Here is a 57,671-nt window from a genome sequence, read left to right as displayed (position 1 = left end):
GGAGGATGTGTATTGGGGTTCAGAGAAGGAATGGTTAGCCGACAACAGGTATTCCGGTGACCGTGAGCTAGAAAATCCACTCGCTGCTGTACAGATGGGGCTCATTTATGTAAATCCTGAAGGTCCAAACGGAGAGCCAGATCCACTTGCAAGTGCTCGTGATATTCGTGATACATTTGAACGTATGGGGATGAATGACGAAGAAACGGTGGCGCTTGTCGCGGGTGGACACACATTTGGTAAAGCGCATGGCGCAGGGGATGCCTCTCAAGTAGGTGACGACCCTGAAGCAGCAACACTTGAAACACAAGGGTTTGGCTGGAAGAGCACATACAAGAGCGGAAAAGGCCGTGATACGATATCAAGTGGTATTGAAGGTGCATGGACAACGAACCCTACTAAATGGGATAATGGCTACTTTGAATTGTTATTCGGATATGAGTGGGAGTTGACAAAGAGTCCTGCAGGCGCTTCTCAATGGGCATCTGTCAATATGCAGGAGGAACATTTGGCCCCGGATGCTGAAGATCCATCTAAACGTGTAAAGACGATGATGACAACAGCGGACATGGCCTTGCGTATGGATCCAGAATATGAAAAAATTTCCCGTCGTTTTTATGAGAATCCGGAAGAGTTTGCAGATGCATTCGCACGTGCATGGTTTAAATTACTTCACCGTGATATGGGACCTAAGGATAGATACTGGGGTCCAGAGGTTCCACAAGAAGAGTTAATCTGGCAGGATCCAATTACAGAAGCCGATTATGAACTATCTGATGCCGAAATCGCTGACCTAAAAGAAAAAATCCTGAGCACAGGATTAACCGTAAGCGAACTAGTGAAAACAGCTTGGGCTTCAGCAAGCACATATCGTGGTTCTGATATGCGCGGAGGTGCGAACGGGGCACGTATTAGATTGGCTCCTCAAAAAGATTGGGAAGCTAACGAACCTGCTCAGCTAGAAAAAGTGCTTGGAATCTACGTAGACCTTCAAAGTAAGCTTGATAAAAAAGTCAGCCTTGCTGATTTAATCGTACTTGGCGGAAACGCTGCAATCGAAAAAGCAGCTAAAGAAGCAGGCTTCGATGTAACAGTTCCATTTTCTACTGGTCGTGGTGATGCAACTGATGACCAAACAGAAGTGGAAAACTTTGAAGTATTAGAGCCCGTATCTGATGGATTCCGTAACTACCAGAAGAAAGAATACTCTATCAGTCCAGAAGAAATGCTCGTTGACAAAGCACAGTTACTAGGCCTAACTGCACCAGAAATGACCGTCTTGCTCGGCGGTATGCGTGTCCTCGGCACAAATCATGGTGGTTCGGAACACGGCGTATTTACTGACCGTGTCGGCACGTTGACAAATGACTTTTTTGTGAACCTGCTTGACATGGGGATTGAGTGGAAACCAGCGGGTTTCAACAAATATGAAGGCCGTGACCGCAAATCTGGTGAAGTCGTGCGTACTGCCTCACGCTTTGACCTCGTATTCGGTTCAAACGCAGTTCTTCGGGCTATAGTTGAAGTGTATGCACAAGACGATAATACAGAAAAGTTTGTCCGTGACTTTGTAGCAGCTTGGGTGAAGGTGATGGACGCAGATCGGTTTGATTTGAAATAATCTTTACTTATTAGGGCGGCAAAACAAACTGCACCTCAATTGTTAGAAACAATTGAGATGCGGTTTTTCTATCTAAAAATATCTTTAGCGGACTTATTAGAGACAAAAATTCAACAGACATTCTGATACTTATTTTTAGTTTTTTATTTGTGGTACGGTTCCCCTCTATTAATCCGAAACGCCCGATAAACCTGCTCCAACAAAATCAATCTCATCAACTGATGAGGAAACGTCATCTTAGAAAAGGACAACGATTCGTTCGACCTCTGCATGACTTCATTACTTAGTCCTAGCGACCCACCAATCACAAAAGCAACTTTGCTTTTTCCGTACGTTGCCAAATGATCGAGGTCTTTTGCGAGCTGTTCGGATGTTTTCATTTTGCCTTCGATGGCAAGGGCGATGACATGGGTGTCTTCTGATATTTTTGCGAGTATGCGCTCGCCTTCCTTTTGTTTGATTTGCTCCATTTGTTGCTCGCTTAAGGCTTCGGGTGCTTTTTCGTCTGGGAGCTCGATGATATTGACCTTTGCATAAGGTGTGAGGCGTTTTAAGTATTCTTGTATTCCTTGCTTTAAGTATTTTTCTTTTAGTTTTCCAATTGAAATAATTGAGATATTCACATTTATCCCCGCTTTATAAACAGTTTACTTACAAGTTATCCACAGTGGTTATCCACATATACACATTTTCTATCCACATCTTGTATGAGAATATTAGTTCCCTACAATATATGTTGCTGGATTTCGACAAAATTCACAGCATGTTGACAACTTTTCTTCTTCATTTAGCATATTTATTTCTGGTGCAATTTCATGTTCATCTACATACATATCAATGGCTAAATCTATATGTTCATCACAGCATTTCATGTTCTCATTCCTCCAAACAATGACTCTTTACATTTATCCACATGTGGGCAATTCTTTTTTCCGTTATCCATTGTAGCATATATTATTGTGGGTAATTATTAACGTAAATATTTATCCACACACTTAAAAAGAAAAACCACTTCACTTCCACGCATCCTATCGGTAACGGAGGAATCTTGTCATCCTCATCCCGACTCCTCCAACAAGCACTTGAACTCAAGGCCTTTCACATGAAGACGTCTTTTGCTTTCGGGATGAAATGGTGAACCCACCTCTCAGAGAAAAGCTCTAATCTAGACATTAACTTATACTCATACAATAAATAATCCTACTTATAAACCATTTAACAATACAACATATCTAGATAAAAGTTATTCATAAAAAAGAGGGCTTCTCATAACCCTGATATGCTCCCTGTCTAGTAGACAGCGGAAATAATAAAAAGTCACTTAAGCGGCTTTAGCTCTATATTCCATAGGGCTAAGGCCATATAATCGTTTTTGGTACCTATCGTAATTATAAAAATGTATATAGTCTTCTATGGCTTGAGATAATTCTTCAAAATTCTCATATTTATTTAAATAATACTTCTCACATTTCAGTGCTCCCCAAAAAGATTCCATCGGTCCATTATCAATGCATCGACCTACTCGCGACATACTCTGTTTCATCTTAGCGGCATCTATTTTTCGTTTAAACCCTTTAGATGTGTACTGAAATCCTCGATCACTATGTATTAGTGGATAATCCCCGTTCAGTTGGTCTATCGCTCGGTCAAGAGTATTAAACACAAGAAGGTTATTATTCGAATTCCCTAAAACATAACTAATAATTGAGCCATCATATAGATCGAGAATAGCACTTAAATAAGCTTTCTTTGATACTCCATATTTAAATTCCGTTACGTCCGTTACCCATTTTTCATTCGGTTTTTCTGCCGTGAATTCGCGATTTAACACATTTTCTGCGACATGTTGAGGAGTAGAGCTCTTATAAGAATTTTTCTTTCTTCGAATGACAGACTGTATGCAGGCTACCTTCATTAGTCTATAAATACGTTTGTAATTAAAGTTCTCATCAAATTTCCGATTGATATTTAACGTCATTCGACGATATCCATATATCCCATCGACCTTCTTATGTAGAACCATCATTTCTTTAATAATCTCTTCATTCTGAAGTTCTTGTGCCGAAGGCTTCCGTTTCAGCCACTTATAGTAAGCACCTCTCGTAATACCTGCCACTTCACAAAGCAATAGAATACTCAGGCCTTTGCTTTCATTAAGTTCCTGAATGGCAATATACTTGTCTTCATATCGAATGCAGCTTACTTTCGCCTCCTTTCGATTTCCTCTAACTTTTTTAAGAATAAATTTTCCGCACGTAAGCGCTCATTTTCTCTTTCTAGCTTTTTCATCTGGAGTTCAATCTTCTCTTCTGGAGTTAGCTTTACTTCTTCTTTCTTTTTTCCACGTTTATCTTTAAGTCCTTCATCTCCACCATTTTCATACTTCTTAACCCATTGGTACACCTGTTGATAAGAGACCTTGTAGGTCTCAGCTGTTGTTTGATAATCTTTGCCATTCTCTAAACAGTCCATTACAATTTGTATCCGTTCTTCCCAAGTCGTATTTCTTCCGTTAGTCATAGTCCTTGTCCTTCCTTGTTTCGTATCTTTTAATTCACTATGACTATTATACTTGTAAACCCATTTCTCAAGGACGGAACAACTCGAAATTTCATATTTACGAACAACCTCACGTTGAGAGTATTCCCCTGACAAATAATCTTTAACTGCAGCTTCCTTTAATTCTTTGGAGTAGTTTTTCCATGTTTTAGAGTCAATTAACCCATCAATTCCACTTTTCTCAAATCGCTCTACCCATTTATAAATAGTATTTTTAGGAATTTGGTACATTGTTGTTAGCTCTTTTAGAGTGAAGTTTTCGTTGTTATATGCCCTCACCACTTCATGTTTAAATTCAATAGAGAAAAATTTATTGGACATAAAAAAGCCCCCTTAAGGTAATCAGATTTTATTTTTTAATCTGTCTACCTTAAGGGGAGCATATCACCCTCTCGTCCTACCTTTTTTACATCTACCTACAGCAAAATATATTTCGACAGCTTCATCGTTATCGTTTGTTTTAATCCTTGTCGAAACAATGTTACTTCCATCGTATCTCCGACTGACTTTTTCGTATATAAGTGCCTTCTTAAGCTTGTTAAGTCATTTATTTGCTCACCGTCAAGCTCGACAATGACATCAAGCTCTTGCAAACCGGCTTCGTCAGCAGGTGAGGATCGTTCAACGCCAGTGATAGCTACACCTTTAATCACTTCTGTTGGTAGCTTTAATGTTTTTTGTAAATGCTCCACCGGAATATCTTGTAGAGAGGTTAATTCTACCCCCATATAAGGACGTCTAATCTCGCCATTCTCTTCTAAGTTTTCAATCGTTTGTTGTACGTAGTTAATTGGGATCGAAAGGCCTATACCTTCAACAGCATGCCTTGCAATTTTCATCGAATTTATGCCGATAACCTTTCCATTCATATCTACGAGTGCGCCTCCACTATTACCTGGGTTTATCGCAGCATCGGTTTGTAAAACCTCAGCAAACCAATCAATGATTCTACCTTTTGATTCTACTTCTACTGGGATAAACCGATTTGTACCAGAAATAATGCCTTTTGTGACCGATCCTGATAGATGGATTCCTAATGGGTTACCTATTGCGATGACGGTTTCCCCAATTTTCAACTGATCTGAGTCACCTAATTCGGCAATGACCGTTATATCCTTTGCATCAATTTTGAGTACCGCCAAATCTGTTAATGCGTCAGTTCCGACTATGTCGGCATATACACGTGTACCATCATATAGTATTACTTCAACGCGATTAGCCTGTTCAACAACATGGTGATTTGTCACAATATACGCTATGTCATTGTCTTTTTTATATATAACACCTGAACCAGTACCAGCTTCGACCGTTCCCCTACTTGACCAAAAGCTTGCTTCTTGAATGTTTACGACACCGACAACTGCCTCTGAAACTTTCTCTACTGCTTCAGTTATTGGTGTAATCACATTGACTGATATATTTCTACTAGGGGCTGCTGTAACTGAGACAGAATCAACTGCCTCTGGTAATTGAATTTTTTCGTGTTCATATACAATCTTATAAGGGAGGACATCTAATTTTGCTAATAGAGGAATGAACATAATGACAATGAATGTGCCGACAACTGCACCTATAAATACAGTTAACAACCAACCTTTTTTCTTTCTCTTCCTTTTGTATCTTTTTTGTATGTGAACATGACCATCGTCATAATAGCCCATTTATTATTCATCCTTTCATCGGACAATAGGTTAACTAATGTATTTGTTCAATAATTACACTGCATAACATTGCATTGTTGCATGCTTTGAACCATATCTATAGTATATTATACTTTTATGTAAAGAAAAATCTACCAACATATATAATAACTCTAATTATTAACTTAATTTCCTATGACCATCTCTTTATTGTCCAAATCAGCACTCTTTCTATCGAAATTTAAGCTTTTACTGAAAAAATATCCTCTTTGTTGTCAAAATAGCTACTGTTATTGTCCAACTTCAAAAAGAGGCTTCTCTACGCCAAACGAATTTGACTAAAGAGAAGCCTCTACCTATTAATATCTAAAATATTTCTTCAATCAACTTCAGTGTGACTGTTTGTTCTTCACCGTCTCGGAAGATAGTGACATCCATCGTGTCGCCAATTGCTTTTTCATTATACAAGTACTTTCTTAATTCAATTGTATCTGTAATTTGTACACCATCCATTGCGACAATGACGTCTAATTCTGCTAAGCCTGCTTGGCTTGCTGGAGAATTAGGTTCTACTCGCTGGATGACGACACCTTCTGTAACATCTTCGGGTAAATGAAGTGTTTGGTTTTTATGGTAATCTGAGATCTCATTTAACGATACCAAGTCTCCTACTCCCATATAAGGACGCCGCACTTCCTGGTATTGCTCTAAGTCCTGAATGACAGGTAGCGCATAATTACTTGGAATTGAGAAGCCAATTCCTTCAACTGCTTGTTCAGCTATTTTCATTGAGTTAATCCCTATGACTTGACCATCGATGTTAACTAATGCTCCACCGCTATTACCTGGGTTAATTGCTGCATCTGTTTGCAAAACTTCAGAGTTCCAATCATACGTACCATCCCCATTAATGTCCATTGGTACAGAACGATTTAAACCTGATACGATCCCTTGTGTTACTGAACCAGAAAACTCCAAGCCTAATGGATTTCCAATAGCAATGACTGGCTCACCTAAATTAATTTGATCAGAGTCACCAAACTCGGCTACCGTTGTAACATGTTCACCATCAATTTCAAGAACTGCTAAGTCAGTCCAGATATCACTTCCGAGTATGGTTGCTGGTACACGGGTTCCGTCAGCCAAGCTTACTTCTACTGCATTAGCACCTTCGATGACATGGTGATTAGTGACAACATAAGCTTTACCGTTATCTTTTTTATAAATAACTCCTGATCCTGTTCCTGCTTCTTGTGCTCCAGCTTCGTTGTTACTCCAAAAGCCGGCTTGTTGAATATTCACTACACCGACAACTGCGTCTGATACTTTATCAACTGCATCCGTTACTTGTGAGGATACATTGACGGCAATATTTTTATTAGTCCCCTCATTTATTGGAGTCCCGTTATTTGTTTCGAGTTGCTCAGCTTGCTCCTCGTTAATAGCTATATCGTACGGTAAAACATCTAAATTAACTAAAGTAGGAATTGCAATAACAACTAGCAATGCTCCTAGAATAGCCCCAACAAGTGCTGATAAAAACCAACCGCCTCGATTTCCTTTTTGCTTTCCTTGAGCTTGCTCATAGTCTTGATCATAATATCCCATAAGTGATCCACCCTTTCACCGATGAATGTTAGATTTTGCAATTAATGCTTGTAATATTTATTATACTCAGAAATACTAATAAATCTATCATATCCACGAACTAACACAGTCATCACATAATTTCACATGAAGGGTGTTTTTGCCTTTTTAGAGAAGGCTCTTTTCGTATGCTATTGTTTTAAAAAGTGGACAGTCATATAAGGTTATATCCACGCTCTAAATTTTTAAAATAGAAAAGAAGCCAAGAACGCTTTCTTGTAAGAAATGCAACTCTATGCGAGTAAAAAGGATGAAGCAACTTCTAAGGGATGAATGCTATAACTCGATTCAACTTTATGGAAGATTTGATTATGAACTAGACTGCTATGAGCTTTGTCGGTTGATTTGGATCAGTATCATATAAGTTAAACTGCTCTCCGATCATAAAACCTTTTGATTCTAATGTCTGAGAAACTGCCATCCGTGCTAAATCCTTCATATTATTATCTTGGCTTAAATGTGCTAAATAAATACGTTGCGTACGATCACCTATAACTTCAGTCATCGCAATGGCTGCATCTTCATTCGATACGTGGCCAACATCACTTAAAATTCGGCGCTTAATATTCCACGGATATTTACCCATTCTTAGCATGTCAACATCATGATTGCTCTCAAACACAAATACGTCAGCGTTGTTAATAATTCCTTTCATTCGATCACTGACATAACCAGTATCCGTAATAAGTGCAATTTTATTACCTTCATGGTGGAAAACATAAAACATTGGCTCGGCTGCATCGTGTGACACTCCAAATGACTCTATATCTAAATTGCCAAACGATTTTACTTTACCCATATCAAAAATGAACTTTTGTTCTGTAGGGATTTCACCAACTTTACTTTCCATCGCACTCCACGTCTTTGCATTCGCGTATATCGGTAATTGATATTTCCTAGCTAATACACCTATCCCTTTTATATGATCAACATGTTCATGAGTTACTAAAATTCCAGATAGATTACTTATCGAACGGTCTATCTGAAGAAATAATCGCTCCATCTGTTTACCACTTAAGCCAGCATCAACTAATATTGATTGCTCGTTCGTTTCTATATAAAACGCATTTCCAGTACTGCCACTTGCAAGCACACTAAATTGTAAACTCATACTTTCTTTCACTCCAAACTTTCCTCGTCAATTACTTTCCCCTCAAATGCATTGACGTAATAGTTTTCCTGATCATTTACGACAAATTGCCAAGTCGGTGTAAGAACCTTTGATTGGGGAGTTGTAAATGGCACAATTGAATAATATCCTAACTCAATTTCTGTTATTTGGCTACCAAACTTTAATAAGTTCTTATTGTGGAGAATTTCTAACGCTTTTATCGCAGGAATAATTTCTTCTTCTTTTTCGTATTCTTCTATATTAAGCATTGTCTGCCTATAAGAAATAATTTCATTTATGTCATTAAGTTGTACGATAATACTACTATTTTGTTCGTTGTAAATAACTTTATCATTAAATAGTTGATAGAAAATAATTTGGTTTAGCTCCTCATCCATCTCCCAAAGAGTATATTTATCGCCATCAATAATATACTCTTTGAAAAATTGACTTAGTAGGAAGTCAAGCTTTGCTTCTTCTAATGGATACGGTGTTAACAATGTTGATTCTACTATTGTAGTATCAACAATAGGTATATCCTGACCAGCTAGTTTCGTTAGTTCTTCTTCCGTAAACAATCTACTTTCACCGCTTAAATATTTTCCTCTCTCCTCTACCTCAGGAATTTTAACATAAGTAATATCGTCAGCAGCTAAATTTTCCTCAATTGTTTTTTCTGTCAGTATCATTAATTGGTTATTATTGCGCATTTCAAGTAACTGATAGATTAAAAAAATATCTAGCAAGAGAAAAGTAATAATGAAAATGGTTTTCGTCTTATTCCAATCCAATATACTCTCCTCCTACCTCTTCTACATTAATATGACGCCAGATGTTGTTATAACGATAAAACCAAACTGGATCAAAAATTAAAACATCTCGTTCACCTCGTCTAAGCCTATAGCCTAGGATTAGATCTTCAAGTGAATTTTTATTAAATTGTTCCATTTGTTCCAAGTGATTAATAATTTCTTCACCCGTTGGTATAGTAACCTCCCTATGTTCAGAAATTTTTAGTTCAATCATCGGGCGTTCATATCGATATAATTTGCCATTTCGCCAATATTGTTCAATTTTTGTAAGGTTACTTTCATTGAAAACAGGTAGGTTTCGTAAAAATAATTGAAACTCTGTCGTTTGCGTATACTTTTCTCTGTTCTCATCCCAGCTCCAATAACGATATTTATCCGTCCATCCGCCATGACTATTTACAAAATCAATGCTTTTTAATACAGTATTTGCGGTACTTAATATGTCACTATCCTCTGATACTGGATTCTCAAACTTTAAACGATTCGTTAAAGAATTTACTTCCATAAATCGTGAGCCATCTGTATACACAACCACGTGGGAAGATAATGATTCCTTTTGAACAGATTTAGGATCACTAAAAAGAGCATCCTTAAATACTTCTGGAGCTAGTGTTTCATACGTATATTCCAATTGATATACAGCTTGCTCTCCCGATGGTACATAAATGCGTTTTACTTCATTGATGTCGTATGGGATATAGTGTGTATACGATTTTTTTTCTTGGAAATTTTTCCTTATATTTTCTAAATAAACATTATCTAGTAATGCTTTATACACTCTTTGCTTATCATATAAAACAAAATATAATTCTCCCTTATCCACATCAACAACGATACGATCATACAGCCCGACTAAAATATCTGGATTTTGAAATTGAAACATTTTCTTCGTAAATTCAGCTGGAACTTGGTCTTGATAGACTATTTCAATTTTATTATCTCCATGGATAAATGATAAAAAATCTTTTTGTGGAATAGTATTAGATATATTTGTTACATTCGTAATAATCCATTTTTGTATTTCTGATACCATTTTATCAATTTTGTAATATTCATTTGTTCCATAATCATCGTAATTATAATGAATAAACATTTGACTAGGTTTAATCAGTTCTTCAACATCACGAGTTTCATTGTTAACTAAAACAAATTGATTAATATCTGGATTTTCTAATGTTTTATACTTATTTTGGAAAGTCCAAATATTCCATGTTAAAATAATACTGATCAGCACTAATGTTGTTAGCAATATTGATTTTAAGACCTCAAATTTCATGACCACTCATCCTCTTGCTCCTTTTCAAGTGGGAGTGTAAAGAAAATTGTCGTACCCTTGCCCTCCTCACTCTCTGCCCAAATGTCTCCTCCATGTGCTTCTATCATTTCTTTGGAAATTGCCAAACCTAGACCTGTTCCACCTAGGTTACGGCTTCTAGCCTTATCAACTCTATAAAACCTATCGAATATATGTGCAAGGTTTGCCTTAGGAATACCGACACCTTCATCACTTATGATTACTTCAAGGTGATTAACATTTTTCCTCAAAGAGAAGCTGACTTGTCCTCCTTCTGGAGAGTATTTTAATGCATTTGAAATGATGTTATCTATGACTTGAGTTACTTTATCCTTATCAATACTAACCGTAATTTTTTCATCTGGTAGCTGTCTTTTGAAAGTTACATATTGATTCTTTGAAATTTCAAATCGATCAATAATCTGATGGAAAAATTCAATAAAATTAACAGGTGTTCTATGTAATGAGTAATCCCTACTATCTAACTTAGATAGCTGAAGTAAATCCTTCACAAGTCTTATCATACGTTCAGTTTCTGTTTGTGTAACATGTAAAAACTGTGGTGCAATATCTTTGTCCTGCCATGCCCCTTCCGCTAATGCTTCCAAATAACTTCTCATTGTCGTAAGTGGCGTTCTTAATTCATGTGACACATTCGCAACAAATTCTCGCCGTTCCTGCTCGATCTTCTCTTGCTCGGTCACATCATGTAAAACAGCTATTAAGCCATTTGTAATACCGATTTTATTTTCAATGACAGAAAAATTTACCCGAAGTATATAAGAGTTATCCTTTGTACTTACGTCGAGTATTAAAGATTCTCTCTCATTTAAAAGTGTATCAAAATTAAGTTCATCCTCTAATCCTAAGGCCGAAATAATAGGTTTATTAAATACGTCTTCCCTAGATATACCTAATAGTTTTAAGGCAGGATCATTTATTAAAATGATATGTCCTGTTCTGTCAGTCGCTATAACCCCGTCTGTCATATGTGTAATAACTGAAGCAAGCTTACGTCTCTCACCCTCTGTAGACGCTTGTGCTTCTTGGAGTTTTCTAGATAAATAATTAAAGGTTAATGCTAATTGACCAATTTCATCATATCCGTAAATACGAACCTTTCTAGAGAAATTTCCTTTTGCCATCGCAAGAGCTTGTTTTCTCATATCTGAAATTGGACGAGTAATCGTATGGGCTAAAAAGATCCCTAATACGGCCGTAATGACCATAGCTAAAACTGTTCCTGTTACAAGAATACGATTAATTTGCTTCATTTGATTATAGACATTTTCCATAGAGGCTACTAAGTATATCGCACCAACAATTTCATCATTTGACTTGATAGGTGTTGATAATACACGCAATCTGAACCCTGTATTTGGTTCTATAACCAATTCATCACTAGCTGTTCCAACAATAAGCGCAAGATTAATCCCACGCTCAGTCATTCTTTTCCCAACAATTTTCTCATTATCTGGATTAGACGTTCCTATGACACGACTATTGATATCAATAACACGTACCTCAATAATGTCCTGATAATCGTAGTCTCGCAAAATATTTTTGACATCATCCTCAACTGTGCTTGCTTGTTCATCTCGCTCTAATGTTATGGCTTCCTCTAAATAGTAGGATAGGATGTTTTCTTGTCTATCCAGTGACACTTTAAAGCCTTCGACGAGCTGACCTTCTAGCTTCCGAACAAAATACACCCCTATAATTTGCATAGCAATAAGAATGAGGAGAATATAAATTAGAATAAACTTAATATGAATGGAACGAAACACACCAACTTTTTTCATAAATAAATTTACTCCTGCTCTGGATTTCGTAAGTAGTATCCAACACCCCTTCTAGTAACAATCCAAGTTGGATCGCTAGGGTTATCTTCAATTTTTTCACGGAGTCGTCGAACTGTTACATCAACTGTACGAACATCACCAAAATAATCGTAACCCCACACTGTTTGAAGCAAATGCTCTCTTGTCATTACTTGACCTAGGTGTTTTGCTAAATAATGTAATAACTCGAACTCGCGGTGAGTCAGCTCTATCGTTTCACCACGTTTTGAAACAACATAAGCATCCGGTTGGATGACTAGTGGTCCAATTGATAAGTAATTGTTGTCATCTTGTGATGTATCTTCTTCTCGTATGAGTTGATGCCTTCTTAAATTAGCTTTTACACGTGCAAGCAACTCTCTAGTACTGAACGGTTTTGTTACATAATCATCCGCTCCTAATTCTAAACCAAGAACTTTATCAATTTCTGTGTCCTTTGCTGTTAGCATGATAATTGGCATATCATATTTTTTCCTTACTTCTCGGCAAACTTCCATTCCATCTTTTTGTGGGAGCATAATATCGAGTAATATAATACTCGGTTTTACCTCTTCAACTTGATTAAGTGCTTCTACTCCATCGTAAGCACATGTAACTTCGTAACCTTCTTTTTCTAGGTTGAATTTTAAAATATCAGCAATTGGTTTTTCATCGTCTACTACAAGAACTTTATTTTTCATAGAAAGACTCCTTTCCCGGAACATTCTGTATCCTTACTTTATCATGAGGAGTATATGAATTACAAAAAAACCTCTAGCAAAGCTAGAGGTTACTGCAAGAAGTTTCTCGGGTTTTGTACACTTCCGTTTTTGTATACTTCAAAATGTAGATGAGTACCAGTTGAATTACCTGTCGACCCCATCATGCCAATTTTGCGTCCTTTTTCAATCGTTTGTCCAACTGAGACGCTTATTGATGACAGATGTGAATATGTTGTCTTTATACCATTGTTATGATTAATAACAATTCGATTCCCATATCCTCCATCCCAGCCTGCAAATTCAACGACTCCATTGTCTGCAGCTTTAATCGTATAATTACTCGGTCTCGCAATATCCATACCTTTATGCAGCTTTCCCCATCGCTGTCCCATTTCGCTTGAAACATAACCGCCTGAGGCTGGCCATAATAGAGTACCAGTTCCACGTGAAGGCACAACCTTCGTACCTTTGAAAATAATTTTATTTACAGGTTCTTTAGTAACGTCTTCTTTAATCGTTGTTTTTTCTATTTGCGTACCATTATCTTTTACAATAATAATATTCTCTAGTTTCTCACCATTTTGACCTTCTTGATTTACCTTTTGATCACCTTTATACATTGTATCTTTTTCAATCGTCTCGGTTTTAAATGGTATTACAACTCGTTTATAATGCTCTTCTTTTACGAGAACATGTACAAATGGTTCATACTGAGTAACATTTAATTGCTGACCAATTTGCAATACTGTCTTTTCGGATATATCTGAATTAAGTTTAAGAAGCTCTTCTGTGCTTAAGTCATGAGCATTTGCAATACTTCCTAAGACATCACCTTGTTTAATTTCATATTTTTTCTCTGCCAACGTCCCTTTCTTTAATAAAGAAACCCCTTGGTCAACAGTAATGATATTATCTGGTGATATGTCCTCTTTAGTAACTTTAACTGATTCATCAAAGGATACATCTATAATTCTTGATTCGCCTTCCTTCAGTGGCGGTAATTCATCCGATAGGTCATTCGGTAATTCATTCGGCTTTTGTTGTAGCTCTAGTTTCTCTAACTCTTTTGCTGACACGTAAGACGTTTTGATCTTTTTCAACACTTCATTTGCTTCTTCTTCGTTTGCAAAATAAGCGATTGGTTCTCCGTTAACATTAATGGCAGCTGATGCTGCAAATATCTCTATGTTATTTTTAACTTTCTTAGCGGTAGTTTCATTATTAACTACAGGACTAAAGACTTTTTCAGGTATGTAGGTTAACTGGTCTCCTACAGAAAATTCAAGATAACCGTTACGATCGTCCATCTTTTTCATCTTGTCGTTTACAGCCTTCTCAATAGTCTTTTTGTCATCTACTGTTCCAATATTTTCTCCGTTAACATATACATGATAGATTGTAGATATGACTGATCCACCATTAGCAGCTTCTACCGAACCAACTGTTAGTGTTGCGACTGCTACAGTCGTAACCATTGCTTTTTTGACGATACTAAGCGCTTTCTTATCAAAGTTAACAGGTTTAATCAAATGACGTACTTTAGTATATATGTTTGTTTGTTTTAACACTACTTTTCCTCCTAAAACAGGTTTCTCCAGCGCCTTGGGAGAGAAAATTCTTTATATTTTAATGTGACAAATTTCTCTTTTAAACACTCTATTACTTTATCATAAAATAAAAATAATGGCATACTAGATCAAAAGATGTAACATAATTGTATTATAGCTGTAATTTAATAGTGTCTTTTGTAAAATACAAGGTAATAAAAGCTAGCATTCTACTAGAATTATTACCAATATTATCATTTAATTAAAAAAGTATGATCTATACAGACCATACTTTGACAGTGGCTCGGGACGGAATCGAACCGCCGACACAAGGATTTTCAGTCCTTTGCTCTACCGACTGAGCTACCGAGCCGTAATGAATTGTGCTTTTATTCCCTCGCATCTCTTTTACAAGAGATTGATCCTCTCAGAACTACTCTGAGGTCTCTTCATAGATGAATCGTTCTGCTCTAGCTACCGAGCCATACTTGCTATTCATCAATAATTTCTTAGTTCTTTATGTAATAAAATGGCGGTCCCGACGGGAATCGAACCCGCGATCTCCTGCGTGACAGGCAGGCATGTTAACCGCTACACCACGGGACCAAATATTCTATACAGTTTATTATGTAATACTTAATTTTTATAAGTGACCCGTACGGGATTCGAACCCGTGTTACCGCCGTGAAAGGGCGGTGTCTTAACCACTTGACCAACGGGCCATATAATCATAAAATCTCAATTGATTATCAGCGACATTTAATATATTAACATATTTTTAAAATAAAATGCAATAGTATTTTATTTATTTTTGGGCTCTTTTTGTAAGCTGTGTTGTTATGTTGACTAAATTAAATAAGACAATATTGGGTTGCAATCATTTTTATAGTAATAACAATCCATGAGCATTGGTTGTTAAAGCGTATATCCTAATACTATAATTTAAAAACAACAAAAAAACAATACAACCTTTTTAACAGTCAAAAGGGCTAAAAGTTACCCATTTTAGCCCTTTTGTCTTATTGTAAAATATACTTTGTCTTTACATACATGTGGTTGTTAGAGGCTGCCATCGCGACTCTAGAATGAAAAATAACAATCAACCTGAAAAAAACTAAAGCAAGAAACAATAATTAACTATATACGCTACGCACAACATTTGTTTGTGATCGATCTGGTCCAACTGAGAAGATTGATAAAGGAATACCTGTTAGCTGTGATACTCTTTCAAGATAATGACGAGCATTTGCAGGTAACTCTCCTAAATTTTTGACTCCTGTAATGTCCTCTGACCATCCAGGCAATTCTTCGAATACTGGCTCACACTCTCCTAGCATTTTCAAGCTAGCAGGAAATTCTTCTATGAGTTGTCCCTTATAACGGTATGCTACACAGATCTTTAATGTCTCGATTCCTGTAAGTACATCAATTGAGTTAAGTGATAGATCAGTGATTCCACTTACTCTACGAGCATGTCGAACGACTACACTATCAAACCAACCGACGCGACGTGGTCTACCAGTTGTCGTACCATATTCACGTCCTACTTCTCTAATTTGATCTCCTATCTCATTCGTAAGCTCTGTAGGAAATGGTCCATCTCCAACTCGGGTCGTATATGCTTTTGATACACCTACAACATGTTTTATTTTAGTAGGACCGACACCTGAACCAATTGTAACTCCGCCTGCGACTGGATTTGAAGATGTTACAAATGGATACGTTCCTTGATCTATATCTAGCATTACACCTTGAGCACCTTCGAATAGAACTCTGCGTCCTTCATCTAGCGCATCATTTAACACAACAGATGTATCACAAACATATTTTGCAAATTGTTGTCCATATCCATAATATTCGTCTAATATATCTTCAATTTTAAAGCCATCTACCTCATACATTTTTTCTAATAAACGATTTTTATCTTCAAGGTTTTTAGATAGCTTCTCTTCAAATGCGTCACGATCAAGAAGGTCTGCAATTCGGATACCTATACGAGCTGCTTTATCCATATATGCTGGACCGATCCCCTTTTTCGTCGTTCCAATTTTGTTATCGCCTTTTCTCTCTTCTTCGACCTCATCGAGTTTAAGATGATAAGGTAAAATGACATGTGCACGATTACTAATACGTAAATTATCAGTACTAACGCCACGTTCGTGCAAATAATTCAGTTCTTTAACAAGAGCCTTAGGATCAACTACCATGCCATTACCAATCGTACAAATTTTATCAGCGTAAAAAATGCCTGAAGGTATTAAATGTAACTTATACGTGTTACCGTTAAACTTTATTGTATGTCCTGCATTATTTCCACCTTGATACCTTGCAATTACTTCTGCGTTTTCTGAAAGAAAATCTGTAATTTTACCTTTCCCTTCATCTCCCCATTGTGTTCCAACAACGACTACTGAAGCCATCTAGGCACCTCCGCTTTTTCCGAACTTTCATTTTTATTATTATCAAACATGATTAGTGTACCAATTTCATCGTGTATAGTCAATTAAAACCGAACATTATTATTTTATTTAGTAATTTTGTTCGTAGTTTTATTAATTACTTGATTAAACATATTTTTAACAGATTGATCGTAATAAAAATTAAACACATATACAACTAACACCTTTTTTCTGTATAACGATGACTGTTTCGTAAAACACATCATGATAATTGGGACAAACAACATATAATAGTTTGATTATATAAATAAATGCTTAGCATTATTCGCTTAGAATAAAAATCATATTTCATCTTCCTTTTTAGACGATCAACTTTTCATAAAACGGAAAATTGTATTAGTTAACAAAAAAAGAACCACATGTAGATAATCTCTACTTTGTGGTTCTCTATTATTTTAGTAATCTCCTAAACTATGCTCCAGCAGGAACACTTGAATCGCCATAGCGTGTCTCTAAGTTTACAAATTTATTATACTCTTTGACAAAAGCTAGTTGTACAGTCCCGACTGGACCATTACGTTGTTTGGCAATAATGATTTCTATTATATTTTGATTTTCTGTTTCTTTATCATAATAATCTTCTCGATAGAGGAAGGAAACAATATCAGCATCTTGCTCGATACTTCCTGATTCACGAATATCTGACATCATCGGTCGCTTATCTTGTCTTTGTTCAACCCCACGGGAAAGCTGCGAAAGAGCAATAACAGGTACTTTTAATTCACGTGCAAGTGCTTTTAATGAACGGGATATTTCTGAAACTTCCTGCTGACGATTTTCCCCGCTTCGCCCACTACCCTGTATGAGCTGTAAATAGTCTATTAAAATCATTCCTAGACCACTCTCTTGCTTTAGGCGTCGACATTTTGAGCGAATTTCACTAATACGTATACCTGGCGTATCGTCGATGTAAATACCTGAATTAGAAAGGCTCCCCATCGCCATCGTTAGTTTACCCCAATCCTCAGGAGTGAGTGAACCGGTCCTTAAGTTTTGGGCATCAATATTTCCTTCAGCACAGAGCATACGCATTACAAGTTGCTCTGAACCCATCTCAAGACTAAAAATTGCTACATTTTCATCAGTTTTCGTAGCAACGTTTTGAGCTATATTTAACGCAAACGCAGTTTTACCGACAGAAGGACGTGCTGCAACAATAATTAAATCATTACGTTGAAACCCAGCAGTCATTCGATCAAGCTCAGAAAAGCCTGTTGGTATACCAGTAATGTCACCTTTGCGATTGTGTAATAATTCTATATTGTCATACGTTCGAACGAGAACGTCTTTTATACTTTGAAAGTCACCTGCGTTTTTCCTTTGGGCAACATCCATAATTTGTTTTTCTGCTTCATTTAAAAGAACATCTACTTCATCTTCTCGACTGTAGCCATCTTGAGCAATCGTCGAAGCTGTTCTAATGAGGCGACGTAAAATAGATTTTTCTTCCACTATTTTTGCATAATACTCAATATTTGCTGCAGTAGGTACTGAGTTAGCTAAATCACTTAAATAATTTAGCCCACCGATCTCTTCTAAGAGCTTCCCATCTGCTAGTTCTGATGTAACTGTTACTAAGTCAACAGGTTCACCCTTATCTGAAAGTAATAGCATAACATGAAAGATTTTTTGATGAGCAGCTCGATAAAAATCTTCAGGAATTAATATTTCAGAAGCCAAAGTCAATGATGATGACTCAAGGAAAATAGCACCTAATACAGCTTGCTCCGCTTCAATATTTTGCGGTGGTATGCGATCCATTATCATATCACTCATCCACTTTCACCATCCTATAGAAAAAATGTGATTTTTAGAAAAAGGTACGTTTAAAAATGTACACTTTATCATTAAATCACATTTCCACTCATTTTGTATAATTAATTTATTCCTCTATTACCTGAACTTTGACAGTAGCGGATACTTCTGGATGTAGTTTAATAGATACGTTTGTAAATCCTAAAGCTCTAATTCCATCCGCAAGCTCTATTTTACGCTTGTCAATTTTCATTTTATGTTTCGTTTTTAATTGCTCTGCTATTTGTTTACTCGTAATTGAACCGAATAATCTGCCACCTTCACCAGCTTTCGCAGTAAATTCGATGGTGATTTTCTCAAGCTCTGCCTTTAATTTTTTGCACTGATCTAGTTCTGCTTCAGCCTGCTTCTCTTCCTTTTTTTTCTTCGCTTCTAATGAACTAATATTACTTTTTGTTGCTTCTACTGCAAGGCCTTGTTTGAAAAGAAAGTTTTGAGCGTATCCATCAGATACATTTTTTACTTCCCCTTTTTTTCCTTTCCCTTTAACATCCTTTAATAATATTACTTTCATGATTCTTTCCCTCCATCTAAATAATCATCAAGTACTAACTTTAATTCCTGTTCAACTTCATCAATACTCATATTCTCTAACTGTGTTGCAGCATTTGTTAAGTGACCACCGCCGCCGAGAGCTTCCATAATGACTTGGACATTAACATTACCTAAAGATCGAGCGCTAATTCCAATTACTTGATCACTACGCATCCCAACAACAAACGAAGCTGTTACATCATTCATTGATAATAATGTGTCAGCGGCTTGAGCTAATAACACTTGATCATACGTTTCATCAGCATCTCCAAGTGCTATTGTTAAGCCTGATCGATAGATTACCGCTTTTGCTATTAGATTAGCACGTTTTACATAATGATCAATATTTTCTTTTAATAATTTTTGAACGAGTATAGTATCTGCACCGTGAGCACGTAAATTAGATGCAGCATCAAAAGTTCGTGAGCCAGTGCGTAGCGTAAAGCTTTTTGTATCTACGATAATCCCTGCTAACAATGAAGTTGCTTCAAGCATATCCATCTTTAAACCTTTAGGTTGATACGCTAATAGCTCTGTTACAAGCTCAGCAGTAGAAGATGCGTAAGGTTCCATATAGACGAGAAGGGGGTCTTCTATGAAGTCCTCACCTCTTCTATGATGATCGATTACAACTACACTTTCCGTTTTATTAATTAATCTTTCCTCAATGACTAGTGAGCTTTTATGAGTGTCTACAACGACTAACAATGTCTCGTCAGTAATTATTTCAAGCGCTTGTTCAGGTGTAATAAATTTAGACCATAAGTTTGTATCTTTTTTAATTTCATTAATCAGACGTTCGATTCCAGTTCCTATATCATCTTTGTCTAATACAATGTACCCATTCTTCTCATTCACTTCAGCAACTTTTAAAATTCCTATTGCTGAACCTATCGAATCCATATCAGGGTTGACATGTCCCATTATTAATACTTGATCACTTTCAGTTACAAGTTCTTTCAATGCATGCGATATGACACGCGCACGTACCCTCGTCCTTTTTTCCATAGGGTTCGTTTTTCCTCCGTAGAACTTCACCTTTCCATTCGTTTGCTTAATAGCAACTTGATCACCACCTCTTCCGAGTGCTAGATCAAGACTTGATTGGGCAAGTACTCCTAACTCAGGTAAAGATGAAACCCCTACTCCAATACCAATACTTAATGTTAAAGGCAAATGGTGCTTTGAAGTTTTTTCTCGAACATCGTCTAATATAGAAAAACTCTCGGTTTCTAATTGCTTCAAGATATATTCATTCAATACAGCGATAAAACGTTCTGATGATGTTCTTTTAATAAAAACCCCGTTTTCCTTTGCCCACTTATTTAATAAAAACGTTACTTGGCTGTTCAAATTACTTCTTGTTTGATCTTCTACTCCTTGCGTAACTTCATCATAATTATCTAACAAAATTACTGCTAGTACAGTCCGTTCATTCTCATATTGAATTTGAATTTCTTTCTGTTCTGTTACATCAAAAAAATAAATCAGACGTTCTTCTGGCTTTACATGTACTTTAACCTTTCGTTCATAAAGCGTAATAATATCATCATCAACTTCTTGCTTAATAATCGGAATTAAGCTCTCTGTAATGTCATGTAGTGAACGTCCTACTAATGTATCCTCTGGAAAATAGGAAGTTAAAAATGAGTTACTCCATTCTACATTAAAGTGTTCGTTATAAAGTAGTATCCCAATGGGCATTTCAAGTAAAGCTTCTTCTCCAACTTTTTTGACTCGGTGGGAAAGAGTAGAAATATAATCTTCTATCGATTGGTTAATTACCCTTTCGGACTTAATAAAAAAGTATATAGGGATGCCAAGGAGCATAAAAGCAATGATTCCGTAGATCCATTGATAAAAAGTAATAATAAGTATCATTAAAATCGAAATACTAATTATTCCATATATAGGATACCGAATTACACTCTTTTTATAGTACGAAGGCACGTTTTTCAGCTCCTAAATTTTAAGATATATGCGCCCATTAGCGCTTAGTTACTATTCTTTTCCGTAGGTCGAACCCTATATCAATTATACCTAAGATTCGAATAATTGGTATAAGAAACAAGGAAATGATAAATACAAACAATTGAACAACTTTGGAATAGCCTTTATGGTGTAAGAAATAAAATAATAAAGACATACCTTGAATAATCATTAGTAATTGCAAAATAAAATCAATATTTATCATTGGAAAGAACAAACTTGATTCTTCTTCTATAACAAAAGACAAAATGATTGTAATTAAATAATACCAAATGACACTTTTGGGCAGCATAAGATCTCTAAAAGGTGGCCACGGTTCAATATTTATATTAAAACGCTTAATAATCGGTATTGAAACAATTAACGAAATGAGCGCAAATAAAAACGCAGTCATAACAAAAAAGCTTGGTATTAAGTACTGAAATAAATCTACTGTTGCTTGAAATTGCTTAAGGACTTGCTCATTTACATCTTGTCCTACGCCCTCCATCATACTTGTAGCCATCGTTATTGACTCATTCATCAATAATGTCATTTCATTTATGAAATCAATTTTGAAAAGCAACATCGATCCAACATAAATAAATGTAATATTAATTAAGTATATGACCGTTCCAATTAACAGTGTCATGTAATGACTTTTCTTTTTCTTTATTAAATACCCTGTAACAATGCCACCACTTGTAAACATTAATGCAAGCGGTACTGCCAATACTGAACCAACGGCAATTGTTAATAAAATAGCAGGTATAATTAATATTATGCCATTTCGCAAACCATTTCTAATCGTAAAAAGCATAATTGGTAGTGGAAGAAAAAATATTGATACTGATCCAAGGAATGGTATGTACATAGAAATGAACACTAATATAATAAAAATTGCTAGTAGTATAGCTCCTTCTGTTAATACTTTCGTATTCTTCACAGTTCCACCTCATGTTGGCTTAATTTCTTCATTTTCTTCACTTACTATATCAATTCATCATTAGTACGTAAAGTAAAGTGCGATTGCTCAATCTCAACAATAGAGTATGACGCCTAGTTAACCGACAAACACTGAAGGCACTTTCATATGAAGGGTTTGGAGTTGGATATAAACAACGTTCGTTTTACATAAGGCTGTTGACAGACATATGACAGATCGTCAATGCCCGTATTTATACGGCGAACGAAATAATCACTATAGCTATAACAGCCTGAGGAACAAGACTTAACATAAGTATGTACCTATTTAAGAAAGGAAAAAGCAGCAAGGAACCCCCGCTGCTTTAAAAATTATTATTCACCTGTAACATAAGGTAGTAATGCCATTTGACGAGCGCGTTTAATAGCAATAGTTAATTTACGTTGATATTTAGCACTTGTGCCTGTAACACGACGTGGTAAAATTTTACCTCTTTCTGAGACAAACTTTTTAAGTACATCAATATCTTTGTAATCGATGTGAGTGATACCGTTAGATGTGAAATAACACACCTTACGACGTTTAGCACGTCCTCCTCTGCGTCCTCCTGCCATTGTTCATCCTCCTTTCTATTTCATTTATATATACACGTTCAAGAATAATCGAATAAACTACTCAGCAAATTAGAACGGCAAATCGTCATCAGAAATGTCTATAGGCTGTCCATCATTTGCAAACGGATCGTCATTTACTCGAGTAAACCCTTGATTATTATTATTACGTTGGTTCTGATTTTGTCCAAATTGCTCGTAGCCACCTTGGTTTCCTTGGTGATTATTGCCTGCAGGTCGCTGCTCATTACCTGATCGCGGCTCTAAAAATTGCACACTTTCAGCAACTATCTCAGTTACATATACGCGTTTACCGTCTTGTCCTTCGTAGTTGCGTGTTTGAACACGTCCATCTACTCCAGCTAAGCTACCCTTTTTCAAGTAGTTTGCGACGTTTTCAGCTGGTTTACGCCATACAACACAATTAATAAAATCGGCCTGTCGTTCACCTTGCTGATTTGTAAATGTTCTGTTGACAGCTAACGTAAAGGTTGCAACTGCTACTCCACTTGGAGTATATCGTAATTCTGGATCTTTCGTTAATCGTCCGACAAGAATTACACGATTCATCATCAGAACCACTCCCTTTAAAGAACCTCTATTTTACAGAGTTTCTTTCAATTTATATTTATTCTTCTTCTTTTACAACGATATGACGAATAATATCTTCACTAATTTTTGCTAGGCGATCAAATTCGTTAATCGCTTCAGCATTAGAAGCTACTTGTAAAATCATATAATAACCATCACGGAAATCATTGATTTCATAAGCTAGACGGCGTTTTCCCCATTCTTTTACTTCAGCAATCTCCGCACCTTTTTCAGTTAAAACGTTGCTAAAACGTTCAACAACTGCTTTCTTTGACTCATCGTCAATGTTTGGGCGGATGATATACATAATTTCGTATTTTCTCATCACAGTCACCTCCTTTTGGTCTGACGGCTCTCAAATGAGAGCAAGGAGCAATTGAATTAATTACTCACAATACGTGATTATAGCATATGGAAAAGAATATCGCAAGCGCCTTACAAATTTCTGATAAACATTTAGCCATTTCACATGAAGGTGCTTTTTGTCCTCCAATGAAATGGCGAAGTAACCTCGAAGAGATAGACACTCGAGCTTCTTATTGTTAAATAAAATTAACCCTTGTATATACATTTAAGCGCATGCACCTAAAGAGTCTTACAAAACACAATTATGTGAAGCCATTACTTTTACGTCGAGTGTTTTCACATGATTGTGCTTGCCAACAAACAAACACGCACATAACTAACGTTCGTGACATCTTTTCTTCTATAAAGCAAAGACAATGGCTATCACCATCATCTAGCTTCTCAAATTAAGTTAAAGTAGTAACAAAGTTTACGAAAAGAGCCTAAACGATAGATACTGTTTTACACATTAAATCGAAAGTGAATGACATCTCCATCTTGAACAATATACTCTTTTCCTTCCAAGCGAACATTACCAGCTTCCTTCGCCGTTGTCATAGAACCTGCCGTTAAAAGGTCGTCGTATGACACTGTTTCTGCTCGAATAAAGCCACGTTCAAAATCTGTATGGATGACCCCTGCACATTGCGGAGCCTTCATTCCTTTACGGAAAGTCCATGCTCTAACCTCCTGAACACCGGCTGTAAAATAAGTAGCTAGTCCAAGTAAGCTATAAGTTGCACGAATAAGTTGATCTAGGCCTGATTCTTCTATTCCGAGCTCTTCAAGAAACATTTCTTTCTCTTCCCCTTCAAGCTCAACAATCTCAGATTCAATTTTTGCGCATACTACGATGACTTCTGAATTTTCTCCTGCTGCAAATTCTCTAACTTGCGTTACATATTCATTGTTTGAAGGATCCGCGACTTCCTCTTCACTGACGTTCGCCACATATAGAATAGGTTTAATCGTTAATAAGTGTAGTCCTTTAACAATTTTCATTTGCTCTTCAGTAAACTCAACTGAACGTGCTGGCTTTTCATTTTCAAAAGTTTCCTTCAGCTTCACAAGCACCTCGTGCTCGTACATCGCTTCTTTATCTTTCTGCTTTGCCATTTTGCCAACGCGATCAATTCGTTTATCTACAGTTTCTAAATCTGCTAAAATTAGTTCTAAATTAATTGTTTCTATGTCTGCAATTGGATCCACTTGACCCGACACATGAGTAATATTTTCATCCGCAAAACAACGAACAACATGACAAATAGCATCAACTTGTCGAATATGAGACAAAAATTTATTACCTAAACCTTCACCTTTACTTGCTCCCTTAACAATTCCAGCTATATCTGTAAATTCAAATGCTGTAGGTACAGTCTTTTTCGGCTGAACAAGCTCCGTTAATTTCTCCAAGCGATGATCAGGTACTTCTACTATGCCTACATTAGGATCTATTGTACAAAACGGGTAGTTTGCTGATTCAGCTCCCGCTTGAGTAATTGCATTAAAAAGCGTAGATTTACCAACATTCGGTAGACCCACAATTCCTGCAGTTAAAGCCATTGTAATTTCACTCCTCTTATATATCCGCTATCAATTCAGTCTTTCCCAATTATAGTGATTCCTAGTTAAAAAAACAAGGAGTTATATTTTTTCAATCGCTACAACACAATCAAACAAAGTGCTCCCCATCCCATTATCTGAAATACGATTTGGAGTGAGCAAATTAACACTTCCACCAAACTTACTCCACTGACCTTCATCTATATTAATTGTATTGCGATGTGCTTCTTTCAAAATTCGCACACGTCCCTCTAGTTCTCCACGTTCATTAAACACTTTTACAAGATCATCTTCTTGTAGTCTTTCTTTTTCAGCAACATCTTTTGATACCTCTACCTTAATTTCTTGCATAGAATCAATAAGATGATAGTGTTGCGAATGATTTGATCTCAACGGATGAATGGACAACAAAGTATATGGATATTTTCCAAGGAGATCTGGATTTTTTTGTTTTGATTCAAGTGGATAATCAATTCGTAACCGGCCATCAAAACCTTTTTGGGTTGCTTGTGATGAAGTAAATTCATACTTTCCACTTGCTGTCATAAATTTCTTATCACTCCAAGGGACATGATCAATAGGTAAAGGTAAATGATCATACTTTCTTAATCTCTCAAGTGTAATACCTTTTGTAACTAAATCTCCTAACCCAATATTAATAAATTGTTCTCTATTAAATGCAAAATCATCTGCAAAACCTAAGCGTTTTGCCAACTCTGTCCATATCATTAATTCTGATTTTACTTCACCTGGAGGCTCGACTAATTTTGGACCATAATTCACGTAATGATGATACATAGACGAATAATACACGTCCTCTTCTTCAAATACGGTCGTAGTTGGTAATACATAATCAGCCATCTGAGCAGTATCAGTCATAAATTGTTCTACAACAACTATCGTGTCTACCTTTGAAAAAGCTTGTTTCACTCGATTTGTATTTGGTACTTGTGTAACTGGGTTTCCACATGTAACAAAGACCATTTTAATAGGCGGATCATTAGCTAAAAGAATCCCTTCTGCTTGTTGCATCATGGTAAATGTCCTTTTATGCTGTCTGCGATTTGACAATGACAGTGCATTTATGTCAAAGCTATCACCGACTTGCTTATTAGCAAAATTCACACCTCCACCAGGAATACCGATATTACCACTTATTGCAACCAAAGCATCGATCAGACGGATCGTATTCCCTCCATTTGTATATCTTTGCATTCCTAAACCTAAATAAGTCATTGTTGGCTCATTCGCATATATATGAGCTAATTTTGTCATAATATCTTTCGATACATCTGTAAGCTCTTCAAGTTCATCTAGTGTTTTTTCTTCAAGTATGTTCAGTAAATCACTATAGCCAAGCGTATGGTCATCAATAAATTGTTGATCTTGTAAATTGAGGCGCACGATCTCTTTCATAATACCTATCGCTAACAAACCGTCCATACCAGGCTTAATCGAAACATATTCATTACTTAATTTTGCAGTTGCATTTGACATTGGATCAATAACTATAATATTGGCACCTTGCTGTTTGGCTTTGGTTAAATTAGCGTATAAATGCATGTTCGTACGCGCTACATTTCTACCCCAAATCACTATATTTTTGCTATTAAATACGTCATCTGGACTATGACTGTATGAATTACCGAAATCCCAAGTTTGTGCTTCTATGCCTGCTCCCCAACAAATACTACCTGTTAGTTCAGTTACTCCTCCATAGCAATTAAAAAAACGTTTATCAAGGTTTGTTAACAAACCACTATTTGAATAATCATGGCTATGAAGTACTGCTGTCGTACCGTATGTTTTTTTAATACCAGCTAGTTTATTAGAAATTTCATTCAGCGCTTGCTCCCATGAAATTCTTTGAAACGTCCCATCCACTTTTTTTAATGGATATTTTACTCTTTCATTAGAATTCGCTCGGTGTTCAAGCATCCTACCCCTTCCACAAATTTTACCTTTTGTAATTGGGTGATCTTGATCTCCTTCAACTTTTACAACCATATTATTTTCAACTGTTACTTCAAAACCACAACTATCCCAACAATTTAACGGACAAGCTGTTTTATACTTTACTCTCACCTTCGTATCACCCTTATAAGAGGTTATTTCAAATTAGCATGATTTTTTACACTAAAGTACGGATAGCTTTAAATTATTCCTCATATTTTTCAATAACTTTTTTCATTTTACGTGTGAATTCTTTTCTTGGAAGCATTACACTATGTGCACACCCTTCACATTTAATCCTAATGTCCATACCCATGCGGATAATTTTCCATCTATTCACACCACAAGGGTGTTGTTTCTTCATTTCAACAATATCATTTATTCCAAATTGTTTATTTTCCAACTTACACTATCCTTTCATCCATCTATTTTCATCATTTAATATAGCTGTTTTCGCATTGATTGTTGTTTTTCATAAATAGAGCTACATACGATTATAACTATCGTTCGTGGCAGCTTTTCTTGTGTACAACGATGACTAACAACATAAAACACTTTTGTATAGTACTAATCTGAAAACAATAGCAACAATGTTTACGAAAAGAGCCTTTGTAATCACTGTTTTCGCACTAATGATTGCTTTTCGTAATTAGAGCTACATACGATTATATCTAGCGTTCGTGGCATCTTTTCTTCTGTGCAACGATGACCAACAATAAAAAAAACTTTTTAGAGTGCTAATTTGAAAACAATAGCAACAATGTTTACGAAAAGAGCCTTTAATATTCAGGAAACTGCTTATAGTAAAGTCGATACTACTATATTACCAAGTTTTCATTCCCATTTATACCGATTTGCAATAGGATGGATCAATATTGCTGCAAGCAAATATAAATTTATGACACCATAGATAGGATAGAGAACAGATACTAATGTAGCAAATCCAAATGAAGTAAACGGAATCATAGTAATTAAAGTTAACAATGCAAGGAGCCAAAAAGGGAGCTTTATTTTTTTTCGAAATCTTGTTGTTAAACCGAATATGCCGGAAGCAGCAGTTGTATAGATGGCCGACCATAATAAAAATGACATAATAATCAACATGGCATATGGAAAGTATTTTAATACTCCAAATAACGGAATCTCATAAAGAATCATTTCACTAGCTATTTGTAATAATGACTGATTATAAATAAATGAAATAATTCCTAATAGTAAGCCACTCCCTATACTTGCAATCCATGCCTCTCCAACCCTTTTTATTTCTTTACCAATTGCTGAAAGAACAGCAACTAAAGGTAGAATATTTAATGCTGTAAAAGTAAATGCAGACGGCCAATTTGATTGTTCATTTAGATTAAGATTAATACTTTGTCCATTTTTATATAAAAACAGAAATAATGTTACCATCAAACTAATAATTAAAATCGGTAGAATAAAAATATTAATGGATACAATTCCTTTTAAATCCCATATAAACAAGAATACAAGCATGAAGCAAAAAATTAATATCCCTATCCAATATGGAATCTGTAATATTTCTAATGTAGCTCCGCCACCTGCAAGCATAACAACAGTAGTAGTAAATAAATATAATATTATCATCCAATCATATGCTAATGATAATCGTTTACCTACTAGCCTTTGCAAGACAGGTAGAAAATGTTCAGATTGCTCCTCGTAACTTATTTTCATAATAACAAAACAACTAATGATAAATATTAAAGTAAAAATGATAATAGCAAGTCCACTTTCTTGTCCAAAAAACTGCCAAATCTCTCTTCCAGAGGCGTATCCTGCTCCAATCATTGTGCCTAATATTAAAAACATCCACTTCAATCCAGACTTTAACATACTCATGCTCCCTCTTTTCATTTAACTATTTTATGTATAGTTTTAATTTTTCCTCCGTATACTGTTACTACTATTACAAAGGAGTGAAAGCTATGAATCTTAAACCAAAATTTTTAAATATTGTTAATGAAAGTACTCGGGTGTCTTATGATGATGGTCACGCAATTAATAGCTTAGCAACAAAACTCCTTTCCTCCTTACCACAAAAAATTCAGCAACCAATTGTATTCGTTTGTATTGGTACCGATCGATCAACAGGTGATTCGCTTGGACCATTAGTAGGTTCAAAACTTGAGGAAAAGAATTTGACTCATTTTCATGTATATGGAACGTTAGAGGATCCTATTCATGCTGTAAATCTAAAAGATAAGTTAATAGAAATTAATAACGCATACCGGAATCCATTTATCATCGGTATTGATGCTTGTTTAGGGAAGTTAAATAGTGTAGGTTATATTTCAATTGGAGATGGACCTGTTAAACCAGGTGCTGGGGTAAATAAAGAATTACCTGCAGTAGGCGATATTCATATGACGGGAATTGTAAACGTGAGTGGATTTATGGAGTTTTTTGTCCTACAAAATACTAGATTACATATTGTCATGAGTATGGCTAAAACGATTGCAACTGCCATTAATGAGGCACACAACCAATATAGTTTAAAAGAATTATCATCTAGGTTCCTCCGCTAGTTCATATAAAAAAACTGCACCATATTAAATAAAAATGTACATGGTGCAGTCATCAATAACTTGTTGGCTATTTTCGCATAGATTATTATTTTTCATACTAATAATTAAACAAAATTTAATGACATCTTTTTCTTCTAATTTAGGAACTATAGCAACAAAGTTTACGAAAAGAGCCAACTTGTTATTATATTGTTGCAAGAATGGTTTTGTAGTTACAATTATCAACAAGCTTCAGTTATTTACGGTAAAATTGGCCAAAAATACAATACTGTCACAAATAATGATACAACCAATAGACTTGGTAACATGTTTGCAACCCGGATTTTTGTTATCCCTAACATATTTAGACCTATAGCGATAATCATTATACCTCCTGTTGCAGTGATTTCTATTATGAGTAATTCCATCAACTTTGGTGGTATCCATTTGTCGATTTGAGTAGCAAATATCGCTAATGAACCTTGATAAATAAACACTGGTATAGCAGAAAAAATCACTCCAACACCTAATGTTGTAGCCAATACAAAGCTAGTAAATCCATCAAGTATTGATTTAGTAAATAGTATATTGTGATCGTTTCTTAATCCACTATCAAGTGCACCTAAAATCGCCATAGCCCCTATAACGAATATTAATGTTGCCGTCACAAAACCTTTAGCAACTGTACCTTCATCCTTTGCCCCTATTTTATTTTCCAGCCATTTACCTAACAAATTTAATTTGTGATCTATCCCCCAAAGTTCACCTAGTATTCCTCCTAGTGCTAAACTTAAGATGACAAGGATAAATTGTTCACTTTTGAGTCCCATCTGTATTCCTAATATGAAAACGGATAAACCAATCCCTTGTAAAACAGTCGTTTTCACTCTTTCTGGAATTCTTTGCAAAAACATTCCAAATAACGTACCAATAACAATTGATACACAATTAATTACAGTTCCAAGTAATACCATTTCATATCCCCTTCTGATTGCATTCAATATAATATAAAATGATTAATAAAAAAAAGCCACCGTTAATGATGGCCCATTGAAAATCATTTTGTAGGTGTATCTAGTATATCTAATATTCTTTCTAAATCTTCCTCTGAGAAAAATTCAATTTCAATTTTTCCCTTTTTCTTATTTTGTTTTATGACAACAGGCGTCCCAAACCGATCACGTAATATTGATTCTCTTTCCCTGATAAATATGTTCTTTTCTTTTTTCGGCTTAGATGTTTCACGTGGAACATCTTTATTTAGCTGTTGAACTAATTGTTCTAGTTGTCTCACATTTAATTGTTCATTTATCACTTTTTCAGCTAGTTTTTTTGTCTTTTCTTTATTTTTTAAGCCTAGCAAAGTCCTCCCGTGTCCCATCGTTAGTTTCCCTTCAGAAATAAGTACTTGGATTGATTTAGGAAGAACTAACAAGCGAAGATGGTTTGCGATATGAGGGCGACTTTTTCCTAACCGCTGTGCTAATTGCTCTTGTGTAAACTCTAATTTATCAATTAAAGTTTGGTAAGCTAATGCCTCTTCGATAGGAGTTAAATCCTCTCTCTGTAAATTTTCTAATAGAGCGAGCTCCATAATCTGCTGTTCTGATAAATCTCTAATAACAACAGGCACAGTTGATAAATCAGCCTCTTTAGCAGCTCTAAATCGACGTTCGCCTACAACAATTTCAAACCCTTTAATGCTTTTCCTAACAATTAGTGGTTGTAATATTCCGTGCTGTAGTATAGACTCTTTTAATTCGTCGATTGCTTCTGGTTGAAATGTTTTTCGAGGTTGATATGGATTTGGTCTTAACTCGTTAATTTTTACCTCTTGAACTATTTCTTCATTTCCCACATCCATACTTGCAAATAGAGCATTAATACCTTTTCCAAGACCTTTAGCCATTTGCAACCACTTCCTTTGCTAGATCTAAATAAACTTCTGCTCCTCTTGATTTTGGATCATATATGATAATTGGTTCACCATGACTAGGTGCTTCACTTAACCTTACATTACGTGGAATAATCGTCCGGTATACTTTATCTTGAAAGTACTTTTTCACTTCATCAATCACTTGAATCCCTAAATTTGTTCTAGCATCTAACATGGTTAGTAGAACCCCTTCAATAGTGAGCTCAGTATTTAAATGTTTTTGAACAAGTCTAACAGTATTAAGAAGCTGACTTAAACCTTCAAGCGCATAATATTCACATTGTACAGGTATTAACACTGCGTCAGAAGCAGTTAAAGAATTAATAGTTAATAATCCTAGCGACGGTGGACAGTCAATAATTATATAATCATATTGGTCTTTAATACGTTCTAATGCCCTTTTTAAGCGCACTTCACGTGAAATAGTAGGAACAAGCTCTATTTCAGCACCAGCAAGCTGAATGGTCGCAGGTATAGCATACAAGTTTTCAACTTTAGTTGGGATTGTGACTTCTTCTGCATCAATATCTTCAACTAATATATCATAAATACACTGATCTACTTCTGCCTTTTCAATCCCTGCTCCGCTAGTTGCATTTCCTTGTGGATCAATGTCTACTAGCAAGACCTTCTTACCTATGTATGCTAAGCAAGCACCTAAGTTAACAGAAGTTGTCGTTTTCCCAACTCCACCTTTTTGATTAGCAATTGCAATTGTTTTTCCCACGATGTCACCTACCTTTAATTGAACATCAATTTTACCACTTCACTATTTTATCATGAAAATATGCTATTTTACTGTAATTTCTCAAAAAAATAATACTCTTCCTCATATTACTAACACTTATTTGTCTATCATAATCGTTTTTTAAATATGGGTTTGTCTATGAAATTAGCTAACGAGAGGTAGTTTAATGTTGCTATATTGCATATAACAGGAGAAAAGGTACAGTTACACGTATAGTTTCCTAACACTACTAACAGCAGCCTCTAGCTAAAGTAGGTAAAAGCAACTCCAAAGCCAAAGAAAAGGATTTTTTCTCATAAACTTTGTTGCATTTATTAACATAGTAGGATGAGGGTTTATCCGAGCTCCATCATTGGTAGAAATGCTACGAACTAGTAAAAAAGCGCAAAGAAATAAAACCTCATGAGATGAGGTTTTATTTCTTTGGTATTTTTATTGTAAATTGATAGTATTCGTCGAATTCTTCTTCTTCAGCATTTATTGATAATCCAGTGTCTTCAACCATAGATAACGATTGACGTATTGTATTTACGGCAATCCTCATATCTTTACTAAAAGCCTTTTTACTAGCCTTCTTTTTAACATTTGATTGTTCTAATAGTTTTACAACACGGTCTTCTGTTTGCTTAACATTAAAATGTTTCTCAATAATTTCATGTAATAACTGAATTTGTTTTCTTGGATCTTTTAATGCAATTAATGCCCTTGCGTGGCGTTCGGTAATTTTCTTTTCCATTAAAGCTTGCTGTATTTCATTTGGAAGCTTTAACAAGCGTAATTTATTCGCAACTGTTGATTGTCCCTTCCCAAGACGTTGAGCTAACGCTTCTTGAGTTAAATTATGTAATTCTAGTAATTTGGCATATGCTATCGCTTCTTCGATTGCTGATAATTCCTCACGTTGTAGATTTTCTATTAAAGCAACAGATGCTGTTTCTGTGTCATTGAAGTTTTTTATTATAGCCGGTATCGTATCCCATCCCAATTGCTGAACAGCTCTCCATCTTCGTTCTCCTGCAATGAGTTCATATTTTTGATCATCTAATATACGAACGACTATTGGTTGGATAATTCCGTGTGTTCTAATCGTTGAAGCCAATTCTGAAATTTTTTCTTCCGCAAATACAGACCGAGGCTGATATCGGTTTGGGATGATATCCGTTACGTGCAATTTTTTAATCTCTTCATTTTCTGTTGTTTCAATAATTTCTCTTTCTTCTTTTTCACTTAGTCCAAAGATTCGTGAAAAATGATGTTTCATATGATACACACCACCTTTTAGAAACTCCTCAATTAATATTCTCTATAAAAGGATAAAGTTCCTGCTATTACATTTTACTATTAAATGTTTCACGTGAAACATTCCATTATTCAATCGGTAACTTGTTTGGTGTTCCTGGCTTTCTTGGATATTTTTTTGGTGTTGACTTTTCTTTCTGAATAATAACAATATTTCGTTCACTATTTTCAATTGGTAACAAAAAATGATGAACATCAATCAGTTTACCACCTAGAGTATTTATTGCTTTTGATCCGTTCGTTAACTCTTCTGTTACCGAAGAAGCTTTTAATGCTAAAAACATGCCCTCTTTTTTAACTAATGGCATACATAATTCACACAATACTGACATACGCGCAACTGCTCGAGCAGTTACAACATCAAAGCTTTCTCTCATTTCTGCTTTTCTTCCAAAGGTCTCAGCGCGATCGTGATAAAAGAAAGTATGATCCAAGTGCAGCTCATTAGCAAGATGCTGTAAAAAGCTAATTCTTTTATTTAAAGAATCAACAATCGAAATTTTTAAATGCGGAAAACAAATTTTCAAAGGAATACTAGGGAATCCTGCACCAGCACCTACATCACAAATTGACAGGTTTTTAGTAAAATCAAAATGGAACGCAGCTGTAATTGAATCAAAGAAATGCTTCAAATAGACTTCTTGTTTATCAGTTATGGCTGTTAAGTTCATTTTATTATTCCACTCAACTAATAACTGATAATACAGCTCAAATTGTTGTAATTGTTGAGAGGATAACTTTATCCCCTGTTCATTCAGCATGTGCTGAAACTGTTCAATATTCATAATCAATTCCTTTCATTGCACAATTAGAAAGTCCTGTGTTGATGCTTCACTGACTTACAACATGTCAAACGATGTTATCATAACACATTCGCCATATACAATGAATAGCTAAACTACTTGCTAAATAATTGTTTGACATGACTCTTAATCAAGGCTGTTCCCCCATTGTTTGTTGTTTATCGTATTAGGACATAAACTCGAACACAACTAGCGCTCTTGGCACATTTTCTTCTGTAACATGATAACTATCATGTAAAACCAATTCTTTTAGTATAAATTAAAATAGCAACAAAGTTTACACAAACAGCCTTTGTATAAAAACTCCCCTTTATCTCCACAGATGAAGGTAAACTATTTATGATAAAGGGGCTTATATAGGATTTAATCAGGGCTGCTGGATATATTATTCGTTCGACACTCTAGCTACCCTTCCTTGCTCAATATATACTAATAAAATTGAAATATCGGCTGGATTAACTCCTGAAATCCTTGATGCTTGCGCAACAGACAAAGGTCTTACTTCAGTTAATTTTTGTTTCGCTTCATTTGCAATCCCAGTAATCATATCATAATCAATGTTATCTGGGATTTTTTTATTCTCCATTTTCTTTAAACGTTCTACTTGTTGTAGTGATTTTTCTATATATCCTTCGTACTTAATTTGTATTTCAACTTGTTCAGTGATCTCTTCATTTAATTCTTCTTCGCCAGGAGCTAAAACTTTAATATCTGAATAACTCATTTCAGGTCTTTTTAATAAATCAGATGCTCGAATCCCATCCTTTAGTTCACTACCACCAGCATTTCGAATATGCTCCTGAACTATACTACTAGGTTTAATAATAAATGACTGCAAGCGTTTTTTCTCAAGTGCGATTGCTTCTTTCTTAGCAATAAATTGTTGATACCTTTCTTCCTGAATAAGGCCAATCTGATACCCTATATCTGTTAAACGCAAGTCAGCATTATCATGTCTTAATAATAGACGATACTCAGCTCTTGAAGTCAATAATCTGTATGGCTCGTTCGTTCCTTTTGTTACTAAATCATCAATCAGAACACCTATATACGCATCAGAACGACTTAAGATTAATTCTTCTTTTCCTAAAGCACGATTTGCTGCATTGATCCCAGCCATGATACCTTGACCTGCCGCTTCTTCATATCCTGAAGTTCCGTTTATTTGACCTGCAGTGTATAGGTTTTGTATATTCTTCGTTTCTAATGTAGGCCATAATTGTGTAGGGACAATCGCATCATACTCAATTGCATAACCAGCTCTCATCATTTGGACATTTTCAAGACCAGGGATTGTGGAAAGTATTTGTTGTTGCACATCCTCTGGTAAGCTAGTAGATAATCCTTGTACATATACTTCCTGTGTATTTTTTCCTTCAGGCTCTAAAAAGATTTGATGACGTGGTTTATCGTTAAAACGGACAACTTTATCTTCTATGGAAGGACAATAACGTGGTCCTGTCCCTTTTATCATACCTGAATACATTGGAGAACGATGAAGATTATCATCAATTATTTTATGTGTGTGCTCACTTGTATACGTTAACCAGCAAGGTAATTGGTCAGCCATTTCTTTTGTAGATTCATATGAAAAAGCTCGAGGAACTTCATCACCTGGCTGAATTTCAGTTTTACTATAATCAATAGAATGACTATTTACACGAGGTGGTGTCCCTGTTTTGAATCTAACTAAATCAAATCCTAGTTCCTCTAAATGTTTAGATAAATTAATGGATGGTTGTTGATTGTTTGGTCCACTAGAATATTTTAAATCACCTAAAATGATCTCTCCTCGTAAAAAGGTCCCAGTTGTTATAACAACGGTACTCGCTTTAAAAATCCCACCTGTTTGAGTGATAACACCTGTACACATACCATCTTCTATAACTAATCGTTCAACCATCCCTTGCATTAATGTTAGGTTTTGTTCGTTTTCTAACGTTTTTTTCATCTCATGTTGATATAAAAACTTATCGGCTTGAGCACGTAAAGCTCTTACTGCTGGACCTTTCCCAGTATTCAACATTCTCATTTGAATATATGTTTTATCAATATTTTTTGCCATCTCGCCGCCTAAAGCATCAATTTCACGAACGACGATGCCTTTTGCCGGACCCCCTACAGAAGGATTACAAGGCATAAAGGCAACCATATCTAAATTAATTGTAAGTAGCAAAGTTTTAGCTCCTAGCCTTGCTGAAGCTAAACTTGCTTCACAACCTGCATGGCCTGCACCAATAACAATTACGTCATAATGACCTGCTTGATACCCCATTTGAGTACCCCCTTTATTCAATATTTTTTTCTTGTTGTATCCACCTCGATTACTTCCCAAGACAAAATTGCGAGAATAACTGATCAATGAGACTTTCATGAACTGCTTCACCGATGATTTCACCTAAAAGTTCCCAAGCTCTTGTCAAATCTATTTGAACAATATCAATCGGTACTCCACTATTAATGCTATTCACCGCATCATCAATAGCAACTTTAGCTTGTGTTAGTAGCGATATATGACGACTGTTAGATACGTAAGTCATATCTTTTGACTCTATGCCTCCCTCAAAGAATAATGAAGAAATTGCTTCTTCTAGCTGCTCAATCCCTTCCTCCTGTAATAAAGAGGTAGATACGATAGGATAATTATTTGCTAATTCTTTTACTCGAGTCATATTAATTGTTTGGGGTAAATCTGTCTTATTAATAATGACAATTACATCCATACCCTCTACGGCATGAAATAGCTGTTCATCATCAACGCTAAGCTCATCATTTGAGTTTAAAACTAATAAGATAAGATCTGCTTCCTTTAATTTTTCTCGTGAGCGTTCTACACCCATTCTTTCGACGATATCTTCAGTTTCACGTATCCCTGCAGTATCAACTAACCTCAGAGGCACTCCTCTTACATTGACGTATTCCTCAATTACATCACGGGTTGTTCCAGGAATATCCGTAACAATTGCTTTATTCTCATGAACCAAACTATTTAATAAGGAGGATTTTCCTACATTCGGTCTACCAATAATTACAGTAGATAAGCCTTCTCTTAAGATTTTTCCTTGTTGAGATGTTTGGATTAGCTTATGAAGTTCATGCTGTACATTATTCGCCTTTGGCAATAATAACTGATGAGTCATTTCTTCAACATCATCATATTCAGGATAGTCAATATTCACTTCTACATGTGCCAAGGTCTCCAAAATATCTTGTCTGAGTCGATTAATTAACTTTGATAAGCGCCCCTCCATTTGGTGTAAGGCAACATTCATAGCACGATCTGTTTTGGCACGTATTAAATCAATAACTGCTTCAGCTTGTGATAGATCTATTCTCCCATTCAAAAATGCTCGTTTCGTAAATTCTCCCGGTTCAGCTAAGCGAGCTCCACCTTTAATTACGGTCTGTAATACTCTATTGACGGAAACTAAACCACCGTGGCAATTTATTTCTACTACATCTTCACGAGTAAATGTTTTTGGCCCTTTCATTACTGAAACCATTACTTCATCTATCGTTTCATTATTTATCGGATCTACGATATGGCCGTAATGAATTGTATGAGAAGGAACCTCTATCAATTTTTTATCTGAAGGTCCTTTGAAAATGGAATCTGCAATACTTAGCGCTTCAGCACCGCTAAGCCTCACAATCGCAATTGCTCCCTCTCCCATCGGAGTAGAGATAGCCGTAATTGTATCAAAGTCCATTCTTTTATTCACCGCTCTCTTAACATAAAATAACAAGCATTATTTATTATTAAGCTATTTTCGCAATGGTTGTTGCTTTTAAGTTATAACCACGAGCAAAAACTAGCGTTCGTGACATCTTTTTCTGTAACAATCGTATACAAACGTTTCGTCACCATTTCCAATTTGGTGATAATAGCAATAAAGTTCACAAAAAAACTTTTATAAAACAGCAACAATCACATAAAACCTCGTTTTCTGATGTAATTTAGTCATTATAGCAACAAAGTTTACGAAAAGAGCCTAATTAATATGACAATAAATATATTTAAAAACGTTTCCCTAAATTTTAAGAATACCATATCTTCAATTATCTAAAAAGATATTTGTATTATCATTTCCCTAATATCCACATTGAATAACCCATTTTAACAAACCTAGATGATTATCAGTTATCCACATGTGAATAAGATCTTTATTTTATTACATGACTTCCAGTTATCTTTATGTAGATTTATTTGACATTGTTGTTTCTTCTTTTGTAATGGCTGTTTCCGGATTCATTGTTGTTTTTCGTATTAAGAAAGAACACCTACACAACTAACTTTTGTGGCATCTTTTCCTTCTGGACAACGATGAATAACATTATAAAACCACTTTTTATAGTACTAAATTGATAACAATAGCAACAGTGTTTACGAAAAGAGCGTTTGTAATTTAGAACTGCACAATTGCTATTATATTAAAATAGAGAAAAATCATGAAGTTCCGTAATAATTTAATAGAAAAGAGCCATACAATAGCGCTAAATGCATATAGAGGAATAATGAGTACGGTTTGTAAAATAAAAAAAGCGACTCAATTTTGAAGACATCAACCAAACAATTACCATTTATTGTAAATAAACTATTGTGTAGTCTATAAACAATAATGTATTATTGCTTAGGTCTCCTATGAGCCACCAATGTAGTTATTTTATTGGACTAATCACTATATGTCGATGTGGATCAGAACCTGAAGAATATGTTTTAACTTTATCATTTGTTGCCAATGCAGTATGAATGACTTTACGTTCATATGATGGCATTGATTCAAGTGATATATCCTTCCCAGTTCGAAGTGATTTTTCTGCTAAACGTTGTGCTAACTGATACAACGTTTCTTTCCTACGTTCTCGATAATTTTCGGCATCAACAATAATGTTCAAATAATGGTCTGCATATCGATTTGCAACTAATTGTGTTAAATATTGAAGAGAATTAAGAGTTTGTCCTCTTTTGCCAATTAAGATTGCAATTTTTTCACCTGACAATTGGAAGTTAACATATTTCCCGTCTTGTTTAACTTCAATTTTGACGTGAACACCCATATTTTCTGTAACTTGTTGAAGGAATTGCTGAGCTTCTTCGATCGGATCATGCAATTTGGTAACTTTTACAACTGCTGGCTTAGTGCCAAAAATACCAAATAGTCCTTTTTTGCCTTCATCGATGATATTTATTTCAGTGCGGTCTTTTGTTGTTTTTAACTGTTCTAGAGCTGATTGTACTGCTTCATCGACTGATTGGCCTGTAGCAGTTATTTGCTTCACTTTTTCTTATTCGCTCCTCCCGCAATTTCTGTTTTTATTTCTGGTCCTTTAATAAAATATGTTTGTACAATCATAAATAGGTTCCCAACTACCCAATATAAAGATAATGCTGCTGGAAAGTTAAGTGCAAAAATAATGATCATAATCGGCATAATCCATAGCATCATTGCCATTTGTGGATTTTGATTTTGAGTACCTGCCATCATCATTTTTTGTTGAATAAAAGTTGTTACCCCAGCTATAAGTGGTAATAAATAGAATGGATCTGCTTCCCCAAGGTTAAACCATAAAAATTCATGCTGTTTAATTTCAACAGTTCTCATGATTGCATGGTAAAAACCAATTAAAATAGGCATTTGTATTATTAATGGGAAACATCCCGCTAATGGGTTTACACCATGTTTTTGGAATAGCTGCATCGTTTCTTGCTGAAGTTGTTGTTGAGTTTTTTGATCCTTAGAGCTATATTTTTCACGAAGCTTTTGCATTTCTGGCTGTAATGCTTGCATAGCTTTCGAGCTTTTTGTTTGCTTAATCATTAACGGTAAAATTACTAAACGAATCAAAATTGTTACGATAATAATCGATAATCCATAATTATTATTCATGAGTTCTGCTACAGATGTTATTAACCATGATAGTGGATAAACGATATATTCATTCCAAAATCCGGTACTTTCTTTCGTAATTGGCTGGTTTACTTCAGTACAACCTGATATGATAGCTACTAAACCAATAAGACCAATTACTAGAAGAATTCGCCTTTTCAATCAAATTTCCTCCTCAAATATTATTCAATTTGATCTTTTATCTGATAAAAGTTTAGATTTATGACCATTAAGTATTGTAACATTTTTTAAACAAAAATTCCCTTGCTTATTTTCCACTCTTTAATATTTTTGCTCTTTTACATACATGGTGCAGACTACTTTTTATTTCCGCATAGTCCATTTCAGCAGCTGGTTTTCTAGCAATTATAACGTAATCCATTTCAGCTCTTAGAACATCTTTCGAATCGGTAAACACTTGTCGAATCAATCGCTTTATTCTATTTCTAGATACAGCATTTCCAATCTTTTTACTTACAGACAAGCCAATTCGGAAAAAATCTTGATCTGGTTTTTCAAGTACGTAAATAACAAATTGACGGTTAGCAAAGGATTTTCCCTGTTTGAAAACTTTTTGAAATTCATCATTTTTTTTTATTCGATACTTTTTCTTCATTTTTATCCCCCTGTAATTCATAGGGTTTAACATTATGATGCGCAAAATTAAGAAAAGCCTACGAGATCTATCATCCTTCCGCCAAACACTAAAGCTAGATATTTATGAATAGCTTTAGTCGGCCGCTTTAAGCGACAGCTATAAGTCAAGCTGATAGATTTTGGAGCTACATATAGTTAATGCTCAAGCATGAATAACACTCCAACATAATGTATATACTTTCTTATCTAATTGAAAAAAGACCACTGACGTTTCAGTGGCCTAAGCTGATAATACTTTTCTTCCTCTACGACGACGACGAGCTAAAACCTTACGTCCGTTTTTAGAGCTCATTCGACTACGGAATCCATGTACTTTACTCCGCTTACGATTATTTGGTTGATAAGTTCTTTTCATTATATGACACCTCCCTGAGGAATAGCTGTTAAAGACAGTCTTACTAATTATAGAGAAGAAACATATTAAATGTCAACCTATCATTTTAACTTCAATATTTTTTAAAAATTGACATACTTTCTCACTTTATTAAAGTTATAAAACATTTCTGTGGACAACTTTTTTACATTTATTTTTGTTCTTCTACAGTTATCGACAGCATTTACCCAATATCTCATTATGTGGACATTTTTTTTAAACAACCTGTTAAAGTTGTGGATAAGCCACTAAAAAGCATTGCAACTATTATATTTTTTTGTTATCATATTTGTGTTTTCTATCTGTGAATAATTTATTTTATAATTACGTTATCCACAAAATGTGGATAACGTGTGGATATTTTATTAAAGGTTGTTTAAATGCTTGTCCACAAGTATGGGGATTTGTCGATAAACTACTTTTCATCATTATAAACTGTTCTCCACACAATTTCTGCGTGTATATTTATTCAGTTATACTAATTATGTGAATGCAATCTAATGTAAGGGAGGGCATGTGTTGGAAAATATTTCGGATTTATGGGATAAAGCTCTCAGTGAAATTGAGAAAAAACTAAGTAAACCCAGCTTTGAAACTTGGCTAAAAGCTACAAAAGCATATTCATTAAAAAATGATACGTTAACCATTACGGCTCCAAATGAATTTGCAAGAGATTGGCTCGAGTCTAGATATTCAGTATTAATTGCAGAAACAATTTACGATATAACCGGCGAACAATTAACGATTAAATTTATTATTCCTCAAAATCAACAAGATGAAGACCTTGAGACAAATGTACCTGCAAAAAAAGTGAAAAAACAGGATAATAATCACCCTGAACTACTGCAAAATATGCTAAATCCAAAATATACATTTGATACCTTTGTCATTGGTTCTGGTAACCGATTTGCTCATGCAGCTTCATTAGCTGTAGCAGAGGCACCAGCGAAGGCTTATAATCCCCTTTTTATATATGGTGGGGTAGGATTAGGTAAAACTCATTTGATGCATGCGATTGGCCATTATGTAATCGAGCATAATCCTTCAGCTAAAGTAGTCTATTTGTCTTCCGAGAAGTTTACAAACGAATTTATTAATTCGATTAGGGATAACAAAGCAGTTGATTTTCGAAATAGATATCGTAATGTTGATGTTTTACTTATAGATGATATTCAATTTCTAGCTGGAAAAGAACAAACTCAAGAAGAGTTTTTTCATACTTTTAATACTTTGCATGAAGAAAGTAAACAAATTGTCATCTCAAGTGACCGTCCTCCAAAAGAAATACCGACGCTAGAGGATCGCTTAAGATCTAGATTTGAATGGGGGTTAATTACAGATATTACACCTCCTGATTTGGAAACAAGAATAGCAATATTGCGTAAAAAAGCAAAGGCTGAAGGACTCGATATCCCTAATGAAGCTATGTTATATATCGCAAATCAAATCGATTCAAATATACGTGAGCTTGAAGGTGCACTTATACGTGTTGTAGCTTATTCGTCACTTATTAATAAAGATATTAACGCAGATTTAGCTGCTGAAGCTTTGAAGAATATCATTCCTAGTGCTACACCAAAAGTAATAACAATCCATGAAATCCAAAAAACTGTTGGTCAGCATTATAATGTGAAACTTGAAGACTTTAAAGCTAAAAAACGTACTAAATCAGTCGCTTTTCCTAGACAGATTGCTATGTATTTATCACGAGAATTAACCGACTTCTCACTACCAAAGATCGGAGAAGAATTCGGGGGAAGAGATCACACGACTGTTATTCATGCACATGAAAAAATTTCTAAATTAATTCAAACCGATTCACAATTACAAAAACAATTGAATGATATTAACTCTCACTTAAAAGCATAGTAGGTTTATACTTATTCTTAATACTGTGAATAACTTAACGCATATTACACACAGTCTATCCACATGTGGATAGACTGTGTTTCCTTTGCTATAATTAGTTATCCACAATTCCACAGCCCCTACTATTACTTCTACTACTTTTTTAAAAAAAATATATATATTCAATTGTTACCTAGTTTATGACTAAAGGAGGACTTCATAATGAAATTTATTATTCAACGAGACTATTTATTACGCAGTGTACAAGATGTAATGAAAGCCGTTTCGTCTAGAACAACAATTCCAATATTAACGGGTATTAAAATAGTGGCAAATGAAAGTGGAGTTACATTAACAGGAAGTGATTCTGATATTTCCATTGAATCATTTATCCCGCTAGAACATGAAGATTTAGAAATTGTTGAACTAGTCAAAAGTGGAAGTGTTGTTTTACAAGCTCGTGTATTTAGTGAAATTGTTAAAAAGCTACCTAAAGAAAGTGTAGAAATTGATGTTCAAAACCACTTTTTGACTATTATTAGATCTGGAAAAGCAGAGTTTAATTTAAATGGCTTAGATGCAGAGGAATATCCATTATTACCACAAGTTGAAGAAAATGATGCTTTTCAAGTTCCGTCTGATTTAGTGAAACAATTAATTAGACATACAGTTTTCGCAGTGTCCACGTCAGAAACACGACCTTTATTGACAGGTGTAAACTTAAAAATAGAAAATAATGAATTGACCTGTATTGCAACAGATAGCCATCGACTTGCTCTACGTAAAGCGAGAATTGATTTGAATACGACAGATGTATCGTATAATATTGTAATTCCAGGAAAAAGTTTGAATGAACTAAATAAAATATTAGATGATTCAAATGATCCAGTTGATATCGTAATTACAGAAAACCAAGTGCTGTTTAAAACAAAACACATATTATTTTTCTCACGATTGCTTGAAGGTAGTTATCCAGATACATCACGTTTAATTCCTGAGGAAAGTAATACTGAAATCAAAGTGTCAGCTAAAGAGTTTTTACAAGCTATCGATAGAGCTTCTTTACTTGCTAGAGAGGATAGAAATAATGTTGTAAAATTAGCCATCTTAGAGGGTGGGATTATTGAAATCTCTTCGAATTCACCGGAAATTGGTAAAGTTATTGAGGAAGTCCAAAGTCAATCTATTAGTGGTGAGGACTTAAAAATTTCCTTTAGTTCAAAATACATGCTTGATGCATTAAAAGTTTTGGGAGAAACAGATATTAATATTAATTTTACTGGAGCGATGAGACCTTTTGTCATTCGTCCTCTTCACGATGATTCAATGCTACAGTTGATTTTACCTGTTCGCACATATTAATTCATGTTAAGAGAGAAGTGTGATGTACAAATATGTAAGAAACAACAATATCTTATATAACCTTCTATCGAATGGGTTATGATCACGAGTTGAAGGCTAGTTCAAAAATAGACATGCTCACTCTCAAACAGTGAATATAGCTCTAATAAATATATCCTTTTTTATCTTTGAAACGTTTTGGCATGGATTGTTACTTTTCGTAATAAGAAATAAAGTATGTATAAACCAAGTGTTTATAGCATCTTTTCTCGTTTATGATTTAGTCAATTGCATATAATTATTTGTTGCTGTCCTAAATTAGTCTCAATAGCAACAAAGTTTACAAAAAGAGCCTTGCAAAAAAGAAAGCTGCTAGTATGAGAAAAAACTAGTAGCTTTCTTTTCTATCCTCTTATTTTTTAGTACAATGAAGTGATAAGTAATTTTTGAAAGTAACATAATATGTTTACAAATAAACTAGCATAATATTACATGGGAAAGAGAGCGATCATATATGACAAAAATGATCACTATCTCAACTGATATTATTACATTAGGTCAGTTTTTAAAGTTAGCAGATGTAATTCAAACAGGTGGGATGGCGAAGTGGTTCTTAAGTGAACATGAAGTATTTGTAAATGGACAAGCTGAAAATCGTAGAGGACGAAAACTTAAACAAGATGATGAAGTAGTTATTCCTGGATTCGGAACTTTTATTGTGAAAGTATAGTTGGTGGCTGACTTGTATATTGAAGAACTAGCACTGAAAAATTATCGGAATTATAAGAGTGTGGAAGTAACATTTGAAAACAAAGTTAACGTCATATTAGGTGAAAATGCTCAAGGAAAAACAAACGTTATGGAAGCTATTTTTGTCTTGGCGATGGTCAAATCACATCGAACGTCTAATGACAAGGATCTTATAAGATGGGATGAAGAATATGCTAAAATAGAAGGAAGGATTCACAAAAATAATGGTATCCTTCCTTTACAGTTAGTTATATCAAAAAAAGGCAAGAAAGCTAAATATAACCATATTGAACAACAAAAATTAAGTCAATATGTCGGCAATATGAATATTGTCATGTTTGCACCTGAAGATTTACATTTGGTAAAAGGCAGTCCGCAAGTGAGGCGGAGATTTATCAATATGGAGATCGGTCAAGTCTCACCTTTATATTTACATGATTTAAATCAGTATCAAAAGATTTTACAACAGAGAAATCATTACTTAAAGAAACTACAGCTTAACAGGTCGAAAAGCGACCCGATGTTAGACGTTTTGACTGAGCAACTTGTTGAGGCTGCAGCTAAAATCTTGATAAAAAGATATGAATTTTTAGAGCTGTTACAGAAGTGGGCTGAACCAATTCACCGTGGTATTAGCCGAGGATTAGAAAGTTTACAGATTGATTATAAGCCTTCAGTTGATGTATCAGAAGATGTTAGTTTGTCAAAAATGGTAAAATCATTAACGGAAAAGTTTGTTAAAATAAAAGAGAAGGAAATTGAACGTGGGATGACTCTTGCTGGACCGCACCGTGATGATTTAGCTTTTTATGTCAATGGTAAAGATGTTCAAACATTTGGATCACAAGGGCAACAAAGAACAACAGCTCTCTCACTAAAATTAGCAGAAATTGAATTGATTTATGCTGAGACAGGAGAATATCCAATTCTATTGCTAGATGATGTTTTATCAGAATTAGATGATTATAGACAATCTCATTTATTAAATACAATAAAAGGAAAAGTACAAACATTTGTTACGACAACAAGTGTAGATGGGCTTGATCATAGTACATTAGATGAGGCCTCTACTTACCAAGTTGTGTCAGGAGAACTGACAAAACTATCATGAGGTGATGTCATGTTCATTCATTTAGGAGAAGACTTGATTATTAGAAATAGTGATATAATCGCGATTTTGGATCGGCAATTACTCACATCCTCTCCAATTATTGTAGAATTTATAAAAGCACACAAGAGTGATACTGTTCAACTCTCTGGTGAAACAAAATCAGTCGTAGTAACCGTAGAGAAAGTTTATTTTTCACCCCTATCATCGAATACGCTGAAGAAAAGAGCACAGATGGGTTCAGAGCTAGATTCAATTTTATTCTAAATATTAAGCAAATTATGATGTGAATTCGAGGTACGTGCTACAACGAGTGAAATATGGAATAAAGACTATCTTTAGACTTAAAGTGTAGGATCTGTCAGATATAATTGTTCTCTATAGTAATTTTTAAAATAGCATTTTTGAACGAGTTCACTGAAAGTGCAGGTGGTTTAAGTGACAATGGAGCAAAAAGAAATAGATCAACAAATTTATGATGAAAATCAAATACAAGTCTTAGAAGGACTAGAGGCTGTAAGAAAACGCCCAGGAATGTATATTGGTACCACAAGTGGTAAAGGGCTGCATCATCTTGTATGGGAAATTGTCGATAATAGTATAGATGAAGCATTAGCTGGCTATTGCGATGAAATCAATGTAGTCATTGAAGAAGATAATAGTATTACTGTTAAGGATAACGGGCGTGGAATTCCTGTTGGTATTCATGAGAAAATGGGACGACCAGCTGTTGAGGTTATCATGACAGTACTTCATGCAGGTGGAAAATTTGATGGTAGCGGCTATAAAGTCTCTGGTGGACTTCACGGTGTTGGAGCCTCAGTCGTAAATGCACTTTCGACTCACCTAGAAGTATTTGTTCACCTGAATGGGGAAATTCACTATCAAAAATATGAGCGCGGCGTACCGTGTGCTGATTTAAAAGTCATCGGTGAGACAGATATAACTGGAACCATTACTCATTTTAAACCTGATGGTGAAATATTTACTGAGACGTTAGAGTATGAATATGATATTCTTGCAAATCGTCTTCGTGAATTAGCCTTTTTAAATCGTGGCATCAAGATTACGATTGAGGATAAAAGAGTCGGAGATAAAAGTAATGAATACTACTACGAGGGTGGAATCATTTCTTATGTTGAACATTTAAACAGAACGAAAGAAGTTATTCATGATGAACCGATCTTTGTAGAAGGAGAAAAAGAAGGAATTTCAGTAGAAGTTGCCTTGCAATATAATGACAGTTATGTGAGTAATATCTACTCGTTTGCCAACAATATAAACACGCACGAAGGTGGTACTCACGAATCAGGTTTTAAAACAGCATTAACTAGAATCATTAATGACTATGCTAGAAAGCATAATATATTTAAAGAGAATGACTCAAATCTTACTGGTGATGATGTTCGGGAAGGTTTAACTGCGATCGTATCAATTAAACATCCTGACCCACAATTTGAAGGACAAACGAAAACAAAATTAGGGAATAGTGAAGCGAGAACAATAACAGACTCTCTCTTTTCTGATAAATTGGAAAAATTTCTCCTTGAAAATCCTGTAGTAGCAAAAAGGATAGTCGAAAAAGGAGTTACTGCATCTAGAGCAAGGCTAGCAGCAAAAAAAGCGAGGGAATTAACACGTAGAAAAAATGCACTCGAAATTTCGAATTTGCCAGGAAAACTTGCTGATTGCTCATCAAAAGATCCATCGATCAGTGAGTTATATGTGGTTGAGGGTGATTCTGCAGGTGGGTCTGCAAAGCAAGGTCGAGACCGTCATTTTCAAGCTATCCTTCCTTTACGTGGGAAAATTATTAATGTTGAAAAGGCAAGATTAGATAAAATATTATCTAATAATGAAGTGAGGACAATTATTACTGCTTTAGGTACAGGTATTGGAGAAGACTTTGATATTTCAAAAGCTCGTTATCATAAAATTGTTATTATGACTGATGCAGATGTTGATGGAGCGCATATTCGTACATTATTATTAACTTTCTTTTATCGATATATGAGACAGATTATTGAGTCTGGCTATGTTTATATCGCACAACCACCTCTTTATAAAGTTAGTCAAGGCAAGAAAGTGGCTTATGCATATAATGAACGTGAATTAAACGGAATTCTAGAAGAGTTAACAGGTAATGCAAAGCCAGGACTTCAACGTTATAAAGGTTTAGGTGAAATGAATCCAGAACAGCTTTGGGAAACAACGATGGATCCTGATACTCGTACGTTATTACAGGTCAATCTTCAAGATGCGATTGAAGCTGATGAAACATTTGAAGTATTAATGGGTGATAAAGTAGAACCAAGGCGCAATTTTATTGAAGAGAATGCGCAATATGTTAAGAACTTAGATATTTAATATGAGTTATGCGGTTTAACTGGATAAAAAGCGTGGTTTCGGAAATAATGAGCATTGACTTTCCGGAACCCTTTTTATGTTGGCCGTATGCGCATTATTTATTGTTTTTCGAAATTTAAGCAAAATGTGAATTCATGGTACCTATAAAAACGACTGACTATGCTAACTTGGTGAAGATGCCAACAAATTTTTCGCCTATTAGAAATAGAATCTAATATAAAATAGGTGTATGTGTGCTGCAATTGATTATATTTGCATTATGTAAGTAGCGTTTTATATTAACTTGGTTAATGAATTCCTTTTATATTAAGTAGCTTTAAATCAAAAATATCTATATAATAGATATGTTATAGAAATTTATGTATATTCGTATTTAGTCTTGTTATGACGGGGCTTTGGCATATCACTGTTACTATAAATTGTTTTCTTTTATCTAAGAGAAAAGCTTTAGTCACAATTTTTATGAATAGAGCCAAAATAAAACCACATTTTAATAGTTTCTACTGTTAACTCAGGAGGTGGTTTTCATATTAAGAAAAAAAAAGATTTTTATCATGGCCATTGTTTTTGTACTTATCGGATGTTCGCCTAGTCAATCAAATAATGATAGTAAAGGCACTGAGCAAAGAGAAATCGAGCTAACTATTTCCGCTGCTGCAAGTCTTCGAAATGCTCTATCAGAATTAAAATCACTCTTTGAACAAAGTAATAACAATATTAAGATTGCTTATAATTTTGGCTCGTCTGGGGCGTTACAGCAACAAATTACTCAAGGTGCTCCTGTAGATATGTATTTTTCTGCTGCTAAGGATAAGTACGATTACTTAGTTGATGAAGGTATGATTGCACAAGGAGTAAATTTGTTAACAAATGAACTTGTCCTTATTGCACCGAAAGAGCATGGAACAAACATTAGTAAATTTGAAGACCTTACTAGTCCTAATATTTCTCAACTTGCAATCGGTATTCCTGAATCAGTACCAGCGGGGAAATATGCAAAGGAAGCACTACTACATATGGATTTATGGGAAAAAGTAGAAGATAAGCTTATATTATCTAAGGATGTTCGACAAGTATTAACATATGTGGAAACAGGTAATGTTGATGCAGGAATGGTGTATAAAACAGATGCATTAATTTCCTCCGACATAGAAATCGTAGATGTTACTCATAAGTCAAATCATTCATCTATTATTTATCCAGTAGGAATTATAAAAGATACCAAAAATATTCATGAAGTAGGACAATTTTTTGAATTTTTACAGAGTGAACAAGCTTTAACTGTTTTTGAAAAATTCGGATTTAAACCTTTGGAATAAGGAGTCAATCATGACGGTAGAGTTTTGGTCTCCAGTACAAAAATCAATTGAAATTGCTTGTGTCTCAGGTTTAATTGTTCTCATAATTGGCTTAATTATGGGACGCATGATGTCGAAAATAAACTTTAAGGGGAAGGTCATTTTTGAAACAATCTTAATGCTTCCTCTCGTTCTTCCACCATCGGTAGTTGGCTTTTTGCTTATCGTAATATTTGGCAAAAACAGTCCAGTTGGAAGAGGAATTGAAACAATTTTTAATCAATCTATTATTTTTACTTGGTGGGCAGCCGTTATCGCAGCTGTTGTCGTTTCTTTCCCGCTTATGTATCAATCAGTAAAAACTGGCTTTTCTTCCATTGATTTTGGTATTGAAGAAGCGGCACGAATAGATGGTGCAAATGAGTGGAAAGTAGCTATTTTTGTCTCCATTCCTCTTGCATTAAAATCTATTATATCTGGTGCAGTATTAAGCTTCGCTAGAGCTCTAGGTGAATTTGGCGCAACACTTATGTTTGCTGGTAATATCCCAGGAAAAACACAAACAACATCAACCGCTATTTATGTTGCAATAGATTCAGGTAATTTAGAAACTGCTTGGTTATGGGTGTTAATGATGGTTTTTGTGTCATTTATTATGTTAATAGCAGTTCAGTATATTAGATAATATCACTATTTGAGTTATATAGAGTGTGTATATTTGGATAAAATAGTTATTAGTATGCTCAATGTAATGACATTTATATGTGCTACTAAAAAAGTATGTTATGATTATTAAATAATAAAAATGCAACCACCCTCGTAGGAGGTAAATTCACATGTCTGAAAATCAAAGCTCTCGTATAAAAGAAGTAAATATTAGTCAGGAAATGCGTTCCTCGTTTTTAGATTATGCAATGAGTGTCATAGTATCAAGGGCGTTACCTGATGTTAGGGACGGACTAAAACCAGTTCATCGACGTATATTATATGCAATGAATGATCAAGGTATGACTGCAGATAAGCCATACAAAAAATCAGCACGTATCGTTGGCGATGTTATAGGTAAATATCATCCTCATGGAGATTCAGCTGTATACGATACTATGGTTCGTATGGCACAGGATTTTAGCTATCGCTATATGCTCGTTGATGGCCATGGGAATTTTGGTTCTGTAGACGGTGATGCAGCAGCAGCGATGCGTTATACAGAATCACGAATGGCGAAAATATCAATGGAGTTACTTCGTGATATTAATAAAGATACGATAGATTACCAAGATAACTATGATGGATCTGAAAAAGAACCGATTGTTTTACCATCTCGTTTTCCAAACTTATTAGTGAATGGAGCAGCTGGAATAGCTGTAGGTATGGCTACAAACATACCACCACATCAGTTAGGAGAAGTCATTGATGGCGTATTGGCGCTAAGTAAGGATTCTGATATTAGTGTTGCTGAGTTAATGGAAATAATACATGGCCCGGATTTTCCAACAGGAGGAATCATTCTCGGTCGGAGTGGTATTAGAAAAGCATATGAAACAGGCCGTGGATCAATTACAATTCGCGGTAAAGTTGTCATTGAAGAAAAAAATGGTGGAAAAGAAGTTATTATTGTTAACGAACTACCTTACCAAGTGAATAAAGCAAAGTTAATAGAAAAAATCGCAGAACTTGTACGCGATAAAAAAATAGACGGCATAACAGATTTACGTGATGAGTCAGATCGTAATGGAATGAGAATAGTCATCGAAGTTCGAAAAGATGCAAATGCAAATGTGCTGTTAAATAACTTATATAAACAAACTGCATTACAAACTAGTTTTGGTATTAATATGTTGGCATTGGTAGATGGACAACCTAAAGTATTAAACTTAAAGCAGTGTTTGTATCATTATCTGGAACACCAAAAAGTCGTTATTCGTAGAAGAACAGATTTTGAGCTTCGTAAGGCTGAAGCGCGTGCTCATATTTTAGAAGGACTACGAATTGCTTTAGATCATTTAGATGAAGTTATTGCGCTTATTCGTAGTTCACAAACAACAGATATTGCACGGGAAGGTTTAATGAATCAATTCTCGCTATCTGAAAAGCAAGCACAAGCTATATTAGATATGCGCTTGCAAAGATTAACAGGCTTAGAGCGTGAGAAGATAGAAGAGGAGTTTCAAAACCTCTTACAATTAATTGCAGAACTAGAAGAAATTTTGGCAAATGAAGAAAAAATCTTGCAAATTATTAGAGAAGAACTAGCAGAAGTGAAAGAAAGATTTAATGATGAGCGACGTACTGAAATTGCAACAGGTGGGTTCGATTCGATAGAAGATGAAGATTTAATTCCCCAGGAAAACATTGTTATTACCTTAACACACAATGGCTATATTAAACGTCTTCCAGCATCAACTTATCGCAGCCAAAAACGTGGAGGTCGTGGTATCCAAGGAATGGGGACAAATGAGGATGACTTTGTTGAGCATTTATTAACTACATCCACACACGATACAATTCTATATTTTACAAACAAAGGGAAAGTGTATCGTAAGAAGGGATATGAAATCCCTGAACTAGGTAGAACAGCAAAAGGTATTCCGATTATTAACTTATTAGAGATTGATAAGGATGAGGAGATAAATGCAATTATTCCTGTCACTGAATTTGGAGATGATATGTTCTTGTTCTTTACTACGAAACAAGGGATATCAAAACGCTCACCTTTGTCATCTTTCTCAAATATCCGTAACAATGGGTTAATTGCACTCAATTTAAAAGAAGATGACGAACTAATTTCTGTTAAGCTGACAGATGGAACGAAAAATATTATTATTGGTACCAAAAATGGTATCCTTATCCGTTTTATCGAGACAGATGTAAGATCCATGGGAAGAACTGCGACTGGTGTTAAAGGAATTGCGATAGAAGATGACGATGAAGTTGTTGGTATGGACATTTTAGAAGATGACTCAAATGTTCTCATTGTTACAAAAAAAGGTTATGGTAAGCGAACGCCAGCGATAGAATATCGCAGTCAAAGTCGTGGGGGGAAAGGTTTAAAAACTTGTAATATTACAGATAAGAATGGAACTGTTGTAGCGGTTAAAGCTGTGTCAGGCACTGAGGATATTATGATTATTACAGCTGGCGGAGTACTTATTCGCATGGATGTAGGTGACATATCACAGATGGGCCGAAACACTCAAGGTGTTAGACTTATTCGTCTTGATGAATCTGATGAAAATGAATTTGTAGCAACAGTTGCTAAAGTACAAAAAGAAGTTGAAGATGAATATGATGGAGAAGATGAAGAATTAAATGCTAATGAAGAATTAAATGTTAATGAGGAATAATGCTAAGGTTCACTTTAAGGTGTTTTGTAATTGAAGAAATCAAATATCTATACAACACTGTAGCTCGTTATAGCTCTTCCGTTTGTTAACATTGGTAATGCTAATGCTTCATCTACCTGAGCTAACTTTGTTAAAAGTTACAAAGTTTATGATAAAAGCCTTAATTAAAGAGGGTGACTGAAAAGATCTGACAGTACGCTTTATATGCTGTATATAGAGGTTTTTAACCTCAATTGTTTATACAAGATAGCGAAGTTGTAGAGTCAGATGCTTATTTTCGGTCACCCTTTCTATATATTTTTGGAAATTAAAAAGTAATAGGAGGGATATGCATGAAGGTATCCATTGATCAATTACAGGAAGGGTGTATTCTTTCTGATGATGTCAAGTCGATTTCAAATAGACCTATTATGGCAAAAGGTACGGTTTTAAATGAAGAATTATTAAACATTTTACATATTTTTTTAGTTGATGATGTGAAAGTCGAAACATCTCTAGTAAGTGGTGAATTATTTAAACCAACTAAGCGAAATGGGGAAAAGATAGAAGAGAAAGAAGAAAAATTCCAAACTTTTATTGATCACTATTTACAAGTAGTGCAGTATTATAAAAAAATGTTTATTAGCTGGCAAGCAGGTTCACCAGTTGATATTGGTGATATAAGAAAGCAACTACTACCATTGCTAGAAAGGTTCTTAGAAAATCCATCAGCTATTTTTGTGCTACTACGTCATAGTACAAAAGAAGATTATTTATATCATCATGGAGTAACCGTTAGTTTATTAGCTGGCTTTTTAGGTAAACAGTTACAATATAGCCAAGGAGATTGGATACAAATTGCATTAGCAGGCTTTTTATGTGACTGTGGTATGGCAAAGATAAATCCTAAAATACTTAAAAAACAATCTTCTCTAACTGAGGAAGAAAGATTAGAAATAAACAAACATCCTGAATACAGCTATAAAATGGTTGAAAAAATTGGCGTGCTAAAAAAAGGTGTTAAGGAAGCGGTTCTTCAGCATCATATTAGAGATGATGGAACAGGTTACCCTATAGGAATGCTCAAAGGAATACTGCACCCTTTTAGTAAAATAGTTGCAGTAGCAGATGTATATCATGCAATGACATCTGAACGTGAATATAAAGCGAAACAATCTCCATTTGTGGTCATGGATTTGATTATTCAAGATAGTTTTGGAAAATTAGATACGAATGTTGTACATGCGTTAACAAAAGTAGTTACGAATTATGCTAACGGTCAAAAGGTAAAGCTATCAAATGGCCATACAGGAAAAATAGTTTTTGTTGAAGAAAAAAACCCTACTCGACCGATGGTCAGTTTATTTAAAACTAATGAAATCATTCATTTAAAAGATTATAGAGACGTCTATATTGAAGAAATCGTGTAGAAGACTACTTTCGATTTAATGATGTTTCTTTAAATTAACAACTAATGTACATAGCTAGTATTTGAGCCAACATTACTAAACTTCATTTTTGTTATTGTTATTTATTAATTGGCTGCTTTGCATGATTATTGTTTTTTCGTACTAAGAAATCAATACATATACACTAAAGCTTCTAGGCATCTTTTCTTAGATAAACTCTTTTGGTTGTTGTAATTTTGTAAATATAACAATAAAACTTATGGAAAGAGCAATATGAATAGAAAGAGTTAGTTGTTTTATTATTATGAAAATTACTTACTACCTTGCGTTCATGCACTTTCCCTGCTATACTAATCAAGGTCAACAAGTTGTCAAAGAAAGTCGTGTTTTTTTTACGAAAAACAATTGACGAATGATAGATAACTATGTTAATATATAAAGGTCGCTTCAAAAGACGACATTAAAGTTCTTTGAAAACTAAACAAAACAAAAGCGTCAACGTTATTTTTTTTTGAACAAATGAGCAATCAAACTTTATTGGAGAGTTTGATCCTGGCTCAGGACGAACGCTGGCGGCGTGCCTAATACATGCAAGTCGAGCGAACCAAAGGGAGCTTGCTCCCGGAGGTTAGCGGCGGACGGGTGAGTAACACGTGGGCAACCTACCTGTAAGATTGGGATAACTTCGGGAAACCGGAGCTAATACCGAATAACAATAAGAACCACATGGTTCTTATTTGAAAGATGGCTTCGGCTATCACTTACGGATGGGCCCGCGGCGCATTAGCTAGTTGGTGAGGTAACGGCTCACCAAGGCGACGATGCGTAGCCGACCTGAGAGGGTGATCGGCCACACTGGGACTGAGACACGGCCCAGACTCCTACGGGAGGCAGCAGTAGGGAATCTTCCGCAATGGACGAAAGTCTGACGGAGCAACGCCGCGTGAGTGAAGAAGGTTTTCGGATCGTAAAACTCTGTTGTTAGGGAAGAACAAGTATCGTTCGAATAGGGCGGTACCTTGACGGTACCTAACCAGAAAGCCACGGCTAACTACGTGCCAGCAGCCGCGGTAATACGTAGGTGGCAAGCGTTGTCCGGAATTATTGGGCGTAAAGCGCGCGCAGGCGGTTCCTTAAGTCTGATGTGAAAGCCCACGGCTCAACCGTGGAGGGTCATTGGAAACTGGGGAACTTGAGTGCAGAAGAGGAGAGTGGAATTCCACGTGTAGCGGTGAAATGCGTAGAGATGTGGAGGAACACCAGTGGCGAAGGCGACTCTCTGGTCTGTAACTGACGCTGAGGTGCGAAAGCGTGGGGAGCGAACAGGATTAGATACCCTGGTAGTCCACGCCGTAAACGATGAGTGCTAAGTGTTAGAGGGTTTCCGCCCTTTAGTGCTGCAGCTAACGCATTAAGCACTCCGCCTGGGGAGTACGACCGCAAGGTTGAAACTCAAAGGAATTGACGGGGGCCCGCACAAGCGGTGGAGCATGTGGTTTAATTCGAAGCAACGCGAAGAACCTTACCAGGTCTTGACATCCTCTGCCAACCCTAGAGATAGGGCGTTCCCCTTCGGGGGACAGAGTGACAGGTGGTGCATGGTTGTCGTCAGCTCGTGTCGTGAGATGTTGGGTTAAGTCCCGCAACGAGCGCAACCCTTGATCTTAGTTGCCAGCATTAAGTTGGGCACTCTAAGGTGACTGCCGGTGACAAACCGGAGGAAGGTGGGGATGACGTCAAATCATCATGCCCCTTATGACCTGGGCTACACACGTGCTACAATGGATGGTACAAAGGGCAGCAAAACCGCGAGGTTAAGCGAATCCCATAAAACCATTCTCAGTTCGGATTGCAGGCTGCAACTCGCCTGCATGAAGCCGGAATCGCTAGTAATCGCGGATCAGCATGCCGCGGTGAATACGTTCCCGGGCCTTGTACACACCGCCCGTCACACCACGAGAGTTTGTAACACCCGAAGTCGGTGGGGTAACCGTAAGGAGCCAGCCGCCTAAGGTGGGACAGATGATTGGGGTGAAGTCGTAACAAGGTAGCCGTATCGGAAGGTGCGGCTGGATCACCTCCTTTCTAAGGAAATATGTGAAGCTAGACTTCATATAAAAAGACGCTTTTTGTTTTGTTTAGTTTTGAGAGATCTTTTGAATAACAACAAAGAATGATAGAAAACATAAGTACATAATAGTACTAAGATGTAGAAATCGATAAATTGGTGTATTGTTCTTTAGAATCTCCATAATCTATAAGAGGGCCTATAGCTCAGCTGGTTAGAGCGCACGCCTGATAAGCGTGAGGTCGATGGTTCGAGTCCATTTAGGCCCACCATTTTTATAAAAGCATATTCAAACTTAGGGGCCTTAGCTCAGCTGGGAGAGCGCCTGCCTTGCACGCAGGAGGTCAGCGGTTCGATCCCGCTAGGCTCCACCAAAACGATCATGTTCCTTGA

Annotated in this window: 46 protein-coding genes, 5 tRNA genes and 1 rRNA gene (1 of these 52 only partly in view); 15 read left to right on the top strand and 37 right to left on the bottom strand. The window is 35.5% G+C overall.

What is annotated here, in order from left to right:
* Positions 1-1,621, top strand: partial view of a catalase/peroxidase HPI gene (gene katG / locus V1503_RS10630; protein WP_410626752.1) — the 3' portion only. It extends 599 nt beyond the left edge of the window; the window shows 1,621 of its 2,220 coding nt (coding positions 600-2,220); the start codon falls outside the window, past its left edge; the stop codon is at positions 1,619-1,621.
* Positions 1,622-1,764: 143 nt separating this feature from the next.
* On the opposite strand, the gene rlmH is transcribed toward katG, so the two are convergent.
* The 26 genes from rlmH to V1503_RS10500 all read right to left on the bottom strand — a co-directional run bounded on the left by rlmH (position 1,765) and on the right by V1503_RS10500 (position 29,391).
* Positions 1,765-2,244 carry a 23S rRNA (pseudouridine(1915)-N(3))-methyltransferase RlmH gene (rlmH, locus tag V1503_RS10625; RefSeq protein ID WP_410626750.1) on the bottom strand — a complete coding sequence of 160 codons (480 nt, stop codon included), beginning with the start codon at positions 2,242-2,244 and terminating at the stop codon, positions 1,765-1,767.
* Positions 2,245-2,337: 93 nt separating this feature from the next.
* Positions 2,338-2,493 (bottom strand): CxxH/CxxC protein, encoded by a 156-nt coding sequence (locus V1503_RS10620; RefSeq protein ID WP_320207304.1) that lies wholly within the window; start codon positions 2,491-2,493, stop codon positions 2,338-2,340.
* A 449-nt stretch (positions 2,494-2,942) separates the two neighbouring features.
* Positions 2,943-4,501 (bottom strand): IS3 family transposase gene (locus V1503_RS10615; protein WP_410626747.1). Its coding sequence is split into 2 segments (ribosomal slippage): positions 2,943-3,859 and positions 3,859-4,501, totalling 1,560 coding nucleotides; the frame shifts between segments, so codons are not numbered across the junction.
* Between the two features lie 95 nt (positions 4,502-4,596).
* On the bottom strand, positions 4,597-5,841 hold the full coding sequence (locus V1503_RS10610; RefSeq protein WP_410626745.1) for a S1C family serine protease: 1,245 nt from the start codon (positions 5,839-5,841) through the stop codon (positions 4,597-4,599).
* A 345-nt stretch (positions 5,842-6,186) separates the two neighbouring features.
* The gene (locus V1503_RS10605; RefSeq protein ID WP_410626743.1) at positions 6,187-7,428 is read right to left on the bottom strand and encodes a S1C family serine protease; all 1,242 of its coding nucleotides are present in this window, start codon (positions 7,426-7,428) and stop codon (positions 6,187-6,189) included.
* A 355-nt stretch (positions 7,429-7,783) separates the two neighbouring features.
* On the bottom strand, positions 7,784-8,578 hold the full coding sequence (locus tag V1503_RS10600) for an exodeoxyribonuclease YycJ (protein ID WP_410626740.1): 795 nt from the start codon (positions 8,576-8,578) through the stop codon (positions 7,784-7,786).
* An 8-nt stretch (positions 8,579-8,586) separates the two neighbouring features.
* Entirely contained in the window at positions 8,587-9,369 is a 783-nt protein-coding gene (locus V1503_RS10595) for a two-component system regulatory protein YycI (protein ID WP_410626738.1), read from the bottom strand.
* Entirely contained in the window at positions 9,356-10,666 is a 1,311-nt protein-coding gene (locus V1503_RS10590) for a YycH family regulatory protein (RefSeq protein WP_410626736.1), read from the bottom strand. The genes V1503_RS10595 and V1503_RS10590 overlap by 14 nt, the downstream gene beginning before the upstream one ends.
* Positions 10,663-12,486 (bottom strand): cell wall metabolism sensor histidine kinase WalK, encoded by a 1,824-nt coding sequence (walK, locus tag V1503_RS10585; protein ID WP_320257884.1) that lies wholly within the window; start codon positions 12,484-12,486, stop codon positions 10,663-10,665. The genes V1503_RS10590 and walK overlap by 4 nt, the downstream gene beginning before the upstream one ends.
* 8 nt (positions 12,487-12,494) lie before the next feature.
* On the bottom strand, positions 12,495-13,205 hold the full coding sequence (gene yycF, locus V1503_RS10580; RefSeq protein ID WP_410626733.1) for a response regulator YycF: 711 nt from the start codon (positions 13,203-13,205) through the stop codon (positions 12,495-12,497).
* Positions 13,206-13,294: 89 nt separating this feature from the next.
* Positions 13,295-14,794, bottom strand: coding sequence for a peptidoglycan DD-metalloendopeptidase family protein (locus V1503_RS10575; RefSeq protein ID WP_410626731.1), 1,500 nt, complete (start codon positions 14,792-14,794; stop codon positions 13,295-13,297).
* Positions 14,795-15,073: 279 nt separating this feature from the next.
* A tRNA-Phe gene (locus V1503_RS10570) sits at positions 15,074-15,146 on the bottom strand.
* 157 nt (positions 15,147-15,303) lie between these two features.
* Positions 15,304-15,379, bottom strand: a tRNA-Asp gene (locus V1503_RS10565).
* Between the two features lie 44 nt (positions 15,380-15,423).
* A tRNA-Glu gene (locus V1503_RS10560) sits at positions 15,424-15,495 on the bottom strand.
* Between the two features lie 411 nt (positions 15,496-15,906).
* Positions 15,907-17,193, bottom strand: coding sequence for an adenylosuccinate synthase (locus tag V1503_RS10555; protein ID WP_410626729.1), 1,287 nt, complete (start codon positions 17,191-17,193; stop codon positions 15,907-15,909).
* 450 nt (positions 17,194-17,643) lie between these two features.
* Positions 17,644-19,008, bottom strand: coding sequence for a replicative DNA helicase (gene dnaB / locus V1503_RS10550; protein ID WP_214482818.1), 1,365 nt, complete (start codon positions 19,006-19,008; stop codon positions 17,644-17,646).
* Between the two features lie 106 nt (positions 19,009-19,114).
* Entirely contained in the window at positions 19,115-19,561 is a 447-nt protein-coding gene (gene rplI / locus V1503_RS10545) for a 50S ribosomal protein L9 (RefSeq protein WP_320259693.1), read from the bottom strand.
* Positions 19,558-21,531 carry a DHH family phosphoesterase gene (locus V1503_RS10540; RefSeq protein ID WP_410626725.1) on the bottom strand — a complete coding sequence of 658 codons (1,974 nt, stop codon included), beginning with the start codon at positions 21,529-21,531 and terminating at the stop codon, positions 19,558-19,560. The genes rplI and V1503_RS10540 overlap by 4 nt, the downstream gene beginning before the upstream one ends.
* 37 nt (positions 21,532-21,568) lie before the next feature.
* Entirely contained in the window at positions 21,569-22,495 is a 927-nt protein-coding gene (locus V1503_RS10535; protein WP_410626723.1) for a YybS family protein, read from the bottom strand.
* Between the two features lie 353 nt (positions 22,496-22,848).
* Positions 22,849-23,088: a 30S ribosomal protein S18 gene (gene rpsR / locus V1503_RS10530; protein WP_214482814.1), complete on the bottom strand. Its 240-nt coding sequence runs from the start codon at positions 23,086-23,088 to the stop codon at positions 22,849-22,851.
* A 69-nt stretch (positions 23,089-23,157) separates the two neighbouring features.
* Positions 23,158-23,658 carry a single-stranded DNA-binding protein gene (gene ssb, locus V1503_RS10525; RefSeq protein ID WP_214482813.1) on the bottom strand — a complete coding sequence of 167 codons (501 nt, stop codon included), beginning with the start codon at positions 23,656-23,658 and terminating at the stop codon, positions 23,158-23,160.
* A 55-nt stretch (positions 23,659-23,713) separates the two neighbouring features.
* Positions 23,714-24,001, bottom strand: a complete 288-nt coding sequence (gene rpsF, locus V1503_RS10520; RefSeq protein WP_214482812.1) for a 30S ribosomal protein S6 — start codon at positions 23,999-24,001, stop codon at positions 23,714-23,716.
* Positions 24,002-24,483: 482 nt separating this feature from the next.
* On the bottom strand, positions 24,484-25,584 hold the full coding sequence (ychF, locus tag V1503_RS10515; protein WP_214482811.1) for a redox-regulated ATPase YchF: 1,101 nt from the start codon (positions 25,582-25,584) through the stop codon (positions 24,484-24,486).
* Positions 25,585-25,665: 81 nt separating this feature from the next.
* Positions 25,666-27,669, bottom strand: a complete 2,004-nt coding sequence (locus V1503_RS10510; RefSeq protein ID WP_410626719.1) for a molybdopterin-dependent oxidoreductase — start codon at positions 27,667-27,669, stop codon at positions 25,666-25,668.
* Positions 27,670-27,742: 73 nt separating this feature from the next.
* A complete protein-coding gene (locus tag V1503_RS10505; protein ID WP_320259697.1) occupies positions 27,743-27,940 on the bottom strand; it encodes a DUF951 domain-containing protein in 198 nt (65 codons plus the stop codon).
* Between the two features lie 431 nt (positions 27,941-28,371).
* Positions 28,372-29,391, bottom strand: a complete 1,020-nt coding sequence (locus V1503_RS10500; protein WP_214482808.1) for a YkvI family membrane protein — start codon at positions 29,389-29,391, stop codon at positions 28,372-28,374.
* A gap of 92 nt (positions 29,392-29,483) precedes the next feature.
* On the opposite strand from V1503_RS10500, the gene yyaC reads away from it, so the two are divergent.
* Entirely contained in the window at positions 29,484-30,083 is a 600-nt protein-coding gene (gene yyaC / locus V1503_RS10495) for a spore protease YyaC (RefSeq protein WP_320259698.1), read from the top strand.
* Positions 30,084-30,322: 239 nt separating this feature from the next.
* Here the strand turns inward: yyaC and V1503_RS10490 are convergent, their stop codons facing one another.
* The 11 genes from V1503_RS10490 to rpmH all read right to left on the bottom strand — a co-directional run bounded on the left by V1503_RS10490 (position 30,323) and on the right by rpmH (position 41,748).
* On the bottom strand, positions 30,323-31,036 hold the full coding sequence (locus V1503_RS10490; RefSeq protein ID WP_410626716.1) for a DUF554 domain-containing protein: 714 nt from the start codon (positions 31,034-31,036) through the stop codon (positions 30,323-30,325).
* 83 nt (positions 31,037-31,119) lie between these two features.
* Positions 31,120-31,971, bottom strand: a complete 852-nt coding sequence (locus V1503_RS10485) for a ParB/RepB/Spo0J family partition protein (RefSeq protein ID WP_214482805.1) — start codon at positions 31,969-31,971, stop codon at positions 31,120-31,122.
* Positions 31,964-32,725, bottom strand: coding sequence for a ParA family protein (locus V1503_RS10480; RefSeq protein WP_214482804.1), 762 nt, complete (start codon positions 32,723-32,725; stop codon positions 31,964-31,966). The genes V1503_RS10485 and V1503_RS10480 overlap by 8 nt, the downstream gene beginning before the upstream one ends.
* 436 nt (positions 32,726-33,161) lie before the next feature.
* The gene (gene noc, locus V1503_RS10475; protein WP_214482803.1) at positions 33,162-34,007 is read right to left on the bottom strand and encodes a nucleoid occlusion protein; all 846 of its coding nucleotides are present in this window, start codon (positions 34,005-34,007) and stop codon (positions 33,162-33,164) included.
* Between the two features lie 106 nt (positions 34,008-34,113).
* Positions 34,114-34,830 (bottom strand): 16S rRNA (guanine(527)-N(7))-methyltransferase RsmG, encoded by a 717-nt coding sequence (gene rsmG, locus V1503_RS10470; protein ID WP_320259700.1) that lies wholly within the window; start codon positions 34,828-34,830, stop codon positions 34,114-34,116.
* 403 nt (positions 34,831-35,233) lie between these two features.
* Positions 35,234-37,123, bottom strand: a complete 1,890-nt coding sequence (mnmG, locus tag V1503_RS10465; RefSeq protein ID WP_410626712.1) for a tRNA uridine-5-carboxymethylaminomethyl(34) synthesis enzyme MnmG — start codon at positions 37,121-37,123, stop codon at positions 35,234-35,236.
* Positions 37,124-37,172: 49 nt separating this feature from the next.
* Positions 37,173-38,558 (bottom strand): tRNA uridine-5-carboxymethylaminomethyl(34) synthesis GTPase MnmE, encoded by a 1,386-nt coding sequence (mnmE, locus tag V1503_RS10460; RefSeq protein WP_320259702.1) that lies wholly within the window; start codon positions 38,556-38,558, stop codon positions 37,173-37,175.
* A gap of 949 nt (positions 38,559-39,507) precedes the next feature.
* Complete coding sequence (gene jag, locus V1503_RS10455; protein WP_214482800.1) at positions 39,508-40,128, bottom strand: RNA-binding cell elongation regulator Jag/EloR; 621 nt, start codon at positions 40,126-40,128, stop codon at positions 39,508-39,510.
* Positions 40,125-40,898, bottom strand: a complete 774-nt coding sequence (spoIIIJ, locus tag V1503_RS10450) for a YidC family membrane integrase SpoIIIJ (RefSeq protein WP_320259703.1) — start codon at positions 40,896-40,898, stop codon at positions 40,125-40,127. Before spoIIIJ ends, jag begins: the two co-directional genes overlap by 4 nt.
* A gap of 106 nt (positions 40,899-41,004) precedes the next feature.
* Complete coding sequence (gene rnpA, locus V1503_RS10445) at positions 41,005-41,352, bottom strand: ribonuclease P protein component (RefSeq protein WP_320259704.1); 348 nt, start codon at positions 41,350-41,352, stop codon at positions 41,005-41,007.
* Between the two features lie 261 nt (positions 41,353-41,613).
* Positions 41,614-41,748, bottom strand: a complete 135-nt coding sequence (gene rpmH, locus V1503_RS10440) for a 50S ribosomal protein L34 (protein WP_214482797.1) — start codon at positions 41,746-41,748, stop codon at positions 41,614-41,616.
* A 537-nt stretch (positions 41,749-42,285) separates the two neighbouring features.
* Here rpmH and dnaA point away from each other — a divergent pair.
* From dnaA to V1503_RS10375, 13 genes are all read left to right on the top strand, one after another.
* Positions 42,286-43,635 carry a chromosomal replication initiator protein DnaA gene (gene dnaA / locus V1503_RS10435; protein ID WP_320259705.1) on the top strand — a complete coding sequence of 450 codons (1,350 nt, stop codon included), beginning with the start codon at positions 42,286-42,288 and terminating at the stop codon, positions 43,633-43,635.
* A gap of 201 nt (positions 43,636-43,836) precedes the next feature.
* A complete protein-coding gene (gene dnaN / locus V1503_RS10430; RefSeq protein WP_320259706.1) occupies positions 43,837-44,976 on the top strand; it encodes a DNA polymerase III subunit beta in 1,140 nt (379 codons plus the stop codon).
* Between the two features lie 493 nt (positions 44,977-45,469).
* Positions 45,470-45,685 (top strand): S4 domain-containing protein YaaA, encoded by a 216-nt coding sequence (gene yaaA, locus V1503_RS10425; protein ID WP_214482794.1) that lies wholly within the window; start codon positions 45,470-45,472, stop codon positions 45,683-45,685.
* A 12-nt stretch (positions 45,686-45,697) separates the two neighbouring features.
* Positions 45,698-46,816, top strand: a complete 1,119-nt coding sequence (gene recF / locus V1503_RS10420; RefSeq protein ID WP_214482793.1) for a DNA replication/repair protein RecF — start codon at positions 45,698-45,700, stop codon at positions 46,814-46,816.
* 9 nt (positions 46,817-46,825) lie between these two features.
* Positions 46,826-47,080: an extracellular matrix regulator RemB gene (remB, locus tag V1503_RS10415; protein ID WP_410626704.1), complete on the top strand. Its 255-nt coding sequence runs from the start codon at positions 46,826-46,828 to the stop codon at positions 47,078-47,080.
* A 177-nt stretch (positions 47,081-47,257) separates the two neighbouring features.
* Complete coding sequence (gyrB, locus tag V1503_RS10410; RefSeq protein WP_410626702.1) at positions 47,258-49,180, top strand: DNA topoisomerase (ATP-hydrolyzing) subunit B; 1,923 nt, start codon at positions 47,258-47,260, stop codon at positions 49,178-49,180.
* Between the two features lie 554 nt (positions 49,181-49,734).
* A complete protein-coding gene (gene modA / locus V1503_RS10405; protein WP_410626700.1) occupies positions 49,735-50,499 on the top strand; it encodes a molybdate ABC transporter substrate-binding protein in 765 nt (254 codons plus the stop codon).
* A gap of 10 nt (positions 50,500-50,509) precedes the next feature.
* A complete protein-coding gene (modB, locus tag V1503_RS10400) occupies positions 50,510-51,163 on the top strand; it encodes a molybdate ABC transporter permease subunit (protein WP_320259707.1) in 654 nt (217 codons plus the stop codon).
* 151 nt (positions 51,164-51,314) lie between these two features.
* A complete protein-coding gene (gene gyrA, locus V1503_RS10395; RefSeq protein WP_410626697.1) occupies positions 51,315-53,822 on the top strand; it encodes a DNA gyrase subunit A in 2,508 nt (835 codons plus the stop codon).
* Between the two features lie 332 nt (positions 53,823-54,154).
* Positions 54,155-55,231, top strand: a complete 1,077-nt coding sequence (locus V1503_RS10390; protein ID WP_410626695.1) for an HD-GYP domain-containing protein — start codon at positions 54,155-54,157, stop codon at positions 55,229-55,231.
* 513 nt (positions 55,232-55,744) lie between these two features.
* Positions 55,745-57,295: ribosomal RNA gene (locus tag V1503_RS10385) — 16S ribosomal RNA — on the top strand.
* A gap of 178 nt (positions 57,296-57,473) precedes the next feature.
* A tRNA-Ile gene (locus V1503_RS10380) sits at positions 57,474-57,550 on the top strand.
* A gap of 26 nt (positions 57,551-57,576) precedes the next feature.
* Positions 57,577-57,652: transfer RNA gene (locus tag V1503_RS10375), tRNA-Ala, on the top strand.
* The last annotated feature ends 19 nt before the right edge of the window (positions 57,653-57,671 follow it).

It is taken from the genome of Nanhaiella sioensis (assembly GCF_046557775.1).
In the GTDB taxonomy this organism is placed as follows: Bacteria; Bacillota; Bacilli; order Bacillales; family SM2101; genus Nanhaiella; species Nanhaiella sioensis.
Note: the sequence above shows the minus strand (reverse complement) of the source record. Positions and strands in the feature narration are given on the sequence as shown.

What these genes read in the sequence shown, in the direction of transcription:
- V1503_RS10600 (WP_410626740.1), bottom strand. Translation starts at nt 8,578, where the DNA reads ATGAGTTTACAATTTAGTGTGCTTGCAAGTGGCAGTACTGGAAATGCG.
- rpsR (WP_214482814.1), bottom strand. Translation starts at nt 23,088, where the DNA reads ATGGCAGGAGGACGCAGAGGAGGACGTGCTAAACGTCGTAAGGTGTGT.
- dnaN (WP_320259706.1), top strand. Translation starts at nt 43,837, where the DNA reads ATGAAATTTATTATTCAACGAGACTATTTATTACGCAGTGTACAAGAT.
- V1503_RS10490 (WP_410626716.1), bottom strand. Translation starts at nt 31,036, where the DNA reads ATGGTATTACTTGGAACTGTAATTAATTGTGTATCAATTGTTATTGGT.
- modB (WP_320259707.1), top strand. Translation starts at nt 50,510, where the DNA reads ATGACGGTAGAGTTTTGGTCTCCAGTACAAAAATCAATTGAAATTGCT.
- yaaA (WP_214482794.1), top strand. Translation starts at nt 45,470, where the DNA reads ATGACAAAAATGATCACTATCTCAACTGATATTATTACATTAGGTCAG.
- noc (WP_214482803.1), bottom strand. Translation starts at nt 34,007, where the DNA reads ATGAAACATCATTTTTCACGAATCTTTGGACTAAGTGAAAAAGAAGAA.
- V1503_RS10500 (WP_214482808.1), bottom strand. Translation starts at nt 29,391, where the DNA reads ATGTTAAAGTCTGGATTGAAGTGGATGTTTTTAATATTAGGCACAATG.
- rpsF (WP_214482812.1), bottom strand. Translation starts at nt 24,001, where the DNA reads ATGAGAAAATACGAAATTATGTATATCATCCGCCCAAACATTGACGAT.
- mnmE (WP_320259702.1), bottom strand. Translation starts at nt 38,558, where the DNA reads ATGGACTTTGATACAATTACGGCTATCTCTACTCCGATGGGAGAGGGA.
- V1503_RS10620 (WP_320207304.1), bottom strand. Translation starts at nt 2,493, where the DNA reads ATGAAATGCTGTGATGAACATATAGATTTAGCCATTGATATGTATGTA.
- V1503_RS10485 (WP_214482805.1), bottom strand. Translation starts at nt 31,971, where the DNA reads ATGGCTAAAGGTCTTGGAAAAGGTATTAATGCTCTATTTGCAAGTATG.
- rnpA (WP_320259704.1), bottom strand. Translation starts at nt 41,352, where the DNA reads ATGAAGAAAAAGTATCGAATAAAAAAAAATGATGAATTTCAAAAAGTT.
- modA (WP_410626700.1), top strand. Translation starts at nt 49,735, where the DNA reads ATGGCCATTGTTTTTGTACTTATCGGATGTTCGCCTAGTCAATCAAAT.
- mnmG (WP_410626712.1), bottom strand. Translation starts at nt 37,123, where the DNA reads ATGGGGTATCAAGCAGGTCATTATGACGTAATTGTTATTGGTGCAGGC.
- yycF (WP_410626733.1), bottom strand. Translation starts at nt 13,205, where the DNA reads ATGAAAAATAAAGTTCTTGTAGTAGACGATGAAAAACCAATTGCTGAT.
- ychF (WP_214482811.1), bottom strand. Translation starts at nt 25,584, where the DNA reads ATGGCTTTAACTGCAGGAATTGTGGGTCTACCGAATGTTGGTAAATCT.
- V1503_RS10590 (WP_410626736.1), bottom strand. Translation starts at nt 10,666, where the DNA reads ATGAAATTTGAGGTCTTAAAATCAATATTGCTAACAACATTAGTGCTG.
- V1503_RS10605 (WP_410626743.1), bottom strand. Translation starts at nt 7,428, where the DNA reads ATGGGATATTATGATCAAGACTATGAGCAAGCTCAAGGAAAGCAAAAA.
- ssb (WP_214482813.1), bottom strand. Translation starts at nt 23,658, where the DNA reads ATGATGAATCGTGTAATTCTTGTCGGACGATTAACGAAAGATCCAGAA.
- V1503_RS10610 (WP_410626745.1), bottom strand. Translation starts at nt 5,841, where the DNA reads ATGGGCTATTATGACGATGGTCATGTTCACATACAAAAAAGATACAAA.
- gyrB (WP_410626702.1), top strand. Translation starts at nt 47,258, where the DNA reads ATGGAGCAAAAAGAAATAGATCAACAAATTTATGATGAAAATCAAATA.
- remB (WP_410626704.1), top strand. Translation starts at nt 46,826, where the DNA reads ATGTTCATTCATTTAGGAGAAGACTTGATTATTAGAAATAGTGATATA.
- yyaC (WP_320259698.1), top strand. Translation starts at nt 29,484, where the DNA reads ATGAATCTTAAACCAAAATTTTTAAATATTGTTAATGAAAGTACTCGG.
- V1503_RS10555 (WP_410626729.1), bottom strand. Translation starts at nt 17,193, where the DNA reads ATGGCTTCAGTAGTCGTTGTTGGAACACAATGGGGAGATGAAGGGAAA.
- walK (WP_320257884.1), bottom strand. Translation starts at nt 12,486, where the DNA reads ATGAAAAAAGTTGGTGTGTTTCGTTCCATTCATATTAAGTTTATTCTA.
- rplI (WP_320259693.1), bottom strand. Translation starts at nt 19,561, where the DNA reads ATGAAAGTAATATTATTAAAGGATGTTAAAGGGAAAGGAAAAAAAGGG.
- gyrA (WP_410626697.1), top strand. Translation starts at nt 51,315, where the DNA reads ATGTCTGAAAATCAAAGCTCTCGTATAAAAGAAGTAAATATTAGTCAG.
- rpmH (WP_214482797.1), bottom strand. Translation starts at nt 41,748, where the DNA reads ATGAAAAGAACTTATCAACCAAATAATCGTAAGCGGAGTAAAGTACAT.
- V1503_RS10390 (WP_410626695.1), top strand. Translation starts at nt 54,155, where the DNA reads ATGAAGGTATCCATTGATCAATTACAGGAAGGGTGTATTCTTTCTGAT.
- rsmG (WP_320259700.1), bottom strand. Translation starts at nt 34,830, where the DNA reads ATGAATATTGAACAGTTTCAGCACATGCTGAATGAACAGGGGATAAAG.
- dnaB (WP_214482818.1), bottom strand. Translation starts at nt 19,008, where the DNA reads ATGAGTGATATGATAATGGATCGCATACCACCGCAAAATATTGAAGCG.